This window comes from Streptomyces sp. NPDC047085 (assembly GCF_040643735.1).
Taxonomy (GTDB): domain Bacteria; phylum Actinomycetota; class Actinomycetes; order Streptomycetales; family Streptomycetaceae; genus Streptomyces.
The window spans coordinates 1,178,550-1,234,697 of sequence record NZ_JBEYUW010000001.1 but is presented as its reverse complement, the minus strand read 5'-3'; the positions used below and the strand labels follow the sequence as shown (position 1 = coordinate 1,234,697).

Annotated in this window: 51 protein-coding genes and 1 pseudogene (1 of these 52 cut by a window edge); 29 read left to right on the top strand and 23 right to left on the bottom strand. The window is 72.0% G+C overall.

The window, feature by feature from the left end:
- Positions 1-1,009: the 3' portion of a cobyrinate a,c-diamide synthase gene (locus tag ABZ865_RS05375; protein WP_361224061.1), read on the top strand. Its footprint begins 341 nt before the window's first position; 1,009 of the gene's 1,350 nt are visible here — the last part of the coding sequence; its start codon lies off the left edge, out of view; its stop codon occupies positions 1,007-1,009.
- Positions 1,006-1,737: a precorrin-2 C(20)-methyltransferase gene (gene cobI, locus ABZ865_RS05370; RefSeq protein WP_361224058.1), complete on the top strand. Its 732-nt coding sequence runs from the start codon at positions 1,006-1,008 to the stop codon at positions 1,735-1,737. The genes ABZ865_RS05375 and cobI overlap by 4 nt, the downstream gene beginning before the upstream one ends.
- A gap of 38 nt (positions 1,738-1,775) precedes the next feature.
- Here cobI and ABZ865_RS05365 read toward each other — a convergent pair whose 3' ends face one another.
- Positions 1,776-2,507 carry a ZIP family metal transporter gene (locus ABZ865_RS05365; protein ID WP_361224055.1) on the bottom strand — a complete coding sequence of 244 codons (732 nt, stop codon included), beginning with the start codon at positions 2,505-2,507 and terminating at the stop codon, positions 1,776-1,778.
- 158 nt (positions 2,508-2,665) lie between these two features.
- On the opposite strand from ABZ865_RS05365, the gene cobM reads away from it, so the two are divergent.
- From cobM to cobC, 6 genes are read left to right on the top strand one after another with little or no spacing between them, the layout of a single operon-like run.
- Entirely contained in the window at positions 2,666-3,484 is an 819-nt protein-coding gene (gene cobM, locus ABZ865_RS05360; protein WP_361224052.1) for a precorrin-4 C(11)-methyltransferase, read from the top strand.
- Complete coding sequence (gene cbiE, locus ABZ865_RS05355) at positions 3,481-4,725, top strand: precorrin-6y C5,15-methyltransferase (decarboxylating) subunit CbiE (protein WP_361224049.1); 1,245 nt, start codon at positions 3,481-3,483, stop codon at positions 4,723-4,725. The genes cobM and cbiE overlap by 4 nt, the downstream gene beginning before the upstream one ends.
- Entirely contained in the window at positions 4,722-6,413 is a 1,692-nt protein-coding gene (gene cobJ / locus ABZ865_RS05350; protein WP_361224047.1) for a precorrin-3B C(17)-methyltransferase, read from the top strand. The genes cbiE and cobJ overlap by 4 nt, the downstream gene beginning before the upstream one ends.
- Before the next feature lie 5 nt (positions 6,414-6,418).
- Complete coding sequence (locus ABZ865_RS05345; RefSeq protein WP_361224412.1) at positions 6,419-7,006, top strand: precorrin-8X methylmutase; 588 nt, start codon at positions 6,419-6,421, stop codon at positions 7,004-7,006.
- Positions 7,003-7,926, top strand: a complete 924-nt coding sequence (locus ABZ865_RS05340; protein ID WP_361224045.1) for a sirohydrochlorin chelatase — start codon at positions 7,003-7,005, stop codon at positions 7,924-7,926. Before ABZ865_RS05345 ends, ABZ865_RS05340 begins: the two co-directional genes overlap by 4 nt.
- Complete coding sequence (gene cobC, locus ABZ865_RS05335) at positions 7,916-8,989, top strand: Rv2231c family pyridoxal phosphate-dependent protein CobC (protein ID WP_361224042.1); 1,074 nt, start codon at positions 7,916-7,918, stop codon at positions 8,987-8,989. Before ABZ865_RS05340 ends, cobC begins: the two co-directional genes overlap by 11 nt.
- A 97-nt stretch (positions 8,990-9,086) precedes the next feature.
- Here cobC and ABZ865_RS05330 read toward each other — a convergent pair whose 3' ends face one another.
- From ABZ865_RS05330 to ABZ865_RS05310, 5 genes are all read right to left on the bottom strand, one after another.
- Positions 9,087-9,989 (bottom strand): SCO1860 family LAETG-anchored protein, encoded by a 903-nt coding sequence (locus ABZ865_RS05330; RefSeq protein ID WP_361224039.1) that lies wholly within the window; start codon positions 9,987-9,989, stop codon positions 9,087-9,089.
- Positions 9,990-10,158: 169 nt separating this feature from the next.
- Positions 10,159-11,250, bottom strand: coding sequence for an amidohydrolase family protein (locus tag ABZ865_RS05325; protein WP_361224037.1), 1,092 nt, complete (start codon positions 11,248-11,250; stop codon positions 10,159-10,161).
- A gap of 42 nt (positions 11,251-11,292) precedes the next feature.
- A complete protein-coding gene (locus ABZ865_RS05320) occupies positions 11,293-12,087 on the bottom strand; it encodes an amino acid ABC transporter ATP-binding protein (RefSeq protein ID WP_361224034.1) in 795 nt (264 codons plus the stop codon).
- Positions 12,084-12,917 (bottom strand): amino acid ABC transporter permease, encoded by an 834-nt coding sequence (locus tag ABZ865_RS05315; protein ID WP_361224031.1) that lies wholly within the window; start codon positions 12,915-12,917, stop codon positions 12,084-12,086. Before ABZ865_RS05315 ends, ABZ865_RS05320 begins: the two co-directional genes overlap by 4 nt.
- 4 nt (positions 12,918-12,921) lie before the next feature.
- Complete coding sequence (locus ABZ865_RS05310) at positions 12,922-13,764, bottom strand: transporter substrate-binding domain-containing protein (protein ID WP_361224028.1); 843 nt, start codon at positions 13,762-13,764, stop codon at positions 12,922-12,924.
- A 168-nt stretch (positions 13,765-13,932) separates the two neighbouring features.
- On the opposite strand from ABZ865_RS05310, the gene ABZ865_RS05305 reads away from it, so the two are divergent.
- The 5 genes from ABZ865_RS05305 to thpD all read left to right on the top strand — a co-directional run bounded on the left by ABZ865_RS05305 (position 13,933) and on the right by thpD (position 18,616).
- Positions 13,933-15,033 carry an aminotransferase class V-fold PLP-dependent enzyme gene (locus ABZ865_RS05305; protein ID WP_361224409.1) on the top strand — a complete coding sequence of 367 codons (1,101 nt, stop codon included), beginning with the start codon at positions 13,933-13,935 and terminating at the stop codon, positions 15,031-15,033.
- A gap of 323 nt (positions 15,034-15,356) precedes the next feature.
- Positions 15,357-15,872: a diaminobutyrate acetyltransferase gene (ectA, locus tag ABZ865_RS05300; RefSeq protein ID WP_361224025.1), complete on the top strand. Its 516-nt coding sequence runs from the start codon at positions 15,357-15,359 to the stop codon at positions 15,870-15,872.
- A gap of 86 nt (positions 15,873-15,958) precedes the next feature.
- Entirely contained in the window at positions 15,959-17,230 is a 1,272-nt protein-coding gene (ectB, locus tag ABZ865_RS05295) for a diaminobutyrate--2-oxoglutarate transaminase (protein ID WP_361224022.1), read from the top strand.
- Positions 17,231-17,295: 65 nt separating this feature from the next.
- Positions 17,296-17,700, top strand: coding sequence for an ectoine synthase (locus tag ABZ865_RS05290; protein ID WP_361224019.1), 405 nt, complete (start codon positions 17,296-17,298; stop codon positions 17,698-17,700).
- Positions 17,701-17,707: 7 nt separating this feature from the next.
- A complete protein-coding gene (gene thpD / locus ABZ865_RS05285; protein ID WP_361224017.1) occupies positions 17,708-18,616 on the top strand; it encodes an ectoine hydroxylase in 909 nt (302 codons plus the stop codon).
- Between the two features lie 326 nt (positions 18,617-18,942).
- Here thpD and ABZ865_RS05280 read toward each other — a convergent pair whose 3' ends face one another.
- The 4 genes from ABZ865_RS05280 to ABZ865_RS05265 form a co-directional block, all read right to left on the bottom strand.
- A complete protein-coding gene (locus ABZ865_RS05280; protein ID WP_361224014.1) occupies positions 18,943-20,004 on the bottom strand; it encodes an aminotransferase class V-fold PLP-dependent enzyme in 1,062 nt (353 codons plus the stop codon).
- A 97-nt stretch (positions 20,005-20,101) separates the two neighbouring features.
- Positions 20,102-20,818 (bottom strand): DsbA family oxidoreductase, encoded by a 717-nt coding sequence (locus ABZ865_RS05275; protein WP_361224011.1) that lies wholly within the window; start codon positions 20,816-20,818, stop codon positions 20,102-20,104.
- Between the two features lie 77 nt (positions 20,819-20,895).
- Positions 20,896-21,399, bottom strand: a complete 504-nt coding sequence (locus ABZ865_RS05270) for a GNAT family N-acetyltransferase (protein WP_361224008.1) — start codon at positions 21,397-21,399, stop codon at positions 20,896-20,898.
- 86 nt (positions 21,400-21,485) lie between these two features.
- Positions 21,486-23,015, bottom strand: coding sequence for an aldehyde dehydrogenase (NADP(+)) (locus tag ABZ865_RS05265; RefSeq protein WP_361224005.1), 1,530 nt, complete (start codon positions 23,013-23,015; stop codon positions 21,486-21,488).
- 140 nt (positions 23,016-23,155) lie between these two features.
- Between ABZ865_RS05265 and ABZ865_RS05260 the strand changes: the two genes are divergently transcribed.
- From ABZ865_RS05260 to ABZ865_RS05240, 5 genes are all read left to right on the top strand, one after another.
- Entirely contained in the window at positions 23,156-23,929 is a 774-nt protein-coding gene (locus ABZ865_RS05260; protein ID WP_067313156.1) for an IclR family transcriptional regulator, read from the top strand.
- A 190-nt stretch (positions 23,930-24,119) separates the two neighbouring features.
- Positions 24,120-25,067 carry a hypothetical protein gene (locus tag ABZ865_RS05255; protein ID WP_361224001.1) on the top strand — a complete coding sequence of 316 codons (948 nt, stop codon included), beginning with the start codon at positions 24,120-24,122 and terminating at the stop codon, positions 25,065-25,067.
- Positions 25,064-26,344 carry a histidine kinase gene (locus tag ABZ865_RS05250; RefSeq protein ID WP_361223998.1) on the top strand — a complete coding sequence of 427 codons (1,281 nt, stop codon included), beginning with the start codon at positions 25,064-25,066 and terminating at the stop codon, positions 26,342-26,344. Before ABZ865_RS05255 ends, ABZ865_RS05250 begins: the two co-directional genes overlap by 4 nt.
- Positions 26,341-27,021, top strand: coding sequence for a response regulator transcription factor (locus ABZ865_RS05245; protein WP_361223995.1), 681 nt, complete (start codon positions 26,341-26,343; stop codon positions 27,019-27,021). The genes ABZ865_RS05250 and ABZ865_RS05245 overlap by 4 nt, the downstream gene beginning before the upstream one ends.
- Before the next feature lie 55 nt (positions 27,022-27,076).
- On the top strand, positions 27,077-28,531 hold the full coding sequence (locus tag ABZ865_RS05240) for a penicillin-binding transpeptidase domain-containing protein (RefSeq protein ID WP_361223992.1): 1,455 nt from the start codon (positions 27,077-27,079) through the stop codon (positions 28,529-28,531).
- A 64-nt stretch (positions 28,532-28,595) separates the two neighbouring features.
- Here ABZ865_RS05240 and ABZ865_RS05235 read toward each other — a convergent pair whose 3' ends face one another.
- From ABZ865_RS05235 to ABZ865_RS05215, 5 genes and pseudogenes are all read right to left on the bottom strand, one after another.
- Positions 28,596-30,047: an NCS2 family permease gene (locus ABZ865_RS05235; RefSeq protein ID WP_361223989.1), complete on the bottom strand. Its 1,452-nt coding sequence runs from the start codon at positions 30,045-30,047 to the stop codon at positions 28,596-28,598.
- Positions 30,048-30,286: 239 nt separating this feature from the next.
- Complete coding sequence (locus ABZ865_RS05230) at positions 30,287-31,084, bottom strand: HAD family acid phosphatase (protein WP_361223986.1); 798 nt, start codon at positions 31,082-31,084, stop codon at positions 30,287-30,289.
- 184 nt (positions 31,085-31,268) lie between these two features.
- A pseudogene (locus ABZ865_RS05225) lies at positions 31,269-31,473 on the bottom strand (dihydroxy-acid dehydratase); the annotation flags it as partial.
- A gap of 144 nt (positions 31,474-31,617) precedes the next feature.
- Positions 31,618-32,370, bottom strand: coding sequence for an MBL fold metallo-hydrolase (locus tag ABZ865_RS05220; RefSeq protein ID WP_361223983.1), 753 nt, complete (start codon positions 32,368-32,370; stop codon positions 31,618-31,620).
- A gap of 274 nt (positions 32,371-32,644) precedes the next feature.
- Entirely contained in the window at positions 32,645-33,226 is a 582-nt protein-coding gene (locus tag ABZ865_RS05215; RefSeq protein WP_361223980.1) for a TIGR03086 family metal-binding protein, read from the bottom strand.
- A 99-nt stretch (positions 33,227-33,325) separates the two neighbouring features.
- Between ABZ865_RS05215 and ABZ865_RS05210 the strand changes: the two genes are divergently transcribed.
- Both ABZ865_RS05210 and ABZ865_RS05205 read left to right on the top strand, forming a co-directional pair.
- Positions 33,326-33,724: a DUF4440 domain-containing protein gene (locus ABZ865_RS05210; protein ID WP_361223978.1), complete on the top strand. Its 399-nt coding sequence runs from the start codon at positions 33,326-33,328 to the stop codon at positions 33,722-33,724.
- A 77-nt stretch (positions 33,725-33,801) separates the two neighbouring features.
- Positions 33,802-35,040, top strand: a complete 1,239-nt coding sequence (locus ABZ865_RS05205; protein ID WP_361223975.1) for an MFS transporter — start codon at positions 33,802-33,804, stop codon at positions 35,038-35,040.
- Here ABZ865_RS05205 and ABZ865_RS05200 read toward each other — a convergent pair.
- Entirely contained in the window at positions 34,974-36,149 is a 1,176-nt protein-coding gene (locus tag ABZ865_RS05200) for a hypothetical protein (RefSeq protein WP_361223972.1), read from the bottom strand. The genes ABZ865_RS05205 and ABZ865_RS05200 overlap by 67 nt on opposite strands.
- Positions 36,146-37,087 (bottom strand): 5-dehydro-4-deoxyglucarate dehydratase, encoded by a 942-nt coding sequence (locus tag ABZ865_RS05195; RefSeq protein WP_361223969.1) that lies wholly within the window; start codon positions 37,085-37,087, stop codon positions 36,146-36,148. The genes ABZ865_RS05200 and ABZ865_RS05195 overlap by 4 nt, the downstream gene beginning before the upstream one ends.
- 222 nt (positions 37,088-37,309) lie before the next feature.
- Between ABZ865_RS05195 and ABZ865_RS05190 the strand changes: the two genes are divergently transcribed.
- The 7 genes from ABZ865_RS05190 to ABZ865_RS05160 all read left to right on the top strand — a co-directional run bounded on the left by ABZ865_RS05190 (position 37,310) and on the right by ABZ865_RS05160 (position 44,622).
- Positions 37,310-38,119, top strand: coding sequence for an NAD(P)-dependent oxidoreductase (locus tag ABZ865_RS05190; protein ID WP_361223966.1), 810 nt, complete (start codon positions 37,310-37,312; stop codon positions 38,117-38,119).
- A 280-nt stretch (positions 38,120-38,399) separates the two neighbouring features.
- A complete protein-coding gene (locus ABZ865_RS05185) occupies positions 38,400-39,170 on the top strand; it encodes a DeoR/GlpR family DNA-binding transcription regulator (RefSeq protein ID WP_361223964.1) in 771 nt (256 codons plus the stop codon).
- Between the two features lie 77 nt (positions 39,171-39,247).
- Positions 39,248-40,618 carry a sugar ABC transporter substrate-binding protein gene (locus ABZ865_RS05180; protein WP_361223961.1) on the top strand — a complete coding sequence of 457 codons (1,371 nt, stop codon included), beginning with the start codon at positions 39,248-39,250 and terminating at the stop codon, positions 40,616-40,618.
- Positions 40,615-41,550 carry a sugar ABC transporter permease gene (locus tag ABZ865_RS05175; RefSeq protein ID WP_361223959.1) on the top strand — a complete coding sequence of 312 codons (936 nt, stop codon included), beginning with the start codon at positions 40,615-40,617 and terminating at the stop codon, positions 41,548-41,550. The genes ABZ865_RS05180 and ABZ865_RS05175 overlap by 4 nt, the downstream gene beginning before the upstream one ends.
- Positions 41,547-42,392 (top strand): carbohydrate ABC transporter permease, encoded by an 846-nt coding sequence (locus tag ABZ865_RS05170; RefSeq protein ID WP_361223956.1) that lies wholly within the window; start codon positions 41,547-41,549, stop codon positions 42,390-42,392. The genes ABZ865_RS05175 and ABZ865_RS05170 overlap by 4 nt, the downstream gene beginning before the upstream one ends.
- A complete protein-coding gene (locus tag ABZ865_RS05165) occupies positions 42,389-43,378 on the top strand; it encodes a zinc-dependent alcohol dehydrogenase family protein (RefSeq protein ID WP_361223954.1) in 990 nt (329 codons plus the stop codon). The genes ABZ865_RS05170 and ABZ865_RS05165 overlap by 4 nt, the downstream gene beginning before the upstream one ends.
- A gap of 71 nt (positions 43,379-43,449) precedes the next feature.
- On the top strand, positions 43,450-44,622 hold the full coding sequence (locus tag ABZ865_RS05160; protein WP_361223951.1) for a TerD family protein: 1,173 nt from the start codon (positions 43,450-43,452) through the stop codon (positions 44,620-44,622).
- A gap of 83 nt (positions 44,623-44,705) precedes the next feature.
- On the opposite strand, the gene ABZ865_RS05155 is transcribed toward ABZ865_RS05160, so the two are convergent.
- Positions 44,706-45,272: a helix-turn-helix domain-containing protein gene (locus tag ABZ865_RS05155; RefSeq protein WP_361223948.1), complete on the bottom strand. Its 567-nt coding sequence runs from the start codon at positions 45,270-45,272 to the stop codon at positions 44,706-44,708.
- 156 nt (positions 45,273-45,428) lie between these two features.
- On the opposite strand from ABZ865_RS05155, the gene ABZ865_RS05150 reads away from it, so the two are divergent.
- Complete coding sequence (locus ABZ865_RS05150) at positions 45,429-46,889, top strand: MFS transporter (protein WP_361223945.1); 1,461 nt, start codon at positions 45,429-45,431, stop codon at positions 46,887-46,889.
- A 161-nt stretch (positions 46,890-47,050) separates the two neighbouring features.
- Here ABZ865_RS05150 and ABZ865_RS05145 read toward each other — a convergent pair whose 3' ends face one another.
- The 3 genes from ABZ865_RS05145 to ABZ865_RS05135 form a co-directional block, all read right to left on the bottom strand.
- Positions 47,051-48,634 (bottom strand): TROVE domain-containing protein, encoded by a 1,584-nt coding sequence (locus ABZ865_RS05145; RefSeq protein ID WP_361223942.1) that lies wholly within the window; start codon positions 48,632-48,634, stop codon positions 47,051-47,053.
- Positions 48,635-49,133: 499 nt separating this feature from the next.
- Entirely contained in the window at positions 49,134-50,597 is a 1,464-nt protein-coding gene (locus tag ABZ865_RS05140) for an alkaline phosphatase PhoX (protein ID WP_361223940.1), read from the bottom strand.
- Positions 50,598-50,925: 328 nt separating this feature from the next.
- Positions 50,926-52,392, bottom strand: a complete 1,467-nt coding sequence (locus ABZ865_RS05135; RefSeq protein WP_361223937.1) for a hypothetical protein — start codon at positions 52,390-52,392, stop codon at positions 50,926-50,928.
- 266 nt (positions 52,393-52,658) lie between these two features.
- Between ABZ865_RS05135 and ABZ865_RS05130 the strand changes: the two genes are divergently transcribed.
- Positions 52,659-54,485, top strand: a complete 1,827-nt coding sequence (locus ABZ865_RS05130; RefSeq protein WP_361223934.1) for an endonuclease/exonuclease/phosphatase family protein — start codon at positions 52,659-52,661, stop codon at positions 54,483-54,485.
- A gap of 27 nt (positions 54,486-54,512) precedes the next feature.
- Here the strand turns inward: ABZ865_RS05130 and ABZ865_RS05125 are convergent, their stop codons facing one another.
- A complete protein-coding gene (locus tag ABZ865_RS05125; protein ID WP_361223931.1) occupies positions 54,513-55,259 on the bottom strand; it encodes an SRPBCC domain-containing protein in 747 nt (248 codons plus the stop codon).
- A gap of 13 nt (positions 55,260-55,272) precedes the next feature.
- The gene (locus tag ABZ865_RS05120) at positions 55,273-55,878 is read right to left on the bottom strand and encodes a winged helix-turn-helix domain-containing protein (RefSeq protein ID WP_361223928.1); all 606 of its coding nucleotides are present in this window, start codon (positions 55,876-55,878) and stop codon (positions 55,273-55,275) included.
- Between the last annotated feature and the right edge of the window lie 270 nt (positions 55,879-56,148).

Genomic DNA, 56,148 nt, shown 5'->3' with positions numbered 1-56,148 from the left:
GCTGCGGGCGCCGGTGGTGCTGGTCGTGGACGCGTCGTCGCAGTCCCGGTCGGTGGCGGCGCTGGTGCACGGGTTCGCGTCCTGGGATCCGGAGGTGCGGGTCGGGGGCGTGATCCTGAACAAGGTCGGGTCGGACCGGCATGAGGCGTTGCTGCGGGAGGCGCTGGACCAGGCGGGGGTTCCTGTTCTCGGGGTGCTGCGGCGCGTGGCTCAGGTGGACACGCCGTCGCGGCATCTCGGTCTCGTGCCGGTGGCGGAGCGGCGGACCGATGCCGTGGACGCGGTGGCCGCGATGGCCGCGCAGGTCGAGCAGGGGTGCGATCTCGAGGCTCTGCTGGGGCTGGCCCGGAGTGCGGGAGCGTTGTCCTGTCCTCCGTGGGAACCGCCCGTCACCACAGCGGAGAAGCGTGCCGTGGTCGCCGTGGCCGGCGGCCCCGCCTTCACCTTCTCCTATGCCGAGCACACCGAGCTGCTCACCGCCGCCGGTGCCGAGGTCGTCACCTTCGATCCGCTGCGGGACGAGGAACTTCCCGAGGGGACGGCTGGGTTGGTCGTCGGTGGCGGGTTTCCCGAGGTGTACGCCGCCGAGCTGTCCGCCAACGAACCGCTGCGGAAGGCCGTCGCCGAACTGGCGCTGAGCGGTGCTCCCGTCGCCGCCGAGTGCGCGGGACTGCTCTATCTCTGCCGGGAGCTGGACGGGAAGCCCATGTGCGGCGTGCTCGACGCCTCCGCGCGGATGAGTGAGCGGCTGACTCTCGGCTACCGGGAGGCGGTGGCCGTCGGGGACAGTGTGCTGGCGGTGGCCGGGACGCGGATGCGGGGGCACGAGTTTCACCGGACGGTCGTCGAGCCCGGCGCCGGTGCCGCTCCCGCCTGGGGGATCACCGCCCCGGCGCGGCGGGTCGAAGGTTTTGTACAGCAGGGCGTGCACGCGAGTTATCTGCACACGCACTGGGCGTCCGAGCCCGGTGTGGCCCGTCGGTTCGTGGAGAGGTGCCGGACGTCATGAGCAGCAGGCTGGTCGGAGTCGGGGTCGGTCCCGGTGACCCGGAGCTGGTGACCGTCAAGGGGGTCAACGCGCTGCGCGCGGCGGACGTCGTCGTCGTACCGGTGATGGACACCGGGGAGCGGGGACGGGCCGAGGCGACCGTGTTGCACTACGTGCCCGAGGAGAAGGTCGTCCGGGTGGTGTTCGCGCTGAACGAGCGGACCGACCGGGCGCGCCGGGAGGCGGCCTGGGACGCGGCGGGCGAGCGGGTCGCCGGGCTGCTGGGCGCCCATGGGTCCGTCGCGTTCGCCACCATCGGGGATCCCAACGTGTACTCGACGTTCACGTATCTCGCGCAGACCATCGTGGAGCTGGTCCCCGGTGTCGTCGTCGAGACGGTGCCCGGGATCACCGCCATGCAGGACCTGGCGGCCAGGTCCGGGGCCGTCCTGACCGAGGGCACCGAGCCGCTGACGCTGGTGCCGGTGACGGCGGGCTCGGCGGTGCTGAAGGAGGCGCTGGCCGGACCGGGGACCGTGGTGGCGTACAAGTTCGGGCGGCAGGCCGGCGAGGTAGCCGAGGCGCTGCGGGAGACCGGCCGGATCGGGGACGCGGTGTGGGGGTCGGCGCTCGGCCTGCCGGAGGAGTCGGTCCGGCCGGCCGCCGAGCTCGGCGGGGAGCCGCTTCCCTACCTCTCCACGCTGATCGCGCCTCCGCGGCGCGACGGCGGACGCGGCGGAAAGCTGTGAACCGGCCGGTGCACGCGGCCGCCGTCGGCCTGGTGGGGTCAGCCGCCCGAGACGCCGACCACCAGCCAGATGAAGGCCGCGCCCGCCACGGTGCACAGCACGGTGGAGTGGGCGGGGTGTTCGTGGTGGGCCTCGGGGAGGATCTCGGCGGCGGCGAGGTAGAGCAGCACGCCGCCGAAGAGGCCGAGATAGCCGCCGAGCACCGGTTCCGGGATGTGGAAGAAGGCGGTCGACAGGGCGCCCACGAGGGGTGCGAGGGCGTCGGCCACGAGCATGCCGATCGCCCGGCGGCGCGCGTTGCCGTACAGGTTCGTGATGGTGAAGGTGTTGAAGCCGTCGGCGAAGTCGTGCGCGATCACGGCGAGCGCGACGGAGGTGCCCATGCCGCCGCCGACCTGGAAGGCCGCGCCGATGGCCACGCCGTCCATGGCGCTGTGGCCGACCATCGCGGAGGCCGCCGTCAGGCCCACCTCGGGCGCCCTGTGGTTGTGCTCGTCGCCGCCGTGCGCCGCCCGCCGGGCGGCCAGCGTGCGCTCCACGAGGTGGGCCAGCAGAAAGCCGGTCACGAACAGCAGCAGGGCCGCGGGTACGCCGAAGATCTCCCTGCCTGCCGCGTGCAGCGCCTCCGGCAGCAGGTCCAGGCCGACCACGCCCAGCATCAGTCCGCCGGCCAGGCCCAGGACCAGGTGCCGACGGTCGGTCACGCGCTGTGCCGTCCAGCCGCCGGCCAGCGTCATCAGGAACGCGCCGAGCGCGACGAAGACCGCCATAGGGCCTTGCTATCCGATGAAGGCGCCTTCGCGCACATCCGGCACCGCCGAAACCCATCCAAACCGTGACACTCACCCCCGTCGACCCATGACACTCACCCCCCGTCGACACTCACGCCCCTGCTGATTCGCGTTTCCGTACGAGAGGAACCCTTCCCATGGCCGATGCCCCCACCGGCAAGGTGACGTTCGTCGGTGCCGGCCCCGGCGCCGCCGATCTGCTGACGTTCCGCGCCGCGCGCGCGATCGCCGAGGCGGACGTGGTGATCTGGGCGGCCAGCCTGGTCCAGGCCGAGGTCCTGGAGCACGCGCGCGAGGACGCGGAGATCCTGGACTCGGCGGCCATGTCCCTGGAGGACGTCGTGGCCGTCTACCGGCGGGCCCGCGCCGAGGGCCTGAAGGTCGCGCGCATCCACTCCGGCGACCCGGCGCTGTGGGGCGGCACGCAGGAGCAGCTGGACCGGTGTGCGGAGATCGGGATCGCGACGGAGGTCGTCCCGGGTGTCTCCTCCTTCTCCGCCGTCGCCGCGCTCGCGCAGCGCGAGCTGACCATCCCGGAGGTCGCCCAGTCGGTGGTCCTCACCCGGCTCGGCGGCGGCAAGACGCCGATGCCGCCCGGCGAGGAGGTGCGCGAGTTCGCCCGGCACGGCACCACGATGGCGATCTTCCTGTCGGCGGCCCGCAGCGGCCAGCTGGTGCGGGAGCTGCTGGAGGGCGGATACCCGACGGACACCCCGGTCGTCGTCGCCTACCAGGCGACCTGGCCGGAGGAACTGGTCGCGCGGTGCACGATCGGCACGCTGGAGGAGACGGTCAAGGAGCACAAGCTCTGGAAGCACACGCTCTTCCTGGTCGGTCCGGCCCTGGGCGCCCACGGGACGCGTTCGCACCTGTACCACCCGGGTCACTTCCACGGGTACCGCAAGGCCGACCCGGAGGCGCGGCGGGCCCTGCGCGAGCAGAGGGCGAAGAGTTGATCACCGTCGTCGGAACGGGGACGGGCGCGGGCGCGCCGGTTCCCGAGGACGTGCTCGCCGGGGCCGCCCTGGTGGTCGGCGGACGGCGGCATCTGGACGCGGTCCGGCTGCCCGAGGGCGCGGAGCGGATCGTGCTCGGGCCGCTGGCGCCTGCTCTGGACGCGATCGGCGCGTACGTCGGCAAGGAGCTGCCGGTGGTCGTGCTGGCCTCCGGTGATCCCGGGTTCTTCGGGATCGTGCGGGCGCTGGCCGAACGGTTCGGGGCGGGGCGGCTGGACGTGCGGCCGGGGGTGTCGTCGGTGGCCACCGCGTTCGCGCGGATCGGGCTGCCGTGGGACGACGCGGTCGTGGTGAGCGCGCACGGGCGTGACCTGCGGACTGCGGTCAACGTGTGCCGGGCGCACCCGAAGGTGGCGGTGCTGACCGGGCCGGGGTCCGGGCCCGCCGAGCTGGGAGCGCGGCTCGCGGGCGGCGACCGGGTGCTCGTCGTAGCGAGCGCGCTCGGCGATCCGGAGCGCGAGCGCGTGGAGCGGGTGACGCCCGCCGAGGCCGCGGCCCGGGACTGGGGCACGGCGGTGAGCGTCGTGCTGTGCCTGGACGAGGCGCGGGCGCTCGGGGCCGTGCGCACGGTCGCCGGGGTGCCCGAGGGGCCTGCCCGTTGGGCCCTGGAGGAGGACGCGTTCGCGCACCGGGACTCGATGATCACCAAGTTCGAGGTGCGGGCGCTGGCCCTCGCCCGGCTCGGGCCGCGCCTGGGCGACCTGGTGTGGGACGTCGGCGCGGGCTCCGGCTCGGTGGCCGTGGAGTGCGCGCGGCTCGGCGCGGCCGTCGTCGCCGTCGAGAAGACCCCGGACGGGGTCGGGCGGATCCGCGCCAACGCGGACGCGCACGGCGTCGACGTACGCGTGCTGCACGGCGAGGCCCCGGCCGCGCTGTCCGGCCTGCACGACGATCCCGACGCCGTGTTCGTCGGCGGCGGGGGCCGGGACCTGCCCGCCGTCGTCGGCGCGTGCGCGCGGCGGGCGCGGCGCACCGTGGTCGTCGCGATGGCCGCGCTGGACCGGGTGCCGGCGGCGCGCGAGGCGTTGACGAGCGCCGGTTTCGACTGCGACGGAGTGCTGCTGCAGTCGTCCCGACTGGCCCCGCTGCCGGGTGACGTGACCCGGCTGGCGGCCACCAATCCCGTTTTCCTGCTGTGGGGCGTCAGAACCCCGGCATCCAGTGAAGGAGTTGCTCAGTGATCGGCCTCATTTCCGCCACCGCGGCGGGGGCGGCGGCGCGCGACCGGCTGGCCGCGGCCTGGCCGGACCGTACGCGGGTGTACGACGGCCCGGTCGGGGAGGCCGTACGGGCCGCGTTCGCCGAGTGCGAGCAGCTGGTGTGCTTCCTGGCGACGGGCGCGACGGTACGGCTGCTCGCCCCGCTGCTCGGCGACAAGGCCGCCGACCCGGGCGTGGTGTGCGTGGACGAGGGCGTCCGGTTCGCGGTGTCGCTGGTCGGCGGGCACGGCGGCGGCGCCAATGAACTCGCCCGCGCGGTTGGCGCGTTGCTGGGCGCCGAGCCGGTGGTGACGACGGCGACGGACGCCGTCGGGCTGCCGGGGCTCGACACGCTCGGGTTCCCGTACGAGGGGTCGGTGGCGACGGTGTCGCGGGCCCTGCTGGACGGCGAACCGGTGGCCCTGGAGGCCGAGTTGGCGTGGCCGCTGCCGCCGCTGCCGACGTCGGAGCAGGGGTCGTACACCGTCCGGCTGACCGACCGGGCCGTCGAACCGGGCGAGCGGGAGGTGCTGCTGCGGCCGCCGTCGCTGGTCGTGGGGGTGGGTGCCTCCAGCGGCGCGCCGGCCGAGGAGGTGCTGGGGCTGATCGAGGACGCGCTGCGGGAGGCGGGGCTGTCGGCCCGGTCGGTGGCCGAACTCGCCACCGTGGACGCCAAGTCGGAGGAGCCGGGCATCGTGGCCGCCGCCGGGCGGCTGGGGGTGCCGCTGGTGACGTATCCGGCCGAGGAGCTGGCGGCCGTCGAGGTGCCCAACCCGTCCGGCGCGCCGCTCGCGGCCGTCGGCACCCCCTCCGTGGCGGAGGCGGCGGCGCTGGTGCGCGGTGGTGAACTCCTCGTGCCGAAGCGGAAGTCCGTGCGTGCCGACGGCCGGCCGGCCATGGCGACCTGTGCCGTCGTACGGCGTCCGGGGCGCGGGCGGCTCGCGGTGGTCGGGCTCGGCCCGGGCGCCCGGGACCTGCTCACGCCGCGCGCGGCCGAGGAGCTGCGGCGGGCGTCCGTGCTGGTGGGGCTCGACCAGTACGTCGACCAGATCCGCGATCTGCTGCGGCCGGGCACCCGGGTGCTGGAGTCGGGGCTCGGCGCGGAGGAGGAGCGGGCCCGTACGGCGGTCGCGGAGGCCCGCAAGGGGCATGCGGTGGCGCTGATCGGCAGCGGGGACGCGGGCGTGTACGCCATGGCCTCCCCCGCGCTCGCCGAGGCGTCCGACGACATCGACGTGGTCGGTGTGCCGGGCGTGACGGCGGCGCTGGCGGCCGGGGCGATCCTGGGCGCGCCGCTGGGCCACGACCATGTGTCGATCAGCCTGTCCGACCTGCACACGCCGTGGGAGGTCATCGAGCGGCGGGTGCGGGCGGCGGCCGAGGCGGACATCGTGGTCACCTTCTACAACCCGCGTTCCCGGGGCCGCGACTGGCAGCTGCCGAAGGCGCTGGCGATCCTCGCCGAACACCGGGAACCGGCGACGCCCGTCGGTGTCGTGCGCAACGCCTCGCGGTCGGACGAGTCGAGCCGGGTCACGACGCTCGCCGCGCTGGACCCGGCGACGGTCGACATGATGACGGTCGTCACCGTGGGCAACACCGCGACCCGGAACATCGCCGGGCGCATGGTGACCCCGCGCGGCTACCGCTGGCAGGAGGGCGCCCGGTGAACCCCCTGACCCGTGTGGTCCATCCGATCGAGCAGGAGTCCTACCGGCGGCTGCGCGCCCGCCTGGACACCTCGCACTTCCCGCCGCTGACCCGGGCGGTGGTGGAGCGGGTCATCCACTCCGCCGCCGACCTGGAGTACGCGAACGATCTCGTCATGGACGAGGGCGAGTTGGCGACGGCGCACGCGGCGCTGCACGCCGGGGCCCCCGTGGTGGTGGACGTCGAGATGGTGGGCGCCGGGATCACCCGGCGGGAGACCGTCTGCCGGCTGCGGGACGCCGAGTCCGGGCCGGGGCTGACCCGTTCGGCGCACGCGATCCGGCTCGCCTACGAGCAGGTCGGCCCGGGCGCCCTGTGGGTGATCGGCAACGCTCCGACCGCGCTGGAGGAGCTACTGACCCTGGACGCGGCGCCGGCCCTCGTCATCGGGCTGCCCGTCGGCTTCGTCGGCGCGGTCGAGTCCAAGGCCGCCCTGCGCGAGAGCGGGCTGCCCGCCGTGAGCAACGTGTCCGAGAAGGGCGGGTCGGCGGTCGCCGCCGCCGCGCTCAACGCCCTGCTGTACCACCCGATTTCCCCGAAGGAGACCCCGTGACCAACCCTCCCCCCGCCCTGCTCGTCGCCGGCCACGGCACCCGGGACGAGGCCGGAGCCGAGGCGTTCCGCGACTTCGTACGGGAGTTGGGCCGCCGTCACCCCGAACTGCGCGTCGCGGGCGGTTTCATCGAGCTGTCCCCGCCGCCGCTGGGCGAGGCCGTCACCGAACTGGTCGAACAGGGCGTACGGCGGTTCGCGGCCGTGCCGCTGATGCTGGTGTCCGCCGGGCACGCCAAGGGCGACATCCCGGCCGCGCTGGCCCGCGAGAAGGAACGGCACCCGGGGATCTCGTACACGTACGGGCGTCCGCTCGGCCCGCACCCGTCGCTGCTGAACGTGCTGGAGCGGCGGCTGGACGCGGTGCTCGGCGACTGGGACCGGGCCGACGTCACCGTGCTGCTGGTCGGGCGCGGGTCCACCGACCCGGACGCCAACGCCGAGGTGCACAAGGCGGCGCGGCTGCTGTGGGAGGGGCGCGGATACGCCGGTGTGGAGACGGCGTTCGTGTCGCTGGCGGCGCCGGACGTGCCGAGCGGGCTCGACCGGTGCGCGAAGCTGGGGGCGGAGCGGATCGTCGTCCTGCCCTACTTCCTGTTCACCGGCATCCTGCCGGACCGGGTACGGCGGCAGACCGAGGAGTGGGCGGCCGCGCGTCCGGCGGCCGAGGTGCGCTCGGCGGACGTCATCGGGCCCGAGCCGGAGCTGCTGGACCTGGTGCTGGAGCGGTACGAGGAGGCCGTCAAGGGCGACCTCAGGATGAACTGCGACTCGTGCGTGTACCGGATCGCGCTGCCGGGGTTCGAGGACAAGGTGGGTCTGCCGCAGCAGCCGCACTTCCACCCGGACGACGACGGACACCACGGGCACGGTCACGGGCATCACCATCACGGGGGGCACTCCCACAGCCATGCGCACTGAGGACTCCGGGGACACCCCGGACACCGGGCACGATCTGCGGCATCACGGGGACGCCGAGGTGCGGGACGACGGGGCCGCGCTGGTCGACCTCGCCGTCAACGTGCGGGCGGACACGCCTCCGGCCTGGCTCCGGGAGGAGATCGCCGCGTCCCTGTCGTCGCTCGCGGCCTACCCGGACGGGCGGGCCGCGCGGGCGGCGGTGGCGGCGCGGCACGGGCTGCCGGTGGAGCGGGTGCTGCTGACGGCGGGGGCGGCGGAGGCGTTCGTGCTGCTGGCGCGGGCGCTGAAGGTGCGCCGGCCGGTGGTGGTGCATCCGCAGTTCACCGAGCCGGAGGCGGCGCTGCGGGACGCGGGGCACACCGTGGACCGGGTGCTGCTGCGGGAGACGGACGGCTTCCGGCTCGATCCGGCGGCCGTCCCGGAGGACGCGGATCTGGTGGTGATCGGGAACCCGACCAATCCGACGTCGGTGCTGCATCCCGCCGATGTCGTCGTCCGGCTCGCCCGTCCCGGGCGGACGCTGGTGGTCGACGAGGCGTTCATGGACGCGGTGCCGGGTGAGCGGGAGGCGCTGGCGGGGCGGACCGACGTGCCCGGCCTGGTCGTGCTGCGCAGTCTGACCAAGACGTGGGGCCTGGCCGGGCTGCGCATCGGCTATGTGCTGGCCGCGCCGGAGACGATCACCGAGCTGGAGCGGGCCCAGCCGCTGTGGCCGGTGTCGACGCCGGCGCTGGCGGCGGCGCAGGCGTGTGTGGCACCACGGGCGCTGGCGGAGGCGGCGCACGCGGCGCACCGGATCGCGGCGGACCGGGCACATCTGCTGGCGGGGCTCGCCGCCTTCGCCGACCGGGGCGTGCGGGTGGCCGGTCCCGCCGAAGGCCCGTTCGTGCTGGTGCGCATGCCGGACGCCGCCGCGGTGCGCCGACGCCTGCGCGCGCTGGGCTACGCGGTACGGCGCGGGGACACGTTTCCCGGGCTGGACGAGGACTGGATCCGCATGGCCGTACGGGACCGGGCCACGGTGAACGGATTCCTGGCGGGGCTGGAGCGGGCGCTGGGCTAGGGCCTGTCTTCCGGATCAGGCCGGCTCCGGCCGACCGAGCCTCCTGGCGACCCCGGCAAGATCCGGAAGACAGGCCCTGGCCCCGCCAGGAATTCGGTCAGCTCTTGCGGCGGCGGGCCACCGCCACCGCTCCGCCGCCCACCAGCAGCAGCGCCAGCGCGCCGCCCGCGATGTACGGGGTCGCCGGGTTGCCGCCCGTTTCGGCGAGGTCGGCACGGCCGCCCTGGGGTTCGACGGCGGTGCCCGGGTCGTGGCTCGGGACCGGGTGGCCGGTCGGCCGGTGCATCGGGGACTCGCAGGTCGCCTTCGCCAGGGTGACCGTTCCTTCGACCTCGGCGACGTTCAGTTTCAACGGGTTGACGGAGACCTTGAGTTCGAGGGCCGTCGCGGCGGCCGTGCGCGTGGTCGTGCTGCGCTGGGAGAGGTCGAGGCGGACCTCGCCGACGCCGGGCACCTTCACCTCGGTGGGGCCGCCGGCCGTGAGCGTGACGCGCTTGCCGAGGACGGTGACGGCGCCGAGGACGTTCGCGGAGGCCACGGGCCGCTTGCCCACCTCGCAGGTCGCCTGGGCGGTGACCGTGTCGGCCTCGATCAGGGAGAGCAGGGGCAGGCCCGGCACGTGCAGCTTGGCGTGCGCGACCCGGACGGAGCCCTCGGCGCGCTTCGGCGTCACGGTGGCCTTGGCCGAGGCGACGTCCGCGGCGAGGACGGTGAACGGGTTGCCCCCGTTCACTCCGTCGAGCCGGGCCGACAGCACGGTCTTGTCGGCGCTGCGCGGTGCCTGGACCTCGTTGAGGGAGACCGCGAGCGGGACGTTCACGGTCTTGTTGAGCAGGGACACGTCGAGCCCGGTGCGCAGCACGACGGCGGAGGCGCGACCGTGGTCTTCGGTCGCGTGCGCGGCGCCCGCGCCCAGCACCGCGGGAGCCGCGGCGAGGGCGGTGACCGTCGCCACGGCGGCGAGACGGCGTGCGGGCATGCGGAAGTTTTTGCTGTTCAAGGCGGTGGGACCCCCAGACGGAACATGCTTGGGACCCGTCAACCTTGTACGCACTGTGGGTGAACGGTCAGCTATCCTGGGTTACTTCACTCAAACGTGGATATCTCGCACGCTTCTTCGAATCACCGGGCACACGTGTTCCCCTGCTCCCCCGATGCCCCTTCGTCCCCTACTCGACGACGATCCCGTTCAGCACCACCCGGCGCGGTGCCGCGAGCACGCGGACGTCCGCCCGGGGGTCGGCCTCGTAGACGACGAGATCGGCCGGCGCGCCCTCCTCCAGGCCGGGGCGGCCGAGCCAGGCGCGGGCGCCCCAGCTCGTCGCCGAGAGCGCGTCGAGGGGCGGGATGCCGGCGGTGACCAGTTCCTCGACCTCGCCCGCGACCAGACCGTGGGCCAGCGAGCCGCCCGCGTCGGTGCCGACGTACACCGGGATCCCCGCGTCGTACGCCCCGCGCACGGTGTCGTAGCGGCGCTCGTACAGCCGGCGCATATGGTCCGACCAGCGCGGGAACTTGGATTCGCCGCCGGCCGCGAGCCGCGGGAAGGTGGCGATGTTGACGAGGGTCGGGACGATCGCGACGCCCCGCTCGGCGAACAGCGGGATCAGGTCGTCCGTGAGGCCCGTGGCGTGCTCGATGCAGTCGATGCCCGCTTCGACCAGGTCCCGCAGCGAACTCTCCGCGAAGCAGTGCGCGGTGACCCGGGCACCGAGCCGGTGGGCCTCGGCGATGGCCGCTTCGACGGCGTCGCGCGGCCAGCTGGGCGCCAGGTCGCCGAGGTCGCGGTCGATCCAGTCGCCGACCAGCTTGACCCAGCCGTCGCCGCGCCGGGCCTCCTGGGCGACGTATGCGACGAGCTCGTCCGGCTCAATCTCGTGGGCGTAGTTCCTTATGTAGCGACGGGTGCGGGCGATGTGCCGGCCCGCTCGGATGATCTTCGGGAGATCCTCGCGGTCGTCGATCCAGCGGGTGTCGGAGGGCGAGCCCGCGTCGCGGATCAGCAGGGTGCCGGTCTCCCGGTCGGTCAGCGCCTGCTTCTCGGCGGTCTCCGCGTCCACCGGGCCCTCGGCGCCGAGGCCCACGTGGCAGTGCGCGTCGACCAGGCCGGGCAGCGCCCAGCCCTCGACGGTCCGGACGTCCTGGGCGTCGGCGGGGCGGTCGTAGGAGACGCGGCCCCCGACCACCCACAGCTCGTCGCGGACGTCCTCGGGCCCCACCAGGACCCGGCCCTTCACGTGCAGCACCGCGTGATCGCTCATACACCGCACCTTAATGAGCCCGCGGTCCGTGTGGTGAGTGAGCTACAGCTCAGCCTTCCCCACCTGGTCCGAGGTCTCCTCCTCCACCTCCGCCATCGCCGGGTCGAGCACCCGGGAAAGGAAGTGGCGGGTGCGCTCGTTGCGGGGGTTGCCGATGACCTGCTCGGGGCTGCCGTCCTCGACGATCACGCCGCCGTCCATGAAGACGACCCGGTCGGCGACCTCGCGGGCGAAGGTCATCTCGTGCGTGACGACCATCATGGTCATGCCGTCCTCGGCGAGCCGCCGCATCACCGCGAGGACGTCGCCGACCAGCTCCGGGTCGAGCGCGGAGGTCGGCTCGTCGAAGAGCATCACCTCGGGGCCCATGGCGAGCGCGCGGGCGATGGCCACGCGCTGCTGCTGGCCGCCGGAGAGGGAGGACGGGTAGGCGTCCGCCTTCTCGGACAGGCCGACCCGGGCCAGGTTCTCGGCGGCCGTCCGCGCGGCCGTCGTCTTGTCCCGCCGCAGGACCCGGCGCTGCGGGAGCGTGAGGTTCTCGGTGACGCTGAGGTGCGGGAAGAGGTTGAACTGCTGGAAGACCATGCCGATCCGGCGGCGTACGGCGTCGATGTCGACGTCGGGGTCCGTGATCTCGGTGCCGCCGACGAAGACCTGGCCCTCGGTCGGCTCCTCCAGCAGGTTCACGCAGCGCAGCAGCGTGGACTTGCCGGAGCCGGAGGGGCCGATGACGCAGACGACCTCGCCCTGGCCGATCTCCAGGTCGATGCCGCGCAGGACGTGGTTGTCGCCGAAGGACTTGTGCAGGCCCTGCACGTGGATCTCGGGGCGGCTCATCGGATCGCCTCCTGGGTCCTGGACTCCATGCGGCGCACGACGAAGCCGAGCGGCACGGTGATGAGCAGGTAGCACAGGCCGGCCACCAGGATCGGGGTGGAGTTGGCGGTCGTGCTGGCCAGGTCGTTGCCGAACTTGGACAGCTCGCGCTCCTCCAGGGTGACGCCGAGGAACAGCACCAGCGAGGAGTCCTTGAAGAGCAGGACGAGCTCGTTGGTCAGCGGCGGCAGGATGATCCGGAAGGCCTGCGGGACGATGATGGAGACCATGGCCCTGGCCGGCGAGAAGCCCAGCGAACGGGCCGCCTCCATCTGCCCCTTGGGCACCGCCTGGATGCCGGCGCGGATGGTCTCGGCCATGTAGGCGGCGGAGACCAGGCCGAGCGCGACGGCGACCTTGCCGTAGGTACCGCCGGGGTACACGAGGCTCGGGAAGGCCAGGGGCACGCCGACGCCGACGAAGATGAAGATCAGCAGGGCGGGCAGGCCGCGGAAGATCTCGATGTAGATGCCGGCGACCCAGCGGTAGGGCCCCACGGACGACAGGCGCATCAGGGCGATGACCATGCCGAGCGCCAGGCCCACCACGAACCCGGACAGGGTGTACAGCACGGTGTTCTTCAGCGCCACCGTGATGATGTCCGGGAACATCTGCCGGGCGATGTGGGCCTGCGCGAACTGGTTCTTCAGCCGTCCCCAGTCCGCCGTGGCAGCGAACGCGGCCACGGCGGCGACGAAGACGGCGTACTGCGCCCCGCGCGAGAGCCTGCGCCGCTGCCGGCGCGTGAGGCCCGGTTTCCTCGGCTGGATGCGTGTGTCCGTGTCGGTCATGGGGTCAGGACGCGGACGGGGAGGCGGCAGAGGCGTTGTACGGGCCGATCCACTGCTCGTAGATCTTCTTGTAGGTGCCGTCGGCCTTGGCCTGCTTGAGGGCCTTGTTGATGGCCTCGCGCAGCGCGGTGTTGCCCTTCTTCACCGTGAAGCCGTACTGCTCACCGGTGTTGAGGTTGTCGGCGACCTTGAACGCGGCGGCGTTCGCCTTGTCCTTCAGCCAGCCCTGGACGACCGGGTAGTCGATGATCACGGCCTGGACCTGGCCGGTGCGCAGGCCGTTGAGGACCGCGTCGGAGGAGTGGAAGGAGACCGGGTCGAAGCCCTTGCTCTTGGCGTAGTCCTCGCCCGTGGTCTGCGCCTGGGCGCCGAGCTTCTTGCCCTTGGCCTTGACGTCGGCGAGGGAGTTGACGCCGCTCTTCTTGTCGACGAGCACGGCCTGGGTGGCCTCGAAGTACGGGTCGGAGAAGTCGACGTTCTTCTTCCGCTCGTCGGTGATGGTCATGCCGGCGGCGGCGAGGTCGCACTGGCCGGAGTTGAGGAAGGCGCCGGTCTTGAAGTTCTCGAACGGCGTGTCGAGGATCTGCTGCTTGACGCCCAGGTCCTTGGCGACGAGGTCGATGAGGGAGACGTCGAAGCCCTGCACCTTGCCGTTGATCTCCGACTGGAACGGCGGGTACGGCAGGTGGGTGCAGGTGGTCAGCTGACCGGCCTTGACGAGGTGGACCCCCTTGACGGTGGTCTTGCCGCTCCCCGAGTCGCTGGAGGAGCAGCCGGCCACGAGCACCAGCCCGGCCGTCGCGGTGGTGGCTGCCAGAAGGCGGGTCCGGCGTCCGAGCGTTTTCATGGGGATCTCGATCTCCGTGGGGGAACTGTGCGTTCCGATTATAAGGAAGAGTTTGAGTGCCTCAAACCAAACCCATGGCCAGGGGGGCGTCCGCCTTAAGATCGGTGGAGTTTGTCCCGCTTGACTTGAAGCACTTTGAAGAACTCCGTGAACGAAGAGAGCAGCACCGTGACGCACCCCTTCCTCGATCTGCCCCCGCTGAGCGCCGAGCGGTTCGCCGCCATCGAGGACCGGGTGGCCCGACTGCTGGACACCCGGCAGGACGTCGTGATCACGCAGGGCGAGGCGCTGCTGCCGCTGGAGGGCGCGATCCGCGCGGCGGCCGGTCCGGGCACGGTGGCGCTGAACGTGATCACGGGCCCGTACGGGCAGACCTTCGGCAACTGGCTGCGCGACTGTGGCGCGACCGTGCACGACCTCTCCGTCCCCTTCCACACGGCGGTGACGGCCGCGCAGATCCGGGAGGCGTTCGCCGAGCACCCGGAGATCGACTTCGTGTCCCTCGTCCACGCGGAGGCGGCGACCGGCAACACCAACCCGGTCGCGGAGATCGGCGAGGCGGTGCGGGAGCACGGCGCGCTGTTCTACCTGGACGCGGTCGCCTCGGTCGGGGCCGAGCCGGTGCTGCCGGATGCGTGGGGCGTGGACCTGTGCGTGATCGGGGCGCAGAAGGCGATGGGCGGCCCGGCCGGTGTCTCGGCGATCTCGGTGAGTGAGCGGGCGTGGGCCCGGATGGCCGCGAACCCGAACGCGCCGCGCCGGTCCTACCTCTCCCTCCTCGACTGGAAGGAGCGCTGGATCGACGGCGGCCGCCGGGCGCTGCTGCACGCTCCGGCCCAGCTGGAGATGCTGGCGCTGGAGGCGTGCCTGGAGCGGATCGAGGCGGCGGGTCCGGTGACGGTGATGGCCCGGCACCGGGATGCCGCGCTGGCCGTGCGCGCGGGCGCGGTGGCCCTGGGCGGGGGCCTGGAGCCGTATGTGTACGAGGCGCGGGACGCCGCGCCGGTCGCGACGACCCTGCGGGTGCCGTCGGACGTGGTGGCCTCCGAGCTGGTGGCCCGGGCCCTGGAGAGCGACCCCGCGCTGCCGCTGGCCGCCGGGGGCGGCGCCCTGGCCAAGGAGATGATCCGGGTCAACCACTACGGCCCCGACGCGACCCCGGCCGCCGTGCACCGCTCCCTGTCGGCCCTGGGCGCGGCTCTCGCCGAGCGGGGTCTCGCGGTGGACCTGGAGGGGGCCCGCCGGGCGGCGGACGAAGCCTGGCGGTGACGCCCGGCGGTGGACATCCGCCCCACAGAGATCGGCCCACGCGAAACGCGTGGGCCGTTTTCCTTTTCCCCGCATCGAATTCAAGCGAGTTTCACAACTCCTTCGAATTCCGCCGACGATAGCTTCCCGTGTTCTTCTGCCCGCTTTCCGCGCAACTAAACGGCCCAGTTTTCCGGCAGGTTTCCAGGCTGTGACGTACTCCACAAACAGTCCGTTTTGCCCAGGTTTGATACGTGTCAAACCGGGCATATTGCACCCCATGTCTCTCACCGAAGCCACCCCGCCCGTGCATTTCTGAATTCGCCTCGCTAAATTCGTGCCGCATGACTGCCGCAGCAGCAGACCTGCTCATCGACCGACCGACAATGGCGGACGGAGCCGCACTCTGGCGCCTCGCCAAGGACTCGAAAACCCTCGACCTGAACTCCTCGTACAGCTATCTGCTGTGGTGCCGGGACTTCGCCGCCACCTCGGCGGTGGCGCGCGACGCGGAGGGTGAGCCCGTTGGTTTCGTCACCGGGTACGTGCGGCCCGACCGCCCCGGCACCCTGCTCGTCTGGCAGGTCGCCGTCGACGCCGCCCAGCGGGGTCGCGGCGTGGCCGCCGCGCTGCTGGACGGGCTGACCGCGCGGCTCGCCGCCGAGCGCGGCGTCACCGCCGTCGAGACCACCATCACGCCGGGGAACACCGCCTCCGAGCGGCTGTTCACCTCGTTCGCGAAGCGCCACGGAGCGGACCTCACCCGCGAGGTGCTGTTCCCCGCCGACCTCTTCCCGGAGGGCTCGCACGACCCAGAAGTCCTCTACCGCATCGGTCCGTTGACCGGTGCGGCCCGTTGACCCGCTTGATCGGTCCGACCCGTTCGACCGTCGATCCGCTGATCCGCCGACCCAGCACTCCAGTTCGCTTTGAGGAGCGATTCACCGTGACCATCACCCAGCCCGACCTCAGTGTCTTCGAGACCCTCGAGTCCGAGGTGCGCAGCTACTGCCGCGGCTGGCCCACCGTGTTCGACCGTGCGCAGGGCAGCCGGATGTTCGACGAGGACGGGCACGCGTACCTCGACTTCTTCGCCGGCGCCGGCTCACTCAACTACGGCCACAACAACCCGGTCCTGAAACGGGCGCTGATCGACTATCTGTCCCGGGACGGCGTCACCCACGGCCTGGACATGTCGACCACCGCCAAGCGTGCGTTCCTGGGGACCTTCCAGGACCTGGTGCTGCGCCCGCGCGAGCTGCCGTACAAGGTCATGTTCCCGGGCCCGACCGGCACCAACGCCGTGGAGTCGGCGCTGAAGCTGGCCCGGAAGGTGAAGGGGCGGGAGGCGATCGTGTCGTTCACGAACGCCTTCCACGGCATGTCGCTGGGCTCCCTCGCCGTCACCGGCAACGCCTTCAAGCGGGCCGGCGCCGGCATCCCGCTGGTGCACGGCACGCCGATGCCGTTCGACAACTACTTCGACGGCACGGTGCCGGACTTCCTGTGGTTCGAGCGGCTGCTGGAGGACCAGGGCTCCGGCCTGAACAAGCCGGCCGCGGTGATCGTGGAGACCGTGCAGGGCGAGGGCGGCATCAACGTGGCCCGGCCCGAGTGGCTGCGCGCCCTCAAGGAGCTGTGCGAGCGGCAGGACATGCTGCTGATCGTCGACGACATCCAGATGGGCTGCGGCCGCACGGGCGCCTTCTTCTCCTTCGAGGAGTCGGGCATCACTCCCGACATCGTCACCGTGTCCAAGTCGATCAGCGGCTACGGCCTGCCGATGTCGCTGTGCCTGTTCCGGCCCGAACTCGACATCTGGGAGCCGGGCGAACACAACGGCACCTTCCGCGGCAACAACCCCGCGTTCGTCACCGCCACCGCGGCCCTGGAGACGTACTGGACCGACGGCTCCGCCATGGAGAAGCAGACCAGGGCCCGGGGCGAGCAGGTCGAACAGGGGCTGATCTCCATCACCGAGGAGAACCTCGCCGACGTGCGGGAGTACCGCGGCCGCGGGCTGGTGTGGGGCCTGGAGTTCCACGAGAAGGCACGGGCCGAGCGGGTCGCCCGGCGGGCCTTCGAACTCGGACTGCTCATCGAGACGTCCGGCCCGGAGAGCGAGGTCGTCAAGCTGCTGCCCGCGCTCACCGTCACCGCCGACGAACTGGACGAGGGCCTCAGCGTCCTCGCCCGCGCCGTCCGCGAGACCGCCTAGCCGGCACCTGGTCGGCACCGACCCGCACCGACCCGCACCATTCACCGAGGAGGAAGCACAGCACCGTGATCGTCCGATCGTTCAAGGACATCGAAGGCACCGACCGGCATGTGAGGTCCAGGTCCGGCACCTGGGAGAGCAAGCGGATCGTCCTCGCCAAGGAGCGGGTCGGCTTCTCGCTGCACGAGACCATCCTGTACGCCGGGACCGAGACGTCGATGTGGTACGCCAACCACATCGAGGCCGTCGTCTGCACGCAGGGCGAGGCCGAACTCACCGACCACGAGACCGGGAAGACGCACACCATCACCCCCGGCACCATGTACCTCCTCGACGGCCACGAGCGGCACACGCTGCGCGTCAAGGAGGACTTCCACTGCATCTGCGTGTTCAACCCGCCCGTGACCGGACGGGAGGACCACGACGAGAACGGCGTCTACCCGCTGCTCACCGAGCCCAAGGAGGTGTGAGACACCGATGACCACCGTCACCGATCTGTACCCCAGCCGCGGCACCACCGAGGTGACCGCACCCCGCCAGGACCCGGTCGTCTGGGGCTCCCCGGACACCCCCGGCCCGATCACGGCGGCCGACCTGCAGTCGTACGAGCGCGACGGCTTCCTCGCCATCGAGCAGCTGATCACCTCGGACGAGGTCGAGGTCTACCGGCGTGAGCTGGACCGGCTGGTCGCCGACCCGGCGATCCGTGCCGACGAGCGCTCCATCGTCGAGCCGACGTCGCAGGAGATCCGCTCCGTCTTCGAGGTGCACCGGATCAGCAAGGTGTTCGCGAACCTGGTGCGCGACGAGCGGGTGGTCGGCCGGGCCCGGCAGATCCTCGGCTCCGACGTGTACGTCCACCAGTCCCGGATCAACGTCAAGCCCGGCTTCGGCGCGAGCGGCTTCTACTGGCACTCGGACTTCGAGACCTGGCACGCCGAGGACGGCCTGCCGAACATGCGCACGGTGTCCGTCTCGATCGCGCTGACCGAGAACTACGACACCAACGGCGGCCTGATGATCATGCCGGGTTCGCACCGGACGTTCCTGGGCTGTGCCGGGGCCACGCCCGAGGACAACTACAAGAAGTCGCTGCAGATGCAGGACGCGGGCACGCCCTCGGACGAGGCGCTGACCAAGCTGGCGAGCGAGTACGGCATCAAGCTGTTCACCGGCAAGGCCGGCTCGGCGACCTGGTTCGACTGCAACTGCATGCACGGCTCCGGCGACAACATCACGCCGTTCCCGCGCAGCAACGTCTTCATCGTGTTCAACAGCGTGGAGAACACGGCGGTGGAGCCGTTCGCGGCGCCGGTGCGGCGGCCGGAGTTCATCGGGGCAAGGGATTTCACCCCGGTGAACGCAGCGCCCGCTACCCTGGCATAGTCAGTCTGTGAGCCGTTTGAAGGCACGAACCGGCTTGCCCGGGGACACGGTTGTGGTTGGCGTCGACCGGGCTGGCGTCACCGGGGTCCTCCCGGTGTGGGGCCTTGTCACCGGTCCCGCGCCCTCAAGGCGGATGCGACCTCGATGCCGCAGCCAGCGGCAGCCGAGGAGCGCGACGAGGTGTGAATCGCCGAGCGCACAAGCTCGGTCGTTCACGGCCGAGAAGGTGACTCCGGTGAAGTAGCGACTTCAGTAGGTGAAGTCCCCCCGAGCACCGGGCCGGGGCCTCCTCGTGTGGGACGGGGGGTCCCGGCCCGGTCGTGCCGTCAGCCGGACAGCGCGTCCAGCAGACGGTCCACGTCCGCGGTCGTGTTGTACAGGTGGAAGGCCGCGCGCAGGTTGCCCGCGCGGTCGGAGACCTCGATGCCGGCGCGGCTCAGCTGGGGCTGGCGAACGCCGAGCCCGGGGACGGAGACGATGGCCGAGCCGGGGGCGGGCACGGGCGTGTGGCCGAGGGTCGCGAGCCCGGCCCGGAACCGGTCGGCGAGGGCCACGTCGTGGGCGTGGACGGCGGCCACGCCGAGTTCCTCGATCAGTTCGAGGGAGCGGCGCAGCCCGGCGTAGCTGAACAGGGCGTGGGTGAGGTCGAACCGCCGGGCGGAGTGGGCGAGTTCGTCGACCGGGCCGTAGCAGCTGTCCCAGGGCCGCTCGCCCGCGACCCAGCCCGCGAGCAGCGGGGTGAGCCCGCCGAAGTCCTCGGGGACCGTGAGGAAGGCCGCGCCGTGCGGGCCGAGCAGCCACTTGAAGGAGACCGAGGCGGTGAAGTCGTAGGCGTCCGCGTCCATCGGCAGCCAGCCGGCGGCCTGGGAGAAGTCGACGTAGGTGCGCGCCCCGTGCGCGCGGGCGGCCTCCCGCAGGGCGGGCAGGTCGGCGACGCGGCCGTCGGCGGACTGGGCGGCGCTGACCGCGACCAGCGCGGTGTCCGGGCGGACGGACTCGGCGATCCGCTCCAGCGGCACCGTGCGAACCTTGAGGTCGCCGCGGACGTGGAAGGGGTTCAGCACGGAGGTGAAGTCGTCCTCGGCGGTGAGGACTTCGGCGCCCGCGGGCAGCGAGGCGGCGATCACCCCGGAGTGCGCGGCGACCGAGGCGCCCGCCGCGACCCGGGTGGCCGGGACTCCGGCGAGCCGGGCGTACCCGGCCCGGCAGGCCTCGACGTCCTCGTACAGCGAGGTCAGCGGCCGGCCCTCGGCCCGCAGCAGCGCCGCCTCGTGCAGGGCGGCGACGGTACGGGCCGGCAGCAGGCTGTTGCTGGCGGTGTTGAGGTAGGTGGTCTTCGGGGTGAACTCGGCGCGGACGAGGCTCTCGAACGTCTCCGTGGTCTCCATGGGTCCACTCTGCGGCCGGACGAAGTCGTAGTCCATTGCCGATTTTTACGTGGATCCGCTTAGGAACGCTTATACATCCGCGCCGACCTGCGGTTTCTCAGTGCTGCGGCACCGCGCACCCGTCCGGGCCGCAGGCCTCGGCGTCACCCTGATCGACCAGCTTCAGCGGGGAACGCTCGCCCCAGGCCTGGGTCAGCGCCTGGGTGAAGACCTCGGCGGGCTGGGCGCCGGAGACGCCGTACGTGCGGTCCAGGACGAAGAAGGGGACACCGTTCGCGCCGAGCTGAGCAGCCTCGCGCTCGTCGGCGCGGACCTCGTCGGCGTACGCCGTGGGGTCTGCCAGCACCTTGCGAACGGCGTCGGCGTCCAGTCCGGCCTCGACGGCCAGCTCCACCAGCCGCTCGTCGCCCTCGGTGAAGACGGACCGCTCCTCGGCGAAGTTGGCCCGGTAGAAGATCTGGATCAGCTCGTCCTGCCTGCCCTGCTCCTTCGCGAGGTGCAGCAGGCGGTGCATGTCGAAGGTGTTGCCGTGGTCCCGGCCGCGGGTGACGTAGTCCAGGCCCTCGGCGGCGGCCTGGGCGCCCAGGTTGTCCTCGCCGGCCTGGGCCTGCGCCTCGCTCATGCCGTACTTCTTGGTGAGCATGGTGATCACCGGCTGGACGTCGCCCTTGGCGCGGCCGGGGTCCAGCTCGAAGGAGCGGTGCACCACCTCGACCTCGTCACGGTGCGGGAAGGCAGCGAGCGCCTTCTCGAAGCGGGCCTTGCCCACGTAGCACCAGGGGCAGGCGATGTCGCTCCAGATCTCGACGCGCATGTCTTCGGCTCTTCTCCAGGTCGTACGGGCGCGGAGACTCTCCCCGCATCCATACGTGAACGTTCAAGCAGTGGGGTTCATTCCCCGGGCACGGTGAAGCGGAGGAAGAGGTGGTGGTCGCCCTCGGCGGGCGGGTTCTCCGGGTCGGGGAACCAGCCCTGGCGGGCGTAGAAGGCCTGGGCTCGCTCGTTGTCCGCGTGCACGTCGAGGACGGCGGTGCGCCTGCCGTCGGCCCGCCACTCCTCGACGCAGGCCGCGTGCAGGGCCGTACCGATGCCGGAGCGCCAGTGGTCGGGGTCGACATGGAACTGGAACAGCTTGACCGTGTCCGCGGGTGCGCCGTCCGGGGTGCGGAAGGAGGCGATGCCGACGATCCGGCCCCGCTCGACGGCGCACAGCACATGTCCGTCGGGGCGTTCGATGGAGGCGCGCCAGGCCTCCACCCAGTCGAAGTCGGCCTGGGGCAGCCCGTCCGGGTAGTACGTGGATCGCGCCCGGACGTGCAGATCGGCGATGGTCTCGGTCTCGGCGGGCAGGGCGGTGCGGATCACCCGGGCGCCGGTCACACGTTCACGGATCATGCAGCGAAGGACGCGTCGCCACCGGTTCCGGTTGCGTGCCGACCGAACGGGGCGCCCCGCCGGCCGAGCGGGGCACCCCTACGGCGTCACCGCTGCAGCACCCCGTTGAACCGCCGGGGCAGACCCAGGGGGTTGTCGTCGCGCAGTTCCTTGGGCAGCAACGCCTCGGGCGCTCCCTGATAGGCGACCGGCCGCAGCCACCGCTCGATCGCCGTACCACCCACGGAGGTGGACGTGGAGGTGGTCGCGGGGTACGGCCCGCCGTGATGCTGGGCCGGCGCCACGGCGACGCCCGTCGGCCAGCCGTTCACCACCACGCGCCCGGCGAGCGGCGTCAGTTCGGCGAGGATCTCCGCGCCCCGCCCCTCCCCGGCGGCCTCCTCCGCGGACAGGTGGACGGTCGCGGAGAGGTTGCCCGGCAGCCGGGAGAGAACCGTCGTCGCCTCCGCCTCGTCCTCGTACCGCACCACCACGGTGACCGGGCCGAAGCACTCCTCCAGGAGCACGTCGTACGCCCCCTCCTCGGCCAGCTTCGCCGCCGGCACCGTGAGGAACCCCGGGCTGACGGTGTGCGCCCCGCCCGCGCCCGGGGTGACCGGCGACTCCACCTCGGGCAGTTGGGCGCGCTCGGCGACGCCCGCGACGAAGTTGTCCCGCATGCGGTGGTCGAGCAGCACCCCCGCCTCGGTGTCGCTGACCGCGTCGGTGAGGGCCTTGACCAGCCCGTCGCCCGCCGCGCCGGACGGCACCAGCACCAGGCCGGGCTTCACACAGAACTGGCCGACGCCGAGGGTCATGGACCCGGCGAGCCCGGTACCGATGGCCTCCGCCCGCTCGGCCGCGGCCGCCTCGGTCACCACGACCGGGTTCAGCGAGCCCAGCTCGCCGTGGAACGGGATCGGCACCGGACGCGCGGCGGCCGCGTCGAACAGAGCGCGCCCGCCCCGCACGGAACCGGTGAAGCCCGCGGCGGCGACCAGCGGATGCCGGATCAGCTCGACGCCCGCGTCGAAGCCGTGCACGAGTCCGACGACGCCCTCGGGGATGCCGTGCCCGGCGGCGGCCCGGCGCAGCACCTTGGCGACCAGCTCGGACAGGGCCGGGTGGTCGGGGTGGGCCTTGACGACCACCGGGCAGCCCGCGGCCAGCGCGCTCGCGGTGTCGCCGCCGGCGACGGAGAAGGCGAAGGGGAAGTTGGAGGCGGAGTAGACGGCCACGACGCCGAGCGGGACCTTGTAGCGGCGCAGGTCCGGGACGGGCGGGGTGGCGCTGTCGTCGGGGTGGTCGATGACGACGTCCAGGAAGGCACCCTCGTCGACGATGTCGGCGAAGGCCCTCAGCTGGTACGCCGTACGGGCGAGTTCGCCGGTCAGCCGGACCGGGCCGAGGGCGGTCTCGGCGTCGGCCGTCTCGATCAGGCCGTCCTTGGCCGCCTCCAGGCCGGCCGCGGCCGAGCGCAGGAACGCGGAGCGGACCGCGCGGTCGGCGAGAGCGCCGCGCGCGGCGTGCGCCGCCCGTACGGCCGCGTCCACCTCCTGGGCTGTGGCCTCCACCGCAACCTGTTCACGCTGCTTCCCGGTGCGCGGGTCGACACTCCAGACTGGTGCTGCTGCCACCGCGGATCCCTCCAAGTAAGGCCGCACTTTCGAGGTCAACCATCAGCCGCGTTCGATATACTGAACACCGTCTCTGATGATGAATACGCTGCTCGGAGACTATATATCCACGTCCTCGTCGAACGAAGGGGTCAACGGCGATGTCGGCAGGCGAGACAGGCGGCGGGGCACAGGTCAAGTCCGCGGTGCGGACGGTCGAGTTGCTGGAGTACTTCGCCGGAAAGCCCGGTATGCACTCCCTTGCGGCGGTCCAGGAGGCCGTGGGCTATCCCAAGTCCAGCCTGTACATGCTGCTGCGCACGCTCGTGGAACTGGGCTGGGTGGAGACGGACGCGACGGGCACGCGGTACGGCATCGGGGTGCGGGCGCTGCTGGTCGGCACCTCCTACATCGACGGCGACGAGGTGGTGGCGGCGGCCCGCCCGACCCTGGACCGGCTCTCCGACGACACCACGGAGACCATCCACCTGGCCCGCCTGGACGGCACCAACGTGGTCTACCTGGCCACCCGTCAGTCGCAGCACTACCTGCGCCCCTTCACCCGCGTCGGCCGCCGCCTGCCGGCGCACTCGACCTCCCTCGGCAAGGCGCTGCTCGCCACGCACACCGACGAACAGGTCCGCAAGCTCCTCCCGGAGACCCTCCCCGCGCTGACCGAGCACACCATCACCGACCGCGAGAAGCTGATCGAGGAACTCCACCAGGTCCGCGAGCAGGGCTTCGCCGTCGACCGCGAGGAGAACACGCTGGGCCTGCGCTGCTTCGGCGTCGCCATCCCGTACCGCACCCCCGCCCGCGACGCCATCAGCTGCTCGGTCCCGGTGGCCCGGCTCACCCCGGCCCACGAGCAGATGATCAAGGACGCCCTGTTCGACGCCCGGGACCGGCTGACACTGGCGACGCGGAGGCTGTGAGCCCGGGGGCCGCGAGCGCGAAGGCCGTGACCCCGGAGGCCGTGATCCGGACTCCGTGACCCCGGAGACCGTAACCCCGGAGGCCGTGGCCCCGGACGCCGTGAGGAGGACCGCGTCTCCGCCGAGCGGCGGAGGCGAATCGTCGTCGCGCAGGAAGTGAACCACCTCGTCAGCGCGGCAGCGTGGGGGTATGACCTCCTCAACCGCCGCCGCCGTCACCAGCCTGCGGCTCCGCCCGGTACTGCGGCTCGTGACCGTCGTCTCCTGTCTGCCGTACCTGTCCCTCAAGCTCGCCTGGATCTCCGGAAGTCATCTCGGCATCCCGGACGGAAGTCCGTTGCTGGAGCACCGGGTGGCCATGGCGCTCGCCAACGGGCTCACCGTGCTCATGGACGCCGCCGTCATCGCGCTGGCGCTGTTGCTGACCCAGGCGTGGGGCCGGCGGGTGCCCGCCTGGCTGCTCGCGGCGCCGATGTGGGTCGCCACGGGGCTGCTCGCGCCGATCATGGTGGGGTATCCGTTGCAGATGGCCGTCCACGGGGGCGTGGGCGACGGTGCCGACCGGCCGTTCCTCGACGGATGGGTGTTCGGGGTCGTGTACGGGGGCTTCATCGTGCAGGGGCTCGCTCTGGGGGCGCTGTTCGTCGGGTACGCCCGCGAGCGGTGGGGCCACCTGTGGCGGGGGCGGGTGTGGGAGCTGCCCGCGCACGGCACGGCGGCCGCGCAGCGGACGACCGCCGTGACGGCGGCGCTGCTCGCACTCGTCCCGGGCACGCTCCGGCTGCTGTGGGCCTGCGGGTTCACGGCCGGGCGGAACACCGGCGGCGGCCGGCTCATGGAGGTCGTGTACGTCGGTTTCCTCGCCGCCGCCGTCACCGGCGCCTGGCAGCTCGCCTTCCGCCGCGGCCGCCCCCTGCCGGTCACCGTGCCGCTCGCCCTGGCCTGGGTCGGCTCCGGGGCGGTGGCCTGCTGGGGCGGCTGGATGGCGCTCGGCGCCCTGGTGACCTCCCACGATCTCGCCGACCGTCCCACACCCGCGATGAGCCTCACCTACGCTGTGCAGATGATCGTCGGCCTGCTCGTGGCGACCGTCGCCGCCCACCACTTCGCGGACCGGTCGGCCAGGACCCCCCGGTGACCCGGGCGTTGGGGCTCCTGTTCGGCGGGCGGGCCCGGCGCCGCTGGATCCATCTGATCCTGGGCGGCGCACTCGCCATGCCGTACGTCCTCGTCGGCTCGGTGGTCGTGGGGCCGCTCACCGGCGTGGACAACGTGTTCGGGTCCCTGCCGCTGCAACTCGGTTCGTTCGCGTTCGGGTTGCCGCTCGCCGCCGTGACCTCGCTCTTCCCGCTGACCCGCCCGCTGGAGTCCGGCGCCGCCCGCGCCCTGTGCGGCATCGAGGCGGACGCGCTCGCCCACGGCCCGGCCCGGACGCGGCCCGAACGGGGGCGTACGGCCGCCTGGTTCACGCTGCATCTGGGGCTCGGCGGGATCATCTCGGGGATGTCGCTGGCCGTACCGCCGTTCGCGGTGGTGCTGATGGCGCTGCCCCTGTTCGCCGGGCTGCGCGACCCCCGGCTCGGACTGCCCGAAGTCCTCGACCACGGCTGGGTGTTGGCTCTCTGCCCGATCGCCGGACTGGCCATGCTGCTCGCCCTCGCCGCCTGCGCCGCCGTCTGCGGAGCGCTGCTCGCCCACTGGGCGCCCGCCCTGCTCGGGCCCAGCCCCGCGGACCGGCTCGCCGCGGCCGAGGCCCGCGCCGCCGACCTCGCCGTGCGCAACCGGCTCGCCCGCGAGCTGCACGACTCCGTCGGGCACGCGCTCAGTGCCGTCACGCTGCAGGCGAGCGCCGCCCGCCGCGTCCTCGACAGCGACCCGGACTTCGTCCGCGAGGCGCTGGCCGCCATCGAGGAGACCACGCGGCGCACGGTCGGGGAACTGGACGCCGTCCTCGGCGTGTTGCGGGACGGCGACACCCCCGGCACCGCCCCCGCGCCGACCCTCGCGGCCGACCTGGACGGGCTGCTGCGCCGGACCAGGGCGGGCGGGCAGCGCGTGACCGCCGCCGTCGACACCGACCCCGCCGCGCTGCCCCCGCTGGTCTCCCGAGAGGCGTATCGGATCGTGCAGGAGGGCCTGAGCAACGCCCTCAAGCACGCCGGCGAACCGGTCGGCGTCCGCATCGCCGCCACCGAAGGCCATCTGGAGATCACCGTCGAGAACCCCCTCGGCGGCTGTCCCGCCGCGGGGAGCGAGAAGCCCCTCGGCGGCTGTCCCGCTCCCCGCCCCGGCGGCGGCCACGGCCTGCGCGGCATCGCCGACCGGGTCCGCCTGCTGGGCGGCACCTCGCAGGCGGGCGTGTCCGGGGACATCTGGCGCCTGCACGTCCGACTGCCACTGAAGGGAACCACGTGACCGACGACAGGACGGGCCCGAGCCGGCCCCCGATCCGGATCGTCCTGGCCGACGACGAGCGCATGGTCCGCACCGCCCTGCGCGCCATCCTCTCCGCCGAACCCGGCCTGGAGGTGGTCGGCGAGGCGGCGACCGGTGCCGAGGCGGTCTCCGTCGTCCGGGAGCTGCGCCCCGACGTCGTCCTCATGGACGTCCGCATGCCGGAGGTCGACGGCATCCGGGCCACCGAACAGATCCTCGCCACCGTCGACGGGCCGACCCGGGTGGTGGTCGTGACCACCTTCGAGAACGACTCCTATGTGTACGACGCGCTGCGCGCCGGAGCCGCCGGGTTCCTGCTGAAGCGGGCGGACGCGGACACGCTCGTCCAGGCGGTACGGCTGGTCGCGCGCACCGACAGCCTGCTGTTCCCGTCGGCCGTACGGGCCCTCGCGGCCGAGCACGCGCGCACGGCGCCCGCGCCCCCGGCGTGGGTGAGCAGGCTCACGGGGCGCGAGAGCGAGGTGCTGCGGCACCTGGCCGCCGGGCTGACCAACGCGGAGATCGCCCGGCGCCTGGACGTCGGCCCCGCCACCGTGAAGTCGCACGTCGCGGCGGTGCTGGCCAAGACGGGCACCCGGGACCGGACGCAGGCGGTGATCGCCGCGTACGAGGCCGGCTTCCTGAGTGCCGGATGAGAAAAGCGGGCGTACGGGAACGATCGGAGCCGTCTCGATCGTCTTCACGAGCGGGATGAACAAGACGATCAGGCGGGCGTCCGTCTTCGCGCTGCTGCTCGTGCTCGCTCTGCTGGTCAGGGCGACCTGGGTGCAGTTCTACGACGGCAAGGCCCTCGCGGACGACAACGACAACCGTCGGAACGCGATCGAGACGTACGCACAGCCGCTCGGCAACATCATCGTGGCGGGCGACTCGATCACGGGCTCGGCACGGACGAAGGGCGGCGACCTCGCGTACAAGCGCACGTACAAGAACGGCGAGCTCTACGCCCCGGTGACGGGCTACGCCTCGCAGGCCTACGCCCCCACCCAACTGGAGGGCATCTACAAGGACCTGCTGAACGGCACGGACAGCCGGCTGAAGAACGTGCTGGACACGGTGACCGGCAAGCGCGCCGACCCGGGCAACGTGCTCACGACCATCGACCCGGCCGTGCAGAAGGCCGGGTACGAGGCGCTCGCCGGCAAGAAGGGCGGGGCCGTCGCGATCGACCCGAAGACCGGCAGGATCCTCGCGGTCGTGTCGACGCCGTCGTACGACCCCTCGGCGCTGACCGACGCCAACACGGCCGGGGCTGCCTGGGGGCGGCTCAACAAGGACAAGGACAAGCCGCTCACCAACCGGGCGCTGCGCCAGCCACTGCCGCCGGGCTCGACGTTCAAGCTGGTCGTCGCGGCGGCCGCGCTGGAGAGCGGGCTGTACGAGAACGTGAACCAGAACACCGACAGCCCCGACCCGTACACCCTGCCGGGTACGACGCGGACCCTGGAGAACGAGAACAAGTCCGCCCCCTGCGAGAACGCCTCGATCCGCACGGCCCTGCGCTACTCCTGCAACAACGTCTTCGGCAAGATGGCCGTCGACCTCGGCCAGGACAAGGTGCGGGCGATGGCCGAGAAGTTCGGCTTCGACGACGAGAAGCAGGACGTGCCGGTGCGGGCCTACACCAGCGTGTACCCGTCCGGCATGGACAAGGCGCAGACCGCGCTGTCCGGCATCGGCCAGTTCGACGTCACGGCGACGCCGCTGCAGATGGCGATGGTGTCGGCGGTCATGGCCAACGGCGGGGAACTGGTCTCGCCGCACATGGTCTCCCGGATCACCGACGGTGGCGGTGACGTCCTGCAGGACTACGACGACGATGCCGGGACGCGGCGGATCGTCAGTTCCCGCACCGCCGAGCAGTTGCGGTCGGCCATGGAGACGGTGGTGAAGGACGGCACCGGTACGAACGCGCTGATCGACGGGGTGACCGTCGGCGGCAAGACCGGTACCGCCCAGCACGGCGAGAACAACAGCAAGACGCCGTACGCCTGGTTCACCTCGTACGGGAAGTCGGACAGCAACGGCAAGGAAGTCGCTGTCGCGGTGATGGTCGAGCAGTCGGACGCGGCCCGGTCCGAGGTGAGCGGCAACGGTCTGGCGGCGCCGGTGGCCAGGGCGATGATGCAGGCGGCGGTGAAGTAGCCGGTCGTGAACGGCGGGAGGGGGCGGTTCTGCCGGACCGCCCCCGACCTCACCTGAATCCGGCTCACTTGACCCCGAGTACCTGCTCCACCGGGTCGATCGCGAAGTACACCAGGAACAGCGCGGAGACACCCCACAGCAGCCAGTTGACCTCCTTCGCCTTGCCGAGGACGGTCTTGATGACGACGTAGGACAGGAAGCCGGCGCCGATGCCGTCGGTGATCGAGTACGTGAACGGCATCGCCGCGATGGTGAGGAACGCCGGGATGGCGATCTCGTACTGGTCCCAGTCGATGTGCTTGACGTGGGTCATCATCAGGAAGCCGACCGCGATCAGCGCGGGCGCCGCCGCCTGCAGCGGGACGATGGTGAGCAGTGGGGTGAGGAAGAGCGCGAGGCCGAAGAGGCCGCCGGTGACGAGGTTGGCGAAGCCGGTGCGGGCGCCCTCGCCGACGCCGGCCGCGGACTCGATGTAGGCGGTGTTGGAGGAGGCGGAGCCGACACCGCCGGCGACGGCGGCGGCGCCGTCGATGAACAGGACGCGGCCGATGCCCGGCACCTGCCCCTGCTCGTCCAGGAGTCCGGCCTCGGCGCTGATGCCGACGATGGTGCCCATGGCGTCGAAGAAGTCGGACAGGATGAGCGTGAAGACGAGCAGCACGGCGGTGAGCACGCCGGCCTTGGCGAAGCCGCCGAACAGGCTGAAGTGACCGACGAGCCCGAAGTCCGGAGCGGCGACAATCTTGTCCGGGACCTTCGGGGTGGTCAGGCCCCAGCTCTTGATGTCGGCGACGGCGTTGATGACGATCGCGACGACGGTCATCGTGACGATGCTGATGAGGATCGCGCCCTTCACCTTCCGGGCGAGCAGCGCGATGGTCAGCAGGACACCGAGACAGAAGACGAGAACCGGCCAGCCGGTGAGGCGTCCGACGGCGCCGAGTTGCACCGGCACCGTGGTGTGCGCGGCGTCCGGGATGCGGCTGACGAAGCCGGCGTCCACCAGGCCGATGAAGGCGATGAACAGGCCGATGCCGACGCCGATGGCCTGCTTCAGCTGCTGCGGGATCGCGTTCATGATCGCCTTGCGGAGCCCGGTGAGGACCAGGAGGCAGATGACGAGGCCTTCCAGCACCACCAGGCCCATCGCGTCGGACCAGCTCATCAGCGGTGCCAACTGGAAGGCGACGACCGCGTTGAGGCCGAGGCCGGCGGCGATGGCGAGCGGGAGGTTGCCGCCGACGCCCATGACGATCGTCATCACACAGGCCACCAGGGCGGTGGCGGTGACGAGTTGGCCGGTGTCGAGGGAGTGTCCGAACTTGTCCTTGGCGCTGCCCAGGATGATCGGGTTCAGGACAAGGATGTAGGCCATGGTGAAGAACGTGGCGAAGCCGCCGCGTATCTCCCGGCCGAAGCTGGATCCCCGCTCGGAGATTCTGAAGTACCGGTCGACGCTGTTGCCGGTGGGTGGCGCGGCGCCGGGCCGCTGGTCCACCTTCGCCGTCTCGGACATGGGTGTACTCCTCGTTGCCTGGTGAAGCGGTGCGCGGATGCTGGCTGGATTGTTCCCCCACCGAACCGGTTTCAGGTTTTCTTCGTGTTACGGAATCATGTTCGGAAATCCGTGCAATGTTCGAAGTCCCGGACGGACATCTGGCCCGCACCCGCATCCGCAGCGCGGGGGACGTCAGCTACGGGTGAACCTGCCACCGCCCCCGCCGGCATCGGCCGGCGGGGGCGGTGACGGGCGGGTCAGGACACGAAGTACGTCGGGTTCGGCAGCTTGTAGGTGCGGTCGGCGTAACCGCCCTCCAGGTCCGAGTACTGGTCGCCGAAGTTGGCGATGATCTCGTACCCGAGGTCGTCCTCGATGTGCTCGCGGGTGCCGGACTTGTACTGGACGGTGGTGCAGGTCCAGGTGCCCGGGGTGGCGCAGTCGCTCAGGTAGGCCGGCGGGTTGGCCTTGTCCTTGAGGAACATGTGGTCGGTGTCGAGGTTCACGTCGGCGCCGATCTTCTTCAGGTTGGCGACGGCGGCGGTGCGCTGCGCCTCGCTGAGACCGGAGTTGTAGAAGACCTCGACGCCCTTGGACTCGGCATACCGGACCAGGTCGGGGCTGCCGAACACGGCCGGGCGGTCGGCCTTGTTCACGTAGTCGGCCCAGGTGGTGCTGTTGTACGTGTAGTTGTAGCGCTTCTCGTAGTCGAGGCTGAGCAGCAGGGTGTCGTCGATGTCGAAGACGACGGCCGGCTTCTCGCCGTGGTGGTGGGCCTTGCGGGCCGCCTTGTCGATGTAGCGCATGGCGGCGGCGTCGATGTCCGCCAGGTCCTCGGCGTACGGGCTGTCCTCGGACGCCTGGTAGACACCGTTCGCGTCGGCGTGGGTGCCGTAGTAGGTGTCGATGTCCTTCACCAACTGCCCGATGTTGTAGGGCTCGTGGGTGGAGTTCGCCGTCGACTGGTCGGCGGTGGCCGCGCCGGCGCCGTACAGGGCACCACCGGCGAGGGCACAGGCGGCGGTGACCGCCGCGATCCGCAGTGATTTATGCATGACAGGTTTTCTACGCGCGTCACCCGGGGTAGCGCGAGATCCGTTGCCTGATCGATATCAAGCCAGGTACCGAACTGGCCTCGCGCCACTGTCTCTTCGCCGTCGGTTCACCGTCCCGCCGATGGCCGTACCGCCCCTCGTCAGGAACGTGGTGGCGGGCGCTTCGCCGGTCGGCGTGCGGAACTCAACCGGCGTACGGATCCGGCACCTTGCCCGGGCGGGCGAGGAACTCGAAGTCGCAGCCGGTGTCGGCCTGCGTCGTAGAGAGCGCCGTAACCGCGCTCGTGACGGGCGGGCGGCGGTGTCCACGCGGCCCGACTGCGCGCCAACTCCTCGTCGTCCACGTGGAGATTGAGGGTGCGCGCCTCGACGTCCAGGGTGATGGGGTTGCTGCACGTGGCACCCGAGTCGTACGTCGGCGGTCCGCTGGCGCTGGTGCGCACCGGGGAAAGTACGACGCGTCGAAGGTAGGAAGGGGCCCGTGTTTCGTCAATGCGCCTGACAAAGGGAGTTGAGGCTCCGGGGTGGGCGGCTCAGACGCTGCGGATGTCGCCCTCGACGGCCGCGCGGGTGGGCCGGCCGGAGACGGCGGCGGCGCGGGCGGTCGCCGACTCCCGGCTGAGCGTGGGGCCGACGTGGGTGACGAGCAGTTCCCGCACCCGCGCCTCCTGGGCGATGCGGCCCGCGTCCTCCGGGGTCAGATGCACCTGTTCGCCGCCGCGGTGCTCGTCGATGTCGGCCTCGCACACGAACAGGTCTGCGTTGACGGCGAGTTCGGTCAGCGCGGCGCAGGGCCCGCTGTCGCCCGAGTACGCCAGCACGCTGCCCTGGCACTCGGCACGCAGCCCGTAGGCCTCGGTGCCGTGGGCGACGGCGCGGGCGGTCAGCCGGAGGTTCCAGTGCCGGACGTCATGGCCGTCGTACAGGGCCCGGAAGTCGAAGACGCCCTTGAGGAAGTCGCTGTCCGGGCGGCCGAGGAACGCGGCGATCCTGCGGGCGCAGTCCTGCGGGGCGTAGACCGGGACGGGCACGGCCGGGGTCATCCCGCCGAACGCGAAGGCGTAGGCGGCGGCGAGCAGGTCGGCGCTGTGGTCGGCGTGCAGGTGCGAGATCCAGATGGCGGTGAGCCGGGACGGATCCGTGTACCGCTGCAACGCGGCGAAGGTCCCGGGCCCCGCGTCCACCCATACCTCGGCGCCTCCCCCGGACAGCAGGTATCCGGAACAGGGCCGGTCGGGGCCCGGGTGGGGCGAGGCGGTACCGAGGACGGTGAGGCTGAGCGGCATGGAGGGAGCGTACGACGCCGCGCACCGGCCCCTCGCTCACTTGCCCAAGCGGAACCCCCGGCGCCGGGGCCTGCCTGCTCGTGCCGCGAGGCGCCGGACGGGCCGCGTCGTACCGGGCCGTTCCTCTCGACCCGGTACGGCGGCTCCCCGGCCGCGCCGCGACGGTTCCCTCAACCCGCCACGGCGGCCCCCCACGTCTTGCTACGTGTCGCTACGTCTCGCTACGGCACATCTCCCCCCTGGACTCACCTGGCCTCCCCGGCCTCCCCGGCCCCTACGGCCGCCACTCCGGGTCCCGGCCGCTCAGGCCCACCGCGCGGTCCAGCAGGGACGCGTCCGACGGAACCGGGACGACCGGGCCGAAGATGCCGTTGCCCCGGCTGAGGTCCTCGGCGGCGGCGAGCAGGAAGCCGTGGGCGGCGTCGAGCGCGGCGGGGTCGGGGGCGTAGGGCCGGCCGAGGGAGCGGGCCAGGTCCCATCCGTGGATCACCAGTTCGTCGGCGACGACCGCGCCCCCGACCTCGCCGGGCAGGTCCACGCCTCCCGCACGGGTCATGCCGGTCCAGGCCGCCGGGTCACGCCAGGCGTCGGCGAGGTCGTCCAGCGCCTTGGGCAGCTGCTCGCGCCAGTCGGGGCCGAGGTCCGGGAGGGCGGCCTGCGGGCTGGTGTCGGTCGTCGGGCCGAGGTCCTTGCGGGCCGCGTCGCGGAAGGCGACGGACAGCCCGAGGATGTGGGCCAGCAGGTTCCGTAGGGCGTAGTCCGGGCACGGGGTGGGGGCCGACAGCTGTTCGTCGGTCACGGTCTCGACGAGCCGCGCCACGATCAGCGTCTGCGGGCCCAGGTCGACGATGTTCATCCCCTGCTCCTTATGGGTTGCCATAGCGGTACGAAGGGGTGACCGGCCGGCTCGCGGAAACTCATCGGCGTCCGGGCATGCGCCTTGTACCGTGACGCCGTGTCCAAGATCGAGATCGACGCGCTGACCGCCGAGTTCTTCGGCGCCTTCGACAACCGGGGCGGCAGGGCCCCGGACGTGGAGCGGATACGCCGGCTGTTCCTCCCTCAGGGGGTGATCACCTGCACGGGCCCCGGGTTCGCGGTCTACTCCGTCGACGCGTTCGTCGAGCCCCGGCGCACGCTGCTGACCGACGGCCGGCTCACCGAGTTCTCCGAGTGGGAGACCACCGAGCGGACCGAGATCGTGGGCGGCATCGCCTCGCGGACCGGGGAGTACCGCAAGTCCGGGATCATGGACGGCGAGCCGTTCGAGGGCGGCGGAACCAAGAACCTCCAGTTCGTCCGCACCCCCGAGGGCTGGCGGATCGCCTCACTCGCCTGGCACGACCACCCCTGACCTCCCCGTACAGCCGAGTGCACCTAGGGCACCTTCCCGATCCCTACGCACCCCCCTTAGACCCACGATCGTCAGGCATGACGACTTCCTGGACCGTGTTCCGCGTGCTGCGGGACCGCAACGCGTGGCTGCTTCTGACGGGTGTGGTGGTGTCCGGTTTCGGCACGTCCTCGCTGTGGCTGGCGTCGGGCGTGTGGGTCAAGGACCTCACCGGGTCCGACGGCCTGGCCGCCCTGTGCATGCTCGCCATGTGGGCGCCCACCCTGGTCGGCCCGGCGCTCGGCACCCTCGCCGACCGCTTCCCCCGCAAGCCCCTGCTCATCACCGGCAACCTCGGCCTGGCCGCCCTGCTGCTCACCCTGTTCGCGGTGGACTCCCCGGGCCGCCTGTGGCTGCTGTTCGCCGTGCTGTGCTGCTACGGCGCCGCCGGTGTCGTCGAGGACGCCGCCCAGTCGGCCCTGGTCACCGCCGCCGTCGGCCCGGACCTCCGCGGCGATTTCAACGGGCTGCGCATGACCGCCACCGAGGGGATGAAGCTCGTCGCCCCGCTGACCGGGGCGGGCCTGTACGCGGCCTTCGGCGGGCCGGCCGTCGCCTGTCTGGACGCGGTCACCTTCGTGCTCACCGCCGCGCTGTGCGCCCTGCTGCGGGTGCGCGAGGAGCGGCCGGTCCGGTCCGGTGACGGCTGGTGGCGGGAGACGACGGAGGGCGTCCGCCACATGTGGGGGCACGCGAGGCTGCGTCCGCTGGTCGCGGCCGGCGGTACGACGATGCTGCTCGCCTCGCTGAGCAGCACGACCCTGTACGCCGTCGTGGACCGCCTCGGGCACTCCCCCGCCTACGCGGGCGCGCTGTACGCCGTCCAGGGCGCGGGCTCGGTGGCGGTCGGGCTGGTCTCCGGGCCGGCGCTGCGGCGGCTGGGCGGGCGGCGGTTCGCGGCGGCCGGGATCGCGCTGACGGCGGTCGGGGTGGCCGCGCGGGCCGTGCCGTCGGATCCGGTGGCCCTGGCGGCCGGCGCGGCCTGCGGCCTCGGTCTGCCCTGTGTGCTCATCGCCGCGCTCACCGCCGTGCAGCGCGAGACGCCGGGGCCGCTGCTGGGCCGGGCGACGGCCACCGCGAACACGCTGATGTTCACGCCGAACGTGATCGGGCTGGCGGTCGGGGCCGGTCTGGTCGAAGTGGCCGGCCCCGGCGCGCTGCTGCCCGTGTACGGCCTGGCGCTGCTCGGGACGGCCGCCGTGCTCGCCGCTCAGCGGACCGCCGACAGCGCCTCGCGCACCTCCGCGAGGTCCCGGTCCGACGCCAATCCGGCGTGATACAGGCGCAGTTCCGTCGCGCCCGCGGCACTCGCGCGTGCGGCGTCCGCCGCGAGGGTGCCGGGGCTGCCGCCCATGCCGGTGACGACCGTGAGGTTGGCCGCGAGGACCGTGTCCTGCCGCGCCTGGGCGGCGAAGGGCGCCAGCAGGTCCGTACCGCCCGGACCGCCCGTGCACGGGACCACCACGCCGTCCGCGACGGAGAGGATGTGGGCGGGGTCGACGCCGGCGTTGGCGCCGCAGTGGTAGGAGACCGGGTCGGCGTGCAGCAGCACCTGGAAGCCCTCGGGGGCGGCGGCGCGTACGGCGGTGACGGCCTCCTCCTGGAGGGTGCGGGCGGTGGTGTCGCGCCACGCGCGCGTGGCGGCCGCCGTGTCCGGGCCGAGGAGCTTCTCGACGGCCGGCCAGCCCCCGTCGTCCGGCGCGCCGCGCCACAGCGGCTCCAGCGCGGCCCGTACGGCGGCCGCCAGCGCGTCGGCGTCGAGGCCCTGGGCGGCGTGGCCGGCCCGGCAGGCAGGGCAGAAGCAGAGGGACATCAGGTACTGCCCGGCGTCCCCGAGGGCGACCCCGGAGGTCTTGTCGTGGGCGTGCAGGTGCGGGAGGCCGTACCAGCCGAGGGACTCCAGTTCGGTGCCGCGCGCGCCGGGGCGTACGGCGGCCTCGGCGGCGAGGTCGACCAGGTACGCGCGCGTGGCGGGCTGGCCGATGCAGGGGGCCCACGGGTAGCGGTCGCCGTAGGCGTTGACGACGGAGGTGTCCGGGTGTTCGGCGCCCAGGCGGGAGTTGTGCGCGAGGACGACCCAGGTGTGCACGTCGAGGCCGGCCGCCGCGAGCGCCTCGGCGGCGCGTCCGTAGGCGTCGCCGGGGGCCCACCGCCCTGCGGGGTACGGGCGCAGGCCGCGGCCCGCCCAGCGGCTCTCGGTGGGGTAGAGGACGGCCGCGTACTCGGCGGTGACGACGCGGTGGCGGGGATGGCGGGGGGTGAGGGCGCGGGTGGAGTGGTAGGCGGCGGCGAGGGTCACCTGCCGCACGCCGAGCGCCGCGATGCGGGCGGGGGCCTCGGGGTCCCCGTCGACGTCCCAGGGGTAGACGAACGCCGACGCCTTCACGTGCCCTCCTCCAGCAGCGCGTAGCCGCGTTCGATCAGCTGGGCGAGCTGTTTGACGTGGTCCTCGCCGGGTTCGTGCAGCGGGGGCCGGACCTCGCCGACGTCCAGTCCGCGCAGCCGTACGCCCGCCTTGACGAGCGAGACGGCGTAGCCGCGGCCCTGGGCGCGCAGTTCGACGAACGGCCGGTAGAAGCCGTCCAGGAGGCCGCGCACGGTGGTCTCGTCGCCCGCTTCCAGGGCCCGGTGGAACGCGAGGGCGATCTCGGGGGCGAAGCAGAAGACGGCCGACGAGTACAGGGTGATGCCCAGGGCGCGGTAGGCGAGCTGGGTCTGCTCGGCGGTGGGCAGGCCGTTGAAGTACAGGAAGTCGCCGGGGGCCTCGGTGCGGACGGCGCTGACGACGCGCTGCATCAGGTCGAGGTCACCGAGGCCGTCCTTGAGGCCGATCACGCCGTCGGTGCGGGCGAGTTCGACGGCGGTGCCCGGGGTGAAGACGGCGTTGTCACGCTGGTAGACGATCACCGGCAGGGCGGTGGCGGCGGCGATCTCGCGGTAGTGCCGCAGCAGGCCCTCCTGGCCGGCGACGACGAGGTACGGCGGCATGGCGAGCAGGCCCTCGGCGCCCGCGCGCTCGGCGAGACGCGCGTAGCGGACGGCGAGCGCGGTGCCGTAGCCGGCGCCCGCGAGCACCGGGACGCGGCCCTCGGCCGCCTCGACGGCCGCCCGGACGCAGGACTCGAACTCCTCCGGCAGCAGCGCGTGGAACTCGCCGGTGCCGCAGCAGGCGAACACGGCGGCGGCTCCGGCGTCGACGCCCCGGCGCACGTGAGTGCGGTAGACGTCGAGGTCGAGGGACCCGTCGTGGCCGTAGGCCGTGACGGGGAAGAAGAGCGGCCCGCTCGGCTCGCGGAGCCGGGCGGCGAGAGGGGCTGGCGTCACGGGCGCTCCCTGTCGGTGCATGTTTCTGATCGACGTCTATATTTCTGAACATCATCACGCTAAGCGCCCGTCTCGGCGCGGGTCAAGCGGGCAAACCCGCGGCGCGGCAACGGATTTCCCCACTCCACGGCACACTTGACGAGGTCCCCGGCCGCTCCCTAGCGTGTCCATGAATGTGAATCATGTCCATGCATGCGGCCGCCGATGTCAAGGAGTTCGAGGATGCCCGCTCCCCGCACCGTTCTGCTCACCGGCGCCGCCGGCGGGCTCGGCACCTTGATGCGGTCGCTGCTGCCGGAGTACGGCTACACCCTGCGCCTGTTCGACGTGCGCCCCGTCGAGGACGCGCCGGACGCGATCACCGCGGACCTCGCCGACAGGGAGGCGCTGCGCGAGGCGGTGCGGGGCGTGGACGCGATCCTCCACCTCGCGGGCATCTCCCTGGAGGCACCCTTCGAGAAGATCCTCAAGGCGAACATCGAGGGCACCTACAACCTCTACGAGGCCGCCCGCCTCGAAGGCGTGCCCCGGATCGTGTTCGCCTCCTCCAACCACGCCGTCGGCTTCACCCCGGCCCCGCACACCGGCGACCCCCTGATCCCGGTCGACACCCCGCGCCGCCCGGACACCTTCTACGGCCTGTCCAAGTCCTTCGGCGAGGACCTCGCCCAGCTCTACTGGGACAAGCACGGCCTGGAGACCGTCTCCGTCCGCATCGGCTCCTGCTTCCCCGAGCCCACCAGCGTGCGGATGCTCTCGCTGTGGATGAGCCCCGCCGACGGCGCCCGCCTCTTCCACGCGGCCCTGACCGCCGAGGAGGTCGGCCACACGGTCGTCTACGGCTCCTCCGCCAACACGCGCCTGTGGTGGGACCTCGGCAGCGCGCGGGCGCTCGGCTACGAGCCGCGGGACGACTCCGAGAGGTACGCCGAGAAGCTGATCGCCGAGCAGGGCGAGCTGGACCCGGAGAACCCGGCCCACAGCCACCTGGGCGGGCACTTCGTGAGCGACCCGCCGATCTGGCCGTACTGAGCCGGCTTCTCCACGGCGGCGGAAAACGATCGCTCACGGCGGCGGGCGGGCACCGAACGGGCCCGCCCGCCGCCGCATTCGGGCATCCGCGCCGCCCGCCCCCACCCCGCCCCGGACAGCCACGCAGGTCCGAGGCGGGCACCGCGCACGGTGAACGGGCACATACGGGCAGGATCGGGCCCTCAACAGACCTGGTCAGTGCCGGAGACCCGCTGTAGAACTTCCCCCATGGGCCACCGGAGGCCCGAACGGGCAGCTCCACAGGGAAGAGGGTGACGAGATGACCACAAGGACGGCGGAAGAACGCCAGCGCGAGATCGTGCTGGCGGCGCGCGCCACCGGTGCCGTCGACGTCACCGCGCTCGCCGCGGAGCTGGGCGTGGCCAAGGAGACCATCCGGCGCGATCTGCGCGCCCTGGAGGACCACGGTCTGGTCCGCCGCACCCACGGCGGCGCCTACCCGGTCGAGAGCGCGGGCTTCGAGACGACACTCGCCTTCCGCGCCACCAGCCACGTCCCCGAGAAGCGCCGGATCGCGGCCGCCGCGGCCGAACTGCTCGGGGACGCGGAGACGGTCTTCGTCGACGAGGGCTTCACCCCGCAGCTCATCGCCGAGTCCCTGCCGACGGACCGGGCGCTGACCGTGGTCACCGCGTCCCTGCCGGTCGCGGGCGCCCTCGCCGAGGCGGAGAACGTGACGGTGCTGCTGCTCGGCGGGCGGGTCCGCGCGGGCACGCTGGCCACCGTCGACCACTGGACGACGAAGATGCTGGCCGGCTTCGTGGTCGACCTCGCCTACATCGGCGCCAACGGCATCTCCCGCGAACACGGCCTGACCACCCCCGACCCCGCGGTCAGCGAGGTCAAGGCCCAGGCGGTCCGCGCCGCGCGGCGGACGGTCTTCGCGGGCGTGCACACCAAGTTCGGAGCGGTCAGCTTCTGCCGGTTCGCCGACGTCGGCGCGCTGGAGGCGATCGTCACGAGCACACTGCTGCCGACGGCGGAGGCCCACCGGTACTCGCTGCTCGGACCCCAGGTCATCCGAGTCTGAAAAAGAAACTCACCCCTACAGGGGCCCCCTCATACCGATGCGCGCCCCATATGTCACGATTTATCCAGGAGCGATCCATGCGAACCCAGAGCCGACGGAGGCCGCGAGCCACGCTCGCCATGGCCGCCGCAGGGACGCTGCTCGCCCCGCTGCTCACCGGCTGCTGGGTCGGGGCGGGCGGGTCCGGGTCAGGCGGTGACTCCATCAATGTCCTGATGGTCAACAACCCGCAGATGACCGAGCTGCAGAAGCTGACCGCCGCGCACTTCACCAAGGAGACCGGCATCAGGGTCAACTTCACGGTCCTGCCCGAGAACGACGTCCGCGACAAGATCAGCCAGGACTTCGCCAACCAGGCGGGCCAGTACGACGTCGCCACCCTGTCCAACTACGAGATACCGATCTACGCCCGCAACGGCTGGCTGCACCAGATGGACACGTACGTCGCGAAGGACCCGTCGTACGACGAGCCGGACGTCCTCAAGCCCATGCGCGAGTCCCTGACCGGCAACGACGGAAAGCTCTACGGCCAGCCCTTCTACGGCGAGTCGTCCTTCCTCATGTACCGCAAGGACGTGCTCGCCGCGAAGGGCCTGACCATGCCCGCGCACCCCACCTGGCAGCAGGTGGCCGACCTCGCGGCGAAGATGGACGGCGCGCAGCCCGGCATGCGCGGCATCTGTCTGCGCGGACTGCCCGGCTGGGGCGAGTTGATGGCACCGCTGACCACCGTCGTGAACACCTTCGGGGGCACCTGGTTCGACAAGAACTGGAAGGCGCAGCTCAACTCCCCCGCGTTCGAGAAGGCCACGAAGTTCTACGTGGACCTCGTCCGCAGCCACGGCGAGTCCGGTGCCGCCCAGTCCGGCTTCGCCGAGTGCCTCAACAACATGACCCAGGGCAAGGTCGCCATGTGGTACGACGCCACCTCCGCGGCCGGCCTGCTGGAGGCGAACGGCTCCCCCGTCAAGGGCAAGCTCGGCTACGCCCCCGCCCCCGTCGAGCGGACGGACGCCTCCGGCTGGCTCTACACCTGGGCCTGGGGCATCCAGAAGGCCTCCCGCAACCCGGACAAGGCCTGGAAGTTCGTGTCCTGGGCGTCCAGCAAGGGCTACGAGCAGCTGGTCGGCCAGACCAGCGGCTGGTCGAACGTCCCGGCGGGCAAGCGGGCGTCGACGTACACCAACGCCGACTACCGCAGGTCGGCCGCCGCCTTCCAGGAGATGACCAAGGAGGCCATCGAGAGCGCCCGCCCGAACGACCCCGGCGTACAGCCGCGCCCCGCGCCCGGCATCCAGTTCGTCGACATCCCCGAGTTCACCGATCTCGGCACCAAGGTCTCCCAGGAGATCAGCTCGGCCATCGCCGGACGGCAGTCCGTCGGCTCGGCCCTGAACAAGTCCCAGCAGCTCGCCGAGAAGATCTCCAAGGAGTACGAGGGACGATGACCGCTACGACAGCACCCCTGGCGACCGCACCGGAACGCGCCGCGCGGGGGCCCTCCGCCCGCCTGCGCGCCTGGGCCACCCGGGCCCCCCTCATGCCCGCCCTCGTGTTCCTGATCGTCGTGACCCAGCTCCCGTTCGTGGCCACGCTGGTGATCTCCCTCTTCGACTGGAACGCCCTCTACCCGAACGCCCGCCGCTTCACCGGCCTCGGCAACTACCGCGAGGTCCTGACCGACCCGGACCTGCGCCACTCGGTGTGGACGACCGTGCTCCTCACGGTGACGGTGGTCCTGGTCAGCCTGGTCCTCGGCCTGCTGCTGGCGCTGCTCCTGGACAACAGGTTCCCCGGGCGGGGCGTCGTCCGCACCCTGCTGATCGCCCCGTTCCTGGTCGTCCCGGTGGCCGCGGCCCTGCTCTGGAAGCACGTCCTGTACAACCCCGAATACGGCCTGATCAACGGCCTGTTGCACTACGTCGGCGGCCCACAGCCCGACTGGATCTCCAACACGCCGCTGCTGGCGGTCGAGGTCTCCCTGATCTGGCAGTGGACGCCGTTCATGATGCTGATCCTGCTCGCCGGGCTGCAGAGCCGGGACCCCGAGCAGATCGAGGCCGCGCGGGTGGACGGCGCGAACGACTGGCAGGTCTTCCGCCACATCACGCTCCCGCACCTGCGCCGCTACCTCGAACTCGGCGCCCTGCTGGGCTCGATCTACATCGTCCAGAACTTCGACGCGGTCTTCACGATCACGTCCGGCGGCCTGGGCACCGCCAACCTGCCCTACACCGTCTACCAGAGCTTCTACCAGGCCCACGAGAACGGCCTCGCCTCGGCCGCCGGCGTCCTGGTGGTCATCGGTTCGATCATCATCGCGACCTTCGCCCTGCGCGTGGTCTCGTCCCTCTTCCGCGAGGAGGTGTCCCGCGCATGAGCGCCCTCGCCGTACGCATCAGGAAGCACCGGGGCCTGAGCCTCGGCCTGGTGGCCTGGCTCGCCGGCATCGTCTTCTTCCTGCCCATCGCCTGGATGGCGCTGACGTCCTTCCACTCCGAGGCGGACGCGGCGACCAACCCGCCCTCCTTCGGCGCCGCCCTCACCCTGGACGGCTACCGCGAGTTCTTCGGGGCGGGCGGTGGGGCCAGCCCCTGGCCGGCGCTGATCAACTCGGCGGTCGCGTCGGTCGTCTCGACGCTCTTCGTCCTGGTCCTCGCCCTGCCGGCGGCGTACGCCCTGTCGATCCGGCGGGTGCGGAAGTGGACGGACGTCCTGTTCTTCTTCCTGTCCACCAAGATGCTGCCGGTGGTGGCCGGTCTGCTGCCGATCTACCTGTTCGCGAAGAACACCGGGATGCTGGACAACATCTGGTTCCTCGTCATCCTCTACACCTCCATGAACCTGCCGATCGCGGTGTGGATGATGCAGTCGTTCCTCGCCGAGGTCCCGGTCGCGGTGATCGAGGCGGCGCAGATCGACGGCGCCCGGCTGCCGACGATCCTCACGCGCGTGGTGGCCCCCATCGCCCTGCCCGGCATCGCCGCCACGGCCCTGATCTGCTTCATCTTCAGCTGGAACGAGCTGCTGTTCGCCCGGGTCCTCACGGGCGTGGTCGCCGGGACCGCCCCCGTCTTCCTGACCGGCTTCATCACCAGCCAGGGCCTGTTCCTGGCCAAGGTGTGCGCCGCGTCGCTCGTCATCTCCCTGCCGGTGCTCGCCGCGGGGTTCGCCGCCCAGGACAAGCTGGTCCAGGGCCTGTCGCTTGGAGCCGTGAAATGAAGGCCGCCGTCATCGAGTCCGTGGGCCGCGCCGTCGTCACCGAGGTCCCCGACCCGGCGCCCGGCCCGCGCGAGGTCGTCGTCGAGGTGGCCGCGTGCGGTCTGTGCGGCACGGATCTGCACATCCTCCAGGGCGAGTTCGCGCCCAAGCTGCCGATCGTCCCCGGGCACGAGTTCGCGGGCGAGGTGGTCGGCGTGGGCACCCAGGTCACCGAGGTCGCGGTCGGCGACCGGGTGGCGGTGGACCCGTCCCTGTACTGCTACGAGTGCCGCTACTGCCGCGACGGCCACAACAACATGTGCGAGCGGTGGGGCGCGATCGGCGTGACGACGGCGGGCGGGGCGGCCCAGTTCGCGGTGGCCCCGGTGGCCAACTGCGTGAAGCTGCCCGAGCACGTCCGCACCCAGGACGCGGCCCTGGTGGAGCCCCTGTCGTGCGCGGTGCGCGGCTACGACGTCCTGAAGTCCCGGCTCGGCGCGCATGTGCTGATCTACGGCTCCGGGACGATGGGCCTGATGATGCTGGAGCTGGCCAAGCGGACCGGGGCGGCGAGCGTGGACGTCGTGGACGTGAACCCGGCCCGCCTGGAGACCGCGCGGCGGCTCGGCGTCTCGGCGTCCGCCGCGAACGCCGACGAGCTGGACCGGCCGCGGGGCTGGGACGTCGTCATCGACGCCACGGGCAACGCGGCGGCGATCCAGGACGGCCTGGACCGGGTGGCGAAGGCGGGCACGTTCCTGCAGTTCGGGGTGGCCGACTACGCGACCCGGGTGACGATCGACCCGTACCGCATCTACAACCAGGAGATCACCATCACCGGGTCCATGGCGGTGCTGCACAGCTTCGAGCGGGCGGCCGAGCTGTTCGCGAACGGGGTGCTGGACCCCGAGGTGTTCATCAGCGACCGGATACCGCTGGACCGCTACCCCGACGCACTGGCGCAGTTCGCGGCGGGCGTGGGGCGGAAGATCGTGGTGGTGCCCTGAGCCGATCGGAGGTCGGGGGGTCGGTAAGGGAACGGCAAAGTGGTGTCGTTCGTTCACCCGGCATGACAGCTATGACCCCTGGCTCGAACATCCCTCTGTCGGCCACCCGCGTGACGGTGGACGTCGCCGCGCCGGTCCGGCTCGACGTGTCGGGCCTGCTGCTCACCGCCGACGGCAAGGTGCGCTCCGACGACGACTTCATCTTCTACAACCAGCCGGCCGGCCCCGGCGTGACCTACCGCTCCGGCGGCGGTGCCGCGCCCGACGCGATCACGGTCGACACCGCCGCCGTGCCGCCGGACATCGAGAAGATCGTGGTCACCGCCAGCCCGGACGCGGCGGGGCAGACCTTCCAGGGCATCGAGCCGACGGCCACGATCCGCGACGCGGACGGCGGCTCGCCCCTGGCCACGTTCACACCGCCGCAGCTCGGCACCGAGACCGCGCTGGTGGTCGTGGAGATCTACCGCAGGGGCGGCCAGTGGAAGGCCCGCGCCGTCGGCCAGGGGTACGCCAACGGGCTGGCGGGCATCGCCACCGACTTCGGCGTCACGGTGGAGGAGCCGGCCGCGACGCCCGCGGCCCCGCCCCAGCAGCCGGTGGCCGCGTCGGCCCCTGCGGTGTCGGCTCCCCCGGCTCCCCCGGCCCCGCCCGCCGCGGCTCCCGGGAAGATCAACCTGGACAAGGGCCGGGTCAGCCTGCAGAAGAACCAGACCGTGTCCCTGGTCAAGGGCGGCCGCCCGCTGCTCTCGCTGGTGCAGATGGGCCTCGGCTGGGAGCCCGCGTTCCGCGGCAAGGACATCGACCTGGACGCCTCGGTCGTCGCCTACGGCCCGCAGCGCAACCACATCGACAGCTGCTACTTCGGCAAGCTGACGATCCTGAACGGCGCGATCCGGCACTCCGGTGACAACCTCACCGGCGAGGGCGGCGGCGACGACGAGGTGATCACGGTCGACCTCGGCCGGCTCCCGCAGGACGTCACCGGCCTCGTCTTCACCGTCAACTCCTTCTCCGGCCAGAAGTTCACCGAGGTCGCCAAGGCCTACTGCCGCCTCCTGGACGCGGCCACCGGCGAGGAACTCGTCCGCTTCGACCTCACCAACGCCGAACCCCAGACCGGCGTCATGATGGCCAAACTGATCCGCCAGTACTCCGGCGAGTGGGAGATGACGGCCCTGGGCGACTTCGTCAAGGCACGGACGGTACGGAACATGGTGGAACCGGGGGCGAGGGCTCTGTAAGCCGGGTGCGGATGGCCGTGGGCCGGTCGCGCAGTTCCCCGCGCCCCTGGGGAACTGCGGCGCCGGCACACGCGGATCCGCCCCTAGGGCCGCAGGCCCTCCGTCAGCAGCGCCAGGTAGCGGCGGATCTGCTTGCCCTGCCCGTTCGCCAGTTCCGAAGCCGTCGCCACCCCGTGGGCCAGCCGTAGCACCTCGATCGGTTCCAGGTCGGCCCGCAGGCTGCCCTCCGCCTGCGCGGCCTCGACCAGCCGGGTCGCCGCGCCCTTCACCACGCTGCCGCAGGCCGTCAGCGCGGCCGAGCTGCCGTCCGTGACCGCCGAGCCCAGCAGGGACTTCATCCCGCGCACCTGGATCGTGGCGACGCACAGCTCGTTCAGCCACTCACTCAGCGCCTCCCCCGGCGGCAGCTCCTTCGCCAGCTCGTCGCCCCGCACCCCCAGCGCCTCGATCCGGTCCACGTACGCGGCCTCCAGCAGCGCCTGCCGCGTCGGGAAGTGCCGGTAGAGCGTGCCCGAGCCGACGCCCGCCCGTTTGGCGATGTCGTCGAGTGACGCGTTCTCCCCATGCTCGGCGAAGGCCTCCGCCGCCGCCTTCAGCAATCGCTCGTAGTTGCGCCGAGCGTCCGCGCGCATGGGCCTGACCTGCGTCATCCAGTAACTCCTTGCGAACCGGGGACTCTCTCCGTATTTTATCGAGCACTAAACGGAGACAGTCCCCGCTTATCGCCGTCGTACTCCGCGGGCCCGCCCGCATGCGCCGCCGTGTGCGCCGTCATGTCCGGGGACCGCCCAGACCGGGAGAACGCAATGTCCACCCCGTCCAGCCCGTCCGTACCGTCCACCACGACCGACGCCGGCTCCGCGCCCTCGCCTCCCGCGCGGCTCGGCATCACCCTCCTCGTCATCGTCACCGCCTACCTGATGGTCGGCGTCGACTCCACCGTCGTCAACGTCGCGCTGCCCGACATCGCCCAGGACCTGCGGTTCAGCCGCACCGGCCTGTCCTGGGTACTGAACGCGTACACCCTCGCCTTCGGTGGCCTGCTGCTCCTCGGCGGGCGGATCGGCGACATCGTCGGCCGCCGCCGCACCCTCACCGCCGGCGCCCTGCTGTTCGCCCTGTCCTCCCTGCTCGGCGGACTCGCCGGCGACGGCGGCTGGCTGCTCGCGGCCCGCGCGCTCCAGGGCCTCGGCGCCGCCCTGATCGCCCCCAGCACCCTCGCCCTGATCACCACCGGCTTCCCGGAGGGCCCCCGCCGCCACCACGCGCTGAGCGTCTACTCCTCCATGGCCGGCATCGGCGGCTCGGTCGGCCTGGTCCTGGGCGGTCTGCTCACCTCCTGGGCCTCCTGGCGCTGGGCCCTGCTCATCAACGTACCCATCGGCCTCGCCCTCGTCCTCGCGCTGCCCCGCTTCGTCGCCGAGACCCCTCGGCACGCGGGCCGCTTCGACCTCGCGGGCGCGCTGACCGGGACGGCCGGAACGACCTCGCTGGTCTACGCGTTCATCCGGGTCTCGGAGGCCGGCTGGAGCGACACCCGGGCTCTGCTCGGCTTCACGGCCGCGGCCGCCCTGCTGGCCGGCTTCGCCCTGGTCGAGTCCCGGGCCGAGCAACCGGTCATGCCGCTGCGCCTGTTCGCCGACCGGAACCGGGCCGGCGGCTACGCGAGCATCCTGCTGCTGCCCGCCGGGATGTTCGGCGCCTTCTACTTCCTCACCCTGTTCTGCCAACAAGTCCTGGACTACAGCCCGTTGCGCGCGGGCTTCGCCTTCCTGCCGATGACCCTCGTGATGTTCACGACCGTACGGCTGGTGCCGCGCCTGCTGGCCCGGTTCGGCGCCAAGCCGGTGCTGCTGACGGGCATGGCACTGGTCGCCGCGGGTGCCGGGTGGCTGTGGCGGCTGCGGGCCGGGGACGGCTACGCGGGCGGACTGCTCGGTCCGCTGCTGCTGTTGGGCCTGGGCGTCGGCCTGAGCTTCATGCCGCTCAACGCGACGATCCTGTCCGCCGTCGCGCCCCGCGAGGCGGGCGCCGCCTCCGGCCTGCTGCAGACCCTGCAGTGGCTGGGCGGCACGGTCGGCCTGTCCGTCCTGGTCACGGTGTACGGCACGGCGGCCCGGCACACCACCGGATCACCGGACGCCGTCCTCACCCACGGGGCGGCACGCGCGTTCGGCGTGGGCTCGCTGATCGCCCTGGCCGCACTGGCCGTGGCCGCCACGGTGATCACCGGCCGACGCGCGCCCGCCCGGGCACGCGCGCAGTAGGCGCCCCGGCCCGGGCCGTCCCCCGGGGTCGGGCGCGGGCGTGGCCCGCACCCCCCGTGTGAAGTGCGGGCCACGATCAGAGCCGGCCCGGGCCGACCGCGCGGCTCAGGCCGCGCGGGTCAAGCCGTGCGGGTCAGGCCGCGCGGGTCAGGCCGTGCGGCTCAGGACTGCCACGGCCACGCGGCGTTCCGAGCGGACTCGATCAGGGGCACCATCCGGAAGGCCGAGTCCGAGAGCCCGCCGAAGGTGTGCCGGTTCCCCGTGCCCGACGGGCCGTGACCCGCCCGGTAGCCCTCCAGGTTCCAGGTGTAGACGGGCACGTCGGCCGGGATCTGGGCGGTCGGGTCGCCGTGCCGGTGCGGGGCGTACTGCTCGTCGGTGACGATCAGCACCCGGTCGTGCTTCTTGTAGTGCCGGCGCACCGCCTCGGTGGTGTCGGTGCCGCCCAGGTCGCCGAAGCGCTCCAGGATCCTCAGCACCGACTCGCCCGTGCGGAACTCCACTTTCGCGCTGGTCGAGCCGAACTGGACGAGGTCGGCGTCCGCCGCCCGGAGCGCGAGCGCGGTGCCGAAGATCGCCGCCGCGTCGGCCCGGTTGAGCTGCGAGCGCTCGGACAGCTGCGACCAGAACATCGAGCCCGAGCGGTCCACGAGCACGAGCGTGCGGCCCGGCAGCGCGGGCACGTTGGCCAGCGAGTGGCCGAGCGCCCGCTCCAGCGGGTAGGACCAGCGCAGCGAGGGCGCGTGCTGGTAGGCGGCCAGGTAGCGGAAGGGGAACTGCCGCGACCGCGCCACCTGCTCCGGGTCGCTGATCCGCGCCGCGACCTGGGCGGCGACCTCGTCCGAGACGCCCGCCTCGTCGAAGTTCCGCAGGTTGCGGACGAGCGCCATGGCGCCCATGGACGGGATCACGGCCTCCCAGGCCGCCTTGTCCATCGGCCCCTGCAGCCAGCCCGCCAGCGCCTCCCACGTGACGCCGGCCGCCGCCAGCCGCTCGGCACCGCCCGGCGCGGTGACGACCGCCCGCCGCTCGGCGACCGGCAGCGCCATCAGCTCGCGGTGCGCGGTGAGCACCGGGAGCGCCGCGGGCGGCACGGCGGTGTCGGGGTTGTGCCGCCGGTCGAGGGCGTACCGGAACAGCTCGCCCTGCCACGGCTTGTCCGGGTCCGGCGCCGCGTGCACCAGGTTCAGGATGTCGCCGAAGCGGTAACCCTTGGACGCGGTGTCGTACTTGAGCAACGACTTGCCGTGATACAGCCGTCGTACGGCGTCGGCGACGCCCCGCTTGACGGGCTTGGGGATCGCGCGGCCGTAGGTCGACGTCCAGTAGGCGAGCAGCTCGCCGGGCTCGTCCGGGCGCTGGAGAACGGAGTCCACGACCTGCCGGTTGGACGGGCCGTCGGTGGCCCCGGCGGCCAGCCGGGCGCCCACGTACTCGGCGGCGCCGACGATCGACGCCGTCCGCATGTTGCCCTCGCCCCGCAGCCAGCCGAGCAGTCCGGCCGTCCACTCCGGGTCGGCGACGGCGAGGTCGCGGACGAGGCGGGCGAAGCGGTCGTCGCGGTCGCCGCTCTTCTCGTAAAAGGTGTCCTGCGACACGAAGTTGGAGACGGCGAGCAAGAAAAGTTCCGAGCGCGCGTCCCGCTCGTGGCCCCGGCCGCCCTCGTGGGTCCGCAGGGTCCGGCCGGTGGTGGTGACGGGCGAGGTCGACTGCGCCTTGGCGGCCCGCGTGTTGAATCGCGCCATGGTGAATTCCCCCGAATTCGTTTCTGTTTCGGAGGGAGGCGCGGCAAATGGAGGGTGTCCGAGATCGGGAGTCGGCGACGGACTAGTCAGACGCTCTATCCGCTGAGCTACCTCGACCCCAGGTCGATGACGGGAGTCGAACCCGCAACCTTCTGATCCGAAAGAAGTAACCGCTGCCTGCGCACCGGACACCCACCATGTGCCACGCCTCCCGAGATCAAGTGGGCAGCGGCGGGGATTTTCTTTGGGAAAGAAGTAGCCGCTGCCTTCGCACCGGGAGGTGCGTGAAGTTTTCGGTGTCCAGAGATCGAGGTCGGCGGAACCGACGTGTTGGTGCTCTAACCCCTGAGCTACACCGGCCTGTTGTGCCGGTGGCGGGACTCGAACCCGCGGCCTCCCCGTTATGAGCGGAAGTAGGTCCTGCCTGTCGCACCTGGACGTGGATCACTCTAGGCGGGGAGCCGCGGGACGGGCGAGCGAATTAATTCCGGCGCGGAGGTCAGCCGCGCTTCTGCCGCTTCCACGGGCCGGTGATGGCGAGCATGATGCCCGGCTCCTGGATGTTGGCGAAGAGGGTCCGGCCGTCGGGCGAGAAGGTGACGCCGGTGAACTCGCTGAACTCCGGCTTCTCCGCGGTGCCGATGTTCAGGTCGTTGCGGGCGATCGGGTAGGTGCGGCCGCTCTCGGTGGCGCCGAACAGGTGCTGGACGCCCTCGCCGTCCTCGGCGATGACCAGGCCGCCGTACGGGGAGACGGTGATGTTGTCGGGGCCGTCGAAGTTGCCGTTGTCGGCGGAGGGGTCCTGGTTGACGCCGAGGAGGACCTTGAGGGTCAGGGTGCGGCGCTTGGGGTCGTAGAACCAGACGGCGCCGTCGTGCTGGACGGGGCTCTCGGTGCGGGCGAAGGAGGAGACGATGTAGGTGCCGCCGTCGCCCCACCACATGCCCTCGAGCTTGCGGGCGCGGGTGACCTGGCCGTCGGCGAACTGCTTGCGCACGGACACGGTCTTGGCGTCACGGTCGGGGACGTCCACCCAGTCGACGCCGTACACGGTGCCGATCTTCGTGGCGCGGGAGAGGTCGTCGACGAACTTGCCGCCGGAGTCGAAGCACTTGAAGGCCTGCAGGACGCCGGCGTCGTCGGCGAGGGTGCGCAGCTTGCCGCGGCCGTGGCAGAAGTCCTCCGGCGGGGTCCAGCGGTAGAGCAGGCCGTTGGGACCGGCCGCGTCCTCGGTGAGGTACAGATGACCGCGCTTGGGATCGACGACGACGGCCTCGTGGGCGTAGCGGCCGAGCGCCTTGATCGGCTTGGGGTCGCGGTTGGCCCGGCGGTCCTCGGGGTCGACCTCGAAGACGTAGCCGTGGTCCTTGGTCATGCCGTTCTGGCCGGCCTTGTCCTCGGTCTCCTCGCAGGTCAGCCAGGTGCCCCACGGGGTGTTGCCGCCCGCGCAGTTGGTGGAGGTGCCGGCGATGCCGACCCACTCGGCGACGTCGTCGCGGCGTACCTCGACGACCGTGCAGCCACCGGAGGCGGCGGGGTCGTAGACGAGGCCCTCGGTGAGCGGCACCGGGTACTTCCAGTTGGCGCGCGGGCCCCTCAGCTCGTGGTTGTTGACGAGGAGGGTGGCGCCGCGGGGGCCCTCGAAGGTGGAGGTGCCGTCGTGGTTGGAGGGCGTGAACTCGCCCGACTCCAGCTTGGTCCTGCCGCTGTACGTCACGATCCGGTACGAGAAGCCGGCGGGCAGGGCGAGAATGCCGTCCGGGTCGGGGACGAGCGGGCCGTAGCCGACGCCGTGGTGCGCGTACGCCGACTCGCCCTCCGCGCTCTCGATGTCCGCGCCCTCGATGTCCGTGGCGGCCAGGGCGTTGGGTGCGGTGGCCAGGGCGCCGACGCTGCCCGCCAGCGCGACACCGGCACCGGTGATCGCGGATTTTCTGGCGAAGTCCCTGCGGGTGAGCGACATGGTGTCTCCTGTGACGGTGGTCGAGCCGTGGAGGGTGGCAAGGCCTCGTTGCGGCGCTCACACTCCCGCCGGGTTTTGAACGCGAGTTGAACGCCGGGCTACTTCAGAGCCCCTTGTTCCATGAACCCGCATGCACAGCCCCATGGCCGCCCAAAACACGGACCATGCGCCAGGACCGACACTCACTTGTTTTCCCCGCAACGGCGCTCAGCCACGACGGCGCGCTCCGCCGGTGCCGAACCGACCACGACTCACGCGCCGCCCAGCCCCGCGACCCCCGAGCCCCCGCGCCGCTCAACCCCCGGCACCGCTCAACCCCCCGCGCCGCTCACCCCCCTTGCTGCGACCGCGCCTTGAACGCAGCCTTCCGCGCCTCCTTCGCCACCTTCTTGTCCGGATGCAGCCGCCCCATCGCCTCCAGCACCTCCGCGGTGGCCGGATGCTCCACCCGCCACGCCGCCGCGAAGAACCCGCTGTGCTGCTCGGCCAGCCCCTCCACCAGCGCCTGCAGCTCCTCCGAGTTGCCCTCGGCGGCCAGCTGCGCGGCGACCGTGTCGATGGTCAGCCAGAACACCAGCTCCTGCGTCGGCGCGGGCACGCCGGAGGCACCCCGCTCGCTCAGCCACACCCGGGCGAGCCCGCCGAGTTCCGGATCGTCGAGGACCTCCCGCAGCGCCGGCTCGGCCTCCGGGCCGACCAGGGACAGGGCCTGCTGGCAGCGCAGCCGGCGCAGCGGCGCGCCGGCGTCGGCGCCGCGCGCGGCGGCCAGCAACTCCCGTGCGGCGGCGAGGGGTTCACGCCGCGACAGCCACTGCTCGGTCTCGGCCCGCGCGGCGGACGTCCCGAAGCGGGCGGTGCCGTCGAGCAGCGCGTCCGCGCCCTTGTCGGCGAGTTCCCCGACGGCGGGCGCCTCGAACCCGGCCTCCAGCAGCCGCATCCGCAGCCCGTACGCGCCGAGCGGGGTGAGCCGCACCATGCCGTAACGGGAGACGTCGGTGTCGTCCATCGGCGCGGTGTCGTCCAGCTGCGCGGCGGGATCGCCCATCGGCGCGGCGGGTTCCTCGTCCGTGTCGGCCATGAGCGCCTCGTCGACGGGCTGGTACTCGACCAGGCCGACCGGCTCCAGCGTCCGGAACTGGTCGTCCAGGCGCATCATCGCGTCGGAGACCCGCTCCAGGACGTCGTCGGTGGGCTCGCCCATGTCGTTGGGGACGATCATGGAGGCGGCGAGGGCGGGCAGCGGGACCGGGCCGTGGCCGGGGCCGTCCTCACTGACGGTGAGCAGGTAGAGGTTGCCGAGGACGCCGTCGAGGAACTCGGCCTCGGCCTCGGGGTCCCAGTCGAGCGACGAGAAATCGATGTCGCCGCCCTCGTCCATGGCGTCGACCAGGCCGTCGAGGTCGGGCACGCTCGCGTCCGCGAGGACGGTGTCCAGGGCGGCGAGCCAGACGGTCAGCACGTCGTGCGGGGAGCCGCCGGTGAGCAGCTTCAGGTCCTCGCCGGGCGTCACGGTCCCGGCCTCCTCGTCGGTGATCTCCACCAGCCCGGCGTCCACGGCCACCCGCCACGCCTCGCTGGCGAGGGCGGCCGCGTCGTCCCCGCTCAGTCCGAGGATCCCGGCGGCGGCCGGCAGCTGTTCCTCGACCAGCCCGCCACCGGCGTCAACCCGCGTCTCGGGGCCGGCCCAGCGGGCGAGCCGGGCGGCCCGGGAGAGCAACGGCGTGGACAGCGCGGCGCGCGCCAGCTCCGCTTCGGAGTGCAGCCGTACGGGCGGCAGGGGGGAGCTGTCTGACATCGGCTGGTTCTCCTCGGACCGTGAAAGGACTCAGCCGCTCAGCCTAGACGGATTTCCACCCATGCCGCCCGGTTCATCTCCTCGTCAGCCCCCGTACATGGCCGAAACCTTGACAACTCCCGGGCCCAGGCAGGAGATTGACGCGCGTAGAAGTTGGGGGGACAACTGTTCACTCGGCTCTACGCGTGTCACAGAGGGCTACGAGCCCCGCACGCTCCCGTTCCACCCTCGTCCCGGCGCTCACGTACGTCCCCGGAGGGAATCCCTTGCCGAGCAGGTCTTCCGCGCGCCTCGCCGCGCTCACCGTCGCCGCTGTCTGTTCCGCCGCGTCGACCGTCGTCCTCACCTCGCCCGCGCACGCCGAATCGGTGCGCGTCCACGACATCCAGGGCACCACCCGAATATCGCCGTTCGCGGGCCAGAAGGTGACCGATGTGCCGGGCATCGTCACGGCCACCCGCACATACGGCTCCTCCAAGGGCTTCTGGATCCAGGACCCGACCCCGGACGACAACCCGGCCACCAGTGAGGGCGTGTTCGTCTTCACCAGCTCCACGCCGAAGGTCGCGGTCGGCGACTCCGTCAAGGTGACCGGCACGGTCTCCGAGTACGTCCCGGGCGGCGCCTCCTCCGGCAACCAGTCGCTGACGGAGATCACCAAGCCCACCGTCACCACCGTCTCCACCGGCAACGCGGTCCCGGCCCCGGTCGTCGTCGACGAGGACGCGGTGCCGGACGAGTACGCCCCGGAGGGCGACACCGCCGCCGCCGGCTCGATCAACGGTCTGACCCTGGACCCGTCGGCCTACGCCCTGGACTACTACGAGTCCCTCGAGGGCATGAACGTCCAGGTCGAGGACACCCGTGTGGTCACCGCCACCGACCCGTACAGCGAGCTGTGGGTCACCGTGAAGCCGTGGGAGCACCGCAACCGCCGCGGCGGCACGGTCTACGGCTCCTACGAGTCCCAGAACACCGGCCGGCTGCAGATCCAGTCGCTGGGCTCCACCGCCGACTTCCCGAAGGCGAACGTCGGCGACACCCTGGAGGGCACCACCACCGGCCCGCTGGACTTCAACCAGTACGGCGGCTACACCCTGGTCGCGAGCAAGCTCGGCACGCTGCAGAGCGGCGGCCTGGAGCGGGAGACCACGCAGAAGCAGTCGAGCCGCGAGCTGGCGGTGGCGACCTACAACGTCGAGAACCTCGACCCGACGGACGCCACCTTCGACCAGCACGCCGCCGCGATCGTGAACAACCTGCAGTCGCCCGACATCGTGTCCCTGGAGGAGATCCAGGACAACAACGGTGCCAAGGACGACGGCACGGTCGACGCGAACGAGACCGTGAACAAGCTGATCGACGCGATCGTCGCGGCGGGCGGCCCGAAGTACGACTGGCGCTCCATCAACCCGGTCAACGACCAGGACGGCGGCCAGCCGGGCGGCAACATCCGCCAGGTGTTCCTGTTCAACCCCGAGCGGGTGTCCTTCGTGGACCGCGCGGGCGGCGACTCCACCACCGCCGTCGGCGTCACCAAGGTGAACGGCAAGGCGCAGCTGACCCTCTCGCCCGGCCGGATCGACCCGGCCAACGCGGCCTGGAACAGCAGCCGCAAGCCGCTGGCCGGCGAGTTCGTCTTCCGCGGCAAGACCGTCATCGTGATCGCCAACCACCTCAACTCCAAGGGCGGCGACCAGGGTCTGCCCTCGCAGTACCAGCCGCCGGTGCGCAGCTCGGAGATCCAGCGCCACGCCCAGGCGACCGAGGTGAACGCGTTCGTCAAGGACATCCTGTCCGTGCAGAAGAACGCGAACGTCATCGCGCTCGGCGACATGAACGACTTCGAGTTCTCCCAGACCGCGCAGATCCTCGAGGGTGACGGCGAGCTGTGGTCGGCGATCAAGTCGCTGCCGAGGAGCGAGCGTTACACCTACGACTACCAGGGCAACCAGCAGGTCCTGGACCAGATCCTGGTCAGCCCGGCGATCCGGCGCGGCTGCGACTTCGAGTACGACAGCGTGCACATCAACTCGGAGTTCAACGACCAGATCTCCGACCACGACCCGCAGGTGCTGCGGTTCCGCCCGTGACCCGGCGGTACCGGCGGTGAAGGCACCTCAGGACTGGCCGAACACGCCGTTCAGCCAGTCCTGCCAGGCGCTCTCGTTCGCCTTGGCGTCGGCGTCAGGCGCGAAGTCGTGGACGCTGATGCCGAGCGGCGCGCCCCAGTGGCCGCGTCCGAAGAAGCGGATGAGGGCGCTGTCGGTGCGCAGCCCGATGAAGTACGGGTTGCGGTAGTCGAGTACGGCTTCCAGGGTCCGCCCGCCGGGGCCCTGGACGCCGACCTTCGCGCCCGCGGCCGTGTCGTCCGCCAGGCCGAGGGCTCGGCCGACGGCGGCGAGCGCCCGCGGCGTCCGCGAGACCTCGGGCCCCTCCAACTGGGCGAAGGTGACCGGGCTGGGCGCGAAGTGCGTGAGGTACTCGCACAGGGTGTGCAGATAGAAGTTGGTGTGCTTGCTGGCGCCGTCGTACTGGTTGTTCCAGTCGTCGGTGAAGATGCCGCTGTGGACGTAGCGCACCCAGGCGCGGCGGCCCTCGTCGCGGGGCTCGATGGTGTAGTCGAGCTGGTTGAGCGACTGGATCGGGAAGCCGACGTCCTCGGTGCGGTTGGTGTAGCGGTGGGGCGGGTCCCAGGCGGTGACGGTGGATCCGAACGGCCCCTGGCCGCCCACCCGGGGCTCGGGCGGGTCCATGGGCCACAGATAACCGCCGGTACCGGAGGTGACGGCCTCCCAGACCTTCTCGGGCGGGACGTCGACCTCGAACTCGCGGACGATCTCGAATTCCTTGTGTTCCTTGGGCATGAGGGGCTCCTGCTCAGCTGTCGAGGGGGATGGGCCGGTCCTTGACCGTGGGATGGAGGGCGACGACGATCCGGTGGTCGCGGCCGTCCTCGGCGTCCGGCGCGTCGTACTTGCGGATCAGGGCGCTCACGCCCGCCGTCAGCTCCTGCACGAAGGCCGCGCGGTCGGCGGCGGAGGCGAAGCGGACCTCGCCGTCCAGGGCGTAGGTCGCCAGCCGCTGCCTGGCCCTGGCGGCGCCGGTGATCAGCGCGCCGACGTCCCGCACCAGGCGGGCGCCGAGCGCGAGCAGCCAGCGCGCCGAGAGCTGGTCACGGAAGCGGTCCGGGTCCGGCTGCACGGGGGCGAGGGCGGCCGGCGAGATGACGTACGACGCGGCGGTCGCGCGCATCAGCCGCTCGGTGACATTGCCCTTGCGGCGCTCCCCGGCCAGCTCGACCAGGCCGTGCCGCTCCAGCGCCTTGAGGTGGTAGTTCACCTTCTGCCGGGGCAGTCCGACCTTGCCGGCCAGCATCGTGGCCGACGCGGGGCCGGCGGCCAGCTCGGCGAGCAGCCTGGCCCGTATCGGGTCGAGCGATACGGCCGCCGCCTCGGGATCCTCGATCACGGTCACGTCCAGCATGCGTCCACCCTCGCACCGAAGACTTTTTTTGTCCAGGCGAGTGAAATGTTCGGTGAGTGGGTGGACGGGCCGAGGTCGGGGGTGGAGCCGAGGTCGCAGGCCGGGCCGAGGCCGGCGGGAGCGGGGCCGAGGTCGCAGGCGGAGCCGAGGTCGGCCGGAGCGGGCCGAGGTCGGCGGGTGGAGCCGAGGTCGGCCGGAGCAGGCCGAGGTCGCAGGCCGGGCCGAGGTCGGCCGGAGCAGGCCGAGGTCGCAGGCCGGGCCGAGGTCGGC

What these genes read in the sequence shown, in the direction of transcription:
- ABZ865_RS05155 (WP_361223948.1), bottom strand. Translation starts at nt 45,272, where the DNA reads ATGACGCAGGTCAGGCCCATGCGCGCGGACGCTCGGCGCAACTACGAG.
- ABZ865_RS05280 (WP_361224014.1), bottom strand. Translation starts at nt 20,004, where the DNA reads ATGGAGACCACGGAGACGTTCGAGAGCCTCGTCCGCGCCGAGTTCACC.
- ABZ865_RS05180 (WP_361223961.1), top strand. Translation starts at nt 39,248, where the DNA reads ATGCGAACCCAGAGCCGACGGAGGCCGCGAGCCACGCTCGCCATGGCC.
- ABZ865_RS05315 (WP_361224031.1), bottom strand. Translation starts at nt 12,917, where the DNA reads ATGACCGACACGGACACACGCATCCAGCCGAGGAAACCGGGCCTCACG.
- ABZ865_RS05125 (WP_361223931.1), bottom strand. Translation starts at nt 55,259, where the DNA reads ATGCCCAAGGAACACAAGGAATTCGAGATCGTCCGCGAGTTCGAGGTC.
- ABZ865_RS05215 (WP_361223980.1), bottom strand. Translation starts at nt 33,226, where the DNA reads ATGAACATCGTCGACCTGGGCCCGCAGACGCTGATCGTGGCGCGGCTC.
- ABZ865_RS05190 (WP_361223966.1), top strand. Translation starts at nt 37,310, where the DNA reads ATGCCCGCTCCCCGCACCGTTCTGCTCACCGGCGCCGCCGGCGGGCTC.
- ABZ865_RS05235 (WP_361223989.1), bottom strand. Translation starts at nt 30,047, where the DNA reads ATGTCCGAGACGGCGAAGGTGGACCAGCGGCCCGGCGCCGCGCCACCC.
- ABZ865_RS05120 (WP_361223928.1), bottom strand. Translation starts at nt 55,878, where the DNA reads ATGCTGGACGTGACCGTGATCGAGGATCCCGAGGCGGCGGCCGTATCG.
- cobC (WP_361224042.1), top strand. Translation starts at nt 7,916, where the DNA reads ATGCGCACTGAGGACTCCGGGGACACCCCGGACACCGGGCACGATCTG.
- ABZ865_RS05140 (WP_361223940.1), bottom strand. Translation starts at nt 50,597, where the DNA reads ATGTCGCTCACCCGCAGGGACTTCGCCAGAAAATCCGCGATCACCGGT.
- ABZ865_RS05255 (WP_361224001.1), top strand. Translation starts at nt 24,120, where the DNA reads ATGACCTCCTCAACCGCCGCCGCCGTCACCAGCCTGCGGCTCCGCCCG.
- ABZ865_RS05150 (WP_361223945.1), top strand. Translation starts at nt 45,429, where the DNA reads ATGTCCACCCCGTCCAGCCCGTCCGTACCGTCCACCACGACCGACGCC.
- ABZ865_RS05320 (WP_361224034.1), bottom strand. Translation starts at nt 12,087, where the DNA reads ATGAGCCGCCCCGAGATCCACGTGCAGGGCCTGCACAAGTCCTTCGGC.
- ABZ865_RS05185 (WP_361223964.1), top strand. Translation starts at nt 38,400, where the DNA reads ATGACCACAAGGACGGCGGAAGAACGCCAGCGCGAGATCGTGCTGGCG.
- ABZ865_RS05325 (WP_361224037.1), bottom strand. Translation starts at nt 11,250, where the DNA reads ATGAGCGATCACGCGGTGCTGCACGTGAAGGGCCGGGTCCTGGTGGGG.
- ABZ865_RS05165 (WP_361223954.1), top strand. Translation starts at nt 42,389, where the DNA reads ATGAAGGCCGCCGTCATCGAGTCCGTGGGCCGCGCCGTCGTCACCGAG.
- thpD (WP_361224017.1), top strand. Translation starts at nt 17,708, where the DNA reads ATGACCACCGTCACCGATCTGTACCCCAGCCGCGGCACCACCGAGGTG.
- ABZ865_RS05220 (WP_361223983.1), bottom strand. Translation starts at nt 32,370, where the DNA reads ATGCCGCTCAGCCTCACCGTCCTCGGTACCGCCTCGCCCCACCCGGGC.
- ABZ865_RS05175 (WP_361223959.1), top strand. Translation starts at nt 40,615, where the DNA reads ATGACCGCTACGACAGCACCCCTGGCGACCGCACCGGAACGCGCCGCG.
- ABZ865_RS05365 (WP_361224055.1), bottom strand. Translation starts at nt 2,507, where the DNA reads ATGGCGGTCTTCGTCGCGCTCGGCGCGTTCCTGATGACGCTGGCCGGC.
- ABZ865_RS05170 (WP_361223956.1), top strand. Translation starts at nt 41,547, where the DNA reads ATGAGCGCCCTCGCCGTACGCATCAGGAAGCACCGGGGCCTGAGCCTC.
- ABZ865_RS05310 (WP_361224028.1), bottom strand. Translation starts at nt 13,764, where the DNA reads ATGAAAACGCTCGGACGCCGGACCCGCCTTCTGGCAGCCACCACCGCG.
- ABZ865_RS05260 (WP_067313156.1), top strand. Translation starts at nt 23,156, where the DNA reads ATGTCGGCAGGCGAGACAGGCGGCGGGGCACAGGTCAAGTCCGCGGTG.
- ABZ865_RS05275 (WP_361224011.1), bottom strand. Translation starts at nt 20,818, where the DNA reads ATGCGCGTCGAGATCTGGAGCGACATCGCCTGCCCCTGGTGCTACGTG.
- ABZ865_RS05160 (WP_361223951.1), top strand. Translation starts at nt 43,450, where the DNA reads ATGACCCCTGGCTCGAACATCCCTCTGTCGGCCACCCGCGTGACGGTG.
- cobM (WP_361224052.1), top strand. Translation starts at nt 2,666, where the DNA reads ATGGCCGATGCCCCCACCGGCAAGGTGACGTTCGTCGGTGCCGGCCCC.
- ABZ865_RS05205 (WP_361223975.1), top strand. Translation starts at nt 33,802, where the DNA reads ATGACGACTTCCTGGACCGTGTTCCGCGTGCTGCGGGACCGCAACGCG.
- ABZ865_RS05145 (WP_361223942.1), bottom strand. Translation starts at nt 48,634, where the DNA reads ATGGCGCGATTCAACACGCGGGCCGCCAAGGCGCAGTCGACCTCGCCC.
- ABZ865_RS05230 (WP_361223986.1), bottom strand. Translation starts at nt 31,084, where the DNA reads ATGCATAAATCACTGCGGATCGCGGCGGTCACCGCCGCCTGTGCCCTC.
- ectA (WP_361224025.1), top strand. Translation starts at nt 15,357, where the DNA reads ATGACTGCCGCAGCAGCAGACCTGCTCATCGACCGACCGACAATGGCG.
- cobI (WP_361224058.1), top strand. Translation starts at nt 1,006, where the DNA reads ATGAGCAGCAGGCTGGTCGGAGTCGGGGTCGGTCCCGGTGACCCGGAG.
- ABZ865_RS05135 (WP_361223937.1), bottom strand. Translation starts at nt 52,392, where the DNA reads ATGTCAGACAGCTCCCCCCTGCCGCCCGTACGGCTGCACTCCGAAGCG.
- ABZ865_RS05270 (WP_361224008.1), bottom strand. Translation starts at nt 21,399, where the DNA reads ATGATCCGTGAACGTGTGACCGGCGCCCGGGTGATCCGCACCGCCCTG.
- ABZ865_RS05240 (WP_361223992.1), top strand. Translation starts at nt 27,077, where the DNA reads ATGAACAAGACGATCAGGCGGGCGTCCGTCTTCGCGCTGCTGCTCGTG.